Raw genomic sequence first — 56507 nt, 5'->3', positions numbered from 1 at the left:
CGTGGCCGCGCGGCTGTGGATAGGCGCAGCAAGCCGGCGCGGGCCTGTGTCACGATATCGGCGTGGGACTAGCTGGGGATATCTCGGACCTCTTTTTCCCGCGCTGGTGTGCCGGTTGCGGGAAACCAGACGAAACTTTATGCGCCTCGTGCGCGGCGAAATTCGGCCCTGCACCTCGCCGCGTCACCGGTCGCGCGCCCTACCTGATGCAGGTAAGCGCAAGCGGCGACCTGGTGGAGCGATTCCCCGTCTTCGCCCTCACGGACTACCGCGGCTCCAGCCGCCGCGCCATTGTACGCTGGAAAAACGTCAATGACGCCGACCTCACCGCCACCTTCACCGAGATTTTCGCGGCGGCTTGTGCGCATTTGCGTTTCCCTGATCCGGTGGCGATTGTGCCCGCTCCCTCCCGGTGGCGCCGCACGTTTGAAGGGCGTTTCGTTGCCGGAACCCTTGCCGACGCCGCAGGTCGGGCCGCGCTTGCACAGGGGATCCGAGCGGTGCCGTCGAACATTTTGCGCGCGCCGGGCGGGCGAGCAAGGAACCTCAGCGCTCGCGGCAAGAAATCTCTGGGGATCCACGCGGCGGGCCAGGCCAGCACGATCAAGCGGCGTCCGGCGGTGCTGGTAGACGACGTTTTGACCACCGGCGCCACTCTAGCCGGGTGCGCAAATGCGCTAGAAGCGGAAGGATGGGCAGTTTTCGGCGCAATTACGTTAGCCGCGGCCCTTGATCCTCGAACAAGGGGAGTGAGGTGGACTACAATTATCTAAAACAAGTCAAACGATATGAATCACCAAAGGGGGTGATCTTCTCAGAAATGCGTGAGAGGCAAATACTGTACCGCCCGTCGCCACAGTGAAAACGAGCTAAAGCAGATCGCGGGCCAGCACTAAAAGGAGGAATCGTGGAAATCGTCGTCACAGGCAGAAACACCGATGTTTCGGATCGCTTCCGCGAGCATGTTGAAGGAAAACTTTCGAAGGTTGAGCAGTTCGCTCCTCGAGCGCAACGTGTCGAAGTAGAAATCACCAAGGAAAACAATCCGTCCCAAGCCGATACCGCCAAGACCGTTGAGATTACGGTACACGATCGCGGGCCCGTGATTCGCGGGGAGGCTTCGTCAACGGATCAGTATTCAGCCTTGGATCTCGCCTCCTCAAAGCTTTTTGAGCGCCTGCGCCGGGCGCGCGATCGGCGCAAGGACCATCGCCGCGGTGAGAAGGGCGAGGTTTCGGTCGAACCTCTGAACCTCACTCCCGAAGACGTCAACGTCAAGGAAGAGGCCGCGCCGATCGAAGAGAAAACTCCGCACCTGCCGACCCATCCCGGGGAGGCCGTGGAGAACCAAATTGGCGATTCGCCGGTGATTGTGCGCGATAAGCTCTACGAAGCGGAACCAATCTCGGTTGATGAGGCGCTCTACCAGATGGAACTCGTGGGCCATCCCTTCTTCCTCTTCATTGATGCTGAAACCAAGCAGCCCTGCGCGGTGTACCGCCGCCACGGCTGGACCTACGGCATCATTCGCCTCAACGCGGTAACCCAGTAGGCGGGACCCGGGAAGCAGTAACCCGGGAAGTCAATAAACAACGAGCTGGCGGCGATCTTAGCGAAGGTCGCCGCCAGTCTCTGCGCCCGCGGCTCTTTGGCTCACAGCGGGCGAAAGTTTCCGAACGCATCTCCACCTCCGTACAATGACGAGAGTTGAGAAAGGGAGCTATGAGCGATCATCCATTACAGGTAGCGGTTATTGGTGCGGGTCCGGCGGGAATCTACGCTGCGGACACGCTTATAAAAACGGGACGCGACGTCAAAATTGATCTCTTTGACAGGCTCCCCGCACCATACGGCTTGGTACGCTACGGTGTGGCTCCCGACCATCCGCGCATTCGCGGCATCATTACCGCGCTGTACAACGTCCTCAAGCGCGGGGATATCCGGTTCTTGGGGAACGTCGATGTGGGTGAACATATCTCGCTTGAGGAACTCCACCGCTTTTATGACGCCATCATTATTGCCACCGGTGCTAATGCGGACCGGCCGCTAGGTATCCCGGGCGAGGACTTGCCGGGGAGTTTCGGCGGAGCCGATTTCGTCTCCTGGTATGACGGCCACCCGGATTACCCGCGCACCTGGGATCTTTCCGCCAGCGATATCGCCATTATTGGGGTAGGAAACGTGGCGCTGGATATCTCTCGCATTTTGGCGAAGGATCCCGACGCGCTCGCGGTTACCGAGATCCCGCCGAACGTTGAGGAAGGCTTGCGTGCCAGCAAGGCGAGGAATGTTCATATCTTCGGCAGGCGCGGGCCCGCTCAGGTGAAGTTCACTCCGCTGGAGTTGCGGGAACTGGGGGAGGCTCCCGGGCTTGATGTTCAGGTGTACCCGGAGGATTTCCAGTACGACGACGCCTCTGAAAAACGGATTGAAGATGACCGTATTACTCGGCAGGTGGTCGAAGAATTGACCGAGTTTGCGTTCAATGATCCCGAGGATATGGACGAGCCGCGGCGCATTCATATCCATCTGCTTTCCGCCCCGGTGGAGATTTATGGCGATGGCAAGGTGGAAGGTATTCGCATTGAGCGCACCCGGCTGACCGGCGATGGCCGAGTAGAGGGCACGGGAGAAATTGAGGATTATCCAGTGCAGGCCGTTTACCGGGCTATTGGCTATGCCTCGGCGCCAATTGAAGGTGCGCCGTGGGATCCCATTCATCGAGTTATTCCCAACGTCGGGGGCCGCGCCGTCGCCGACGGGCAGCAGGTCGAGGGGCTCTACGTTACCGGCTGGGTCAAACGCGGGCCGGTGGGTCTTATTGGCTCCACCAAATCGGACGCGAAGGAAACAATCACCAACCTGGGGGAGGATGTGGACGCCGGAAAGGTCCACGCCACCGGAGCCGGCAACGGAGGAGAAGGAGTGCTTGAGTTGCTTCGGGCTCGCGGGGTGCGGTGGACTACCTGGGATGGCTGGGAGCGGCTGGAAGACTATGAGAAGCAGCTAGGTGCGCAGCGCGGGCGCGAGCGCACGAAGGTTGTGGATCGCGAAACAATGACCGCTATCTCGCGCGGGGAAGAACACGACGGAAAGGTTTTCTAATGCACGGTGAATATAAGGAACTCGGGCAAAAAATGGTGATCGTCGACCTGGACGTGATTGACGATCGCATTAAAAATTTGAAGATCTCTGGTGACTTCTTCATCGAACCGGACTCGGCACTGTGGCGTATCACCGAGGCAATTGAAGGACTGCCGGCGGAAACAAATTCTGCGGGAATCCAAGAGGCGGTGCAGGGGGCGGTCTTGCCCACTGACAACCTCTTCGGTATGACCCCACTCGGGGTTGCCACCGCGGTGCGCCGCGCCCTGGGTAAGGCGCTGGATTGGTCGGATATTGATTTCGAGGTGCTACACACCCCGGTAATCCATCCGGTGCTCAATATGACCATGGACGAAACCCTTCCGGAAGCCGTGGCGGCGGGGGAACACAAGCCCTTTATGCGTATTTGGGAATGGGACCGGCCGCTGGTGGTGATGGGCTCCTATCAGTCCTACTCCAACGAGATCAACCAAGAGGGCGTTGATAAGTGGGGGATTACCGTGGGCCGGCGGATTACCGGAGGTGGCACTATGTTCATGGAGCCGGGTAACTGCGTCACCTACTCGCTGGTGGTGCCCACGGCACTGGTCGACGGCATGAGCTTCCAGCAGTCCTACCCCTTCCTGGATGCCTGGGCAATGGAAGCCCTTTCCCGGGTGGGGGTCAACGCGAAATACGTACCGCTCAATGACATTTCTTCCGATAAGGGGAAGATTGGCGGGGCAGCGCAGAAGCATTTTGCCAGCGGCTACATGGTTCACCACGTCACCATGTCCTATGACATCGACGCGGATAAGATGCTGGACGTTTTGAACACCGGCGATGCCACGAAGAAGAATCGCGGGCATCGCTCGGCGAACAAACGTATCGATCCCATGAAATCGCAAACCGGCATGGCCCGGGCGGACATTATCGAGGTTTTCAAGCAGACCTTCATAGACCGCTACGGGGCCACCGAGGGCGAAATTACGGAGCGCGATCTGCAGATTGCCAAGGAGCGCTACGAGACGAAATTCTCCACCGAGGAGTGGATTAAGCGCCTGCCCTAAGCGGCGCCACTGCGGCTAGTTACCGTTATGGAACTAGCCGCAGTTCTGCATCTAGCGGCTGTTTAGCGGTAGTTCTGGAACTGAAGCGCGAAGTCGAAGTTCTTTGCGCGCAAAAGCGCGATAACTTCCTGCAAGGTGTCGCGAGACTTGTGGGTCACGCGCACCGAATCGCCCTGAATCTGCGTTTTCACGCCCTTCGGCCCCTCATCGCGAATCACCTTGGTGATCTTCTTAGCGTTCTCCGAAGAAAGCCCTTTCTGGAGATTGCCTACCAGGCGGTACTCCTTGCCGGACTGGTAAGGCTCGGCGTCGCCCACGTCCACGCATTTGAGTGATACCTTGCGGCGCACCAGCTTGGACTGCACCACATCCCAAACCGCGAGGGTGCGCTCGGCGGTATTCGCCGCCATTTTGATGGTTTCGCCCTCAAGCTCTACCCGCGCACCCACGTTACGGAAGTCGTAGCGCGTCCCGATTTCTTTGGCTGCCTGGTTGATTGCGTTGTCTACTTCCTGGCGGTCGTATTCGGATACGACGTCGAAGCTGGCGTCCGCCATGGATGATCTCCTTCTGAGTCGGATTGGCGCGTACGACGCCGGGAGAGGGCAAGCGGAGAGCCCCGCCGGGGAGTTTTCCCAGAAAATCGCCGCTACGCGCCAATAGTGGATGATTTGACGTAGTGGAACCAGGGTACGCGAGTGCCCGAAAAAAGTGCACCTCGCCACGTGTATGGGTCTGGAATTGACATCCCCCCGGCTACCCCTGGTAATCTCATCTGGTGCCTCCGAGAGGGGGAACAAAATTGGCGGGTTTCCCGAGCGGCCAAAGGGACCTGACTGTAAATCAGATGCGATACGCTTCGTAGGTTCGAATCCTACACCCGCCACGATCGTGAGAAACGGTAAGGTAGCTCCGTGAGGGGAAACCTTCGTCGCAAGTTTCTTGCGAATGCCCCGATAGCTCAGTCGGCAGAGCGTCTCCATGGTAAGGAGAAGGTCGAGAGTTCGATTCTCTCTCGGGGCTCGTCACTATGTTAGATAGTGATTGCGGCGGGGTAGCTCAGATGGTCAGAGCGCACGACTCATAATCGTGAGGTCGCGGGTTCAATCCCCGCCCCCGCTACTGGTCCGATCAGGTCGGCAAATTTTAGAGGAGCAAAGGAAATGGCGAGCAAGTCTGCTGATGTGCGCCCCAAGATCACCCTCGCTTGCGAGAACTGCAAGGAGCGCAACTATATCACCAAGAAGAATCGGCGCAATACGCCCGATCGTCTTGAACTGAAGAAGTACTGCCCGAGGTGCAATGCCTCCACGGCGCATCGCGAGACCCGATAGTCTGAGCGATTTGCCCGGAGCGGCAAACTGGGAAGCGGAGCCTAAGTGCTCCGCTTTTTTGTTGTCGGTGCAACGGGCTAAGCTTTGCACGTGACGTGTGCAATTCCTGAAAAGTCCCATGACGACGGCGCCCCGGTTCTTCCCCCGGTTCAATCCCATAGGATTCACCCGGGTGCCACCACCCTCGCCGAGCTCACCACCATCGGTGTGGGCGGAGCCTTCAACGAGCTGGTCGAAGCGCATTCGGAAGCGGAGCTAGTTGAGGCGATTCGCGAAAACGATGCGCAAGGCGTCCCGGTGCTGGTGCTTGGAGGCGGCTCAAATATCCTCGCCGACGACGCGAGTTTTGACGGCGTCGTCGTGCGCGATATGCGTAGCGGGGTGCGCCCCAAAGACGCCAGCTACTGCGGTGGCGCTTCCTTTACCGTCGAAGGCGGAACGCCCTGGGATGAGTTCGTGGTTCACGCCATTGAGAACCAGTGGATTGGCGTGGAGGCGCTTTCGGGAATCCCAGGAACGGTGGGCGCCGCCCCGGTCCAAAACATCGGCGCCTACGGGCAAGAAGTGGCCAGCGTTATCGCCAGCGTTCGCGTCTACGATCGCAAGCGGCAGGAAACCTACACCCTTTTCGCTGCCGACTTGAAGTTTGGCTACCGCAGCTCCCTGCTCAAGGAAACCATCGGCGAGTGGGGTGCCAGCCCGCGCTACATCGTGTTGGAAGTCGAATTCCAAACCGGTATCTCCAGCCTTTCTGAGCCCATTCGCTACGCGCAACTTGCCGCGGTCCTCGGCGTCGAGCTGGGGGAGCGGGTGCCCACCCGCCGCGTCCGCGAAGCTGTAATTGAGGTGCGGAAGTCGAAAGGCATGGTGCTCGACGACGCCGATCGAGATACCTTCTCCCTCGGATCCTTCTTTACCAATCCGATTTTGACAACCGCGCAGGCGGAAGGGCTCCCCGCGGACGCTCCGCGCTACGAGGTGCGAGACGCGCAGAAAGCCACCTTTAATTCCGGTGCGCCAGTGGTCGAGGGAATTGTCAAAACCTCCGCCGCCTGGCTTATTGATCACGCCGGTTTCCACCGTGGGTACGGGGACGGCCCGGCGACGCTCTCCACCAAGCACACCCTTGCCTTGACCAACCGCGGGGAGGCCCGCTCCGGCGATATTCGCGCCCTCGCCCGGGAAATCCAAAACGGAGTCAAGGAGCGCTTCGGGGTGTGGCTGGTTCCCGAGCCGGTGGTGCTCGGCGAGGCCCTCGCGTAGTTTTATCTCGGTTGTTACGCGCTTTAGCGGCGTGCGTTCGAGTGCGGGGCTGGAACGCCCCGCGGGGTGAGTATTGCGTAGTGGCGAGTCCCGGAGCCGTCGTCGTACCCAACTGTATAATGAGTGAAGCGGTTTACAATCGCGTCTTAATCCGAGACGCCAACCTTGATACCCGATCAGCACAATGGAGTGATAGCTATGGCAGACACGGCAACGCGCAAGATTATTCTTGATTGCGATCCTGGGCATGATGACGCGGTGGCGATGCTCTTGGCGTGGGGAAATCCGAAGATTGACCTGCTCGCGGTTACTACGGTGGGTGGTAACCAAACCTTGAAGAAGGTCACGAATAACGCCTTGGCGGTAGGTACCGTACTAAAGATTGAAGGGGTTCCGTTCGCCGCTGGATGCGTGAATCCCATGGTCCGCGACGTTGAAGTGGCGCCAGATATCCACGGGGAGAGTGGGCTGGATGGAACCGAGCTCCCCACACCAAAGATTGAACTCGATTCGCGCCACGCGGTCGATTTGATTATCGACACGATTATGGAGCACGAGCCAGGCGAAGTAACGCTAGTTCCCACCGGACCGCTCACCAATATCGCTATGGCGGTTCGAAAAGAACCGGCGATTGTGGAACGCGTGCGCGAAGTGGTTCTCATGGGCGGGGGTTACCACGTAGGTAACTGGTCCGCGGTGGCCGAGTTCAATATCAAGGTGGATCCGGAGGCCGCGCACGTGGTCTTTAATGCAGGTTGGAAAGTAGTCATGGTGGGACTCGATCTAACCCATCAGGCACTGTGCACACCAGAGGCATACGCGAAGATTGACGCGGTAGGCACGAAGCCCGCGCGCTTTATTCACGAGCTGATGGATTTCTTTGGTGAATCGTATAAGGATGCGCAAGGCTTCGACTATCCGCCCGTGCATGATCCGTGCACGATCGCCTACATCATTGATCCGAGCATTGTGGAGACGGTCCAGGTTCCGATCGACGTCGAATTAACGGGAACACTGACAACGGGTATGACGGTTGCAGACTTCCGCGCCCCGGCGCCGGCGGATTGCCCGACTTGGGCAGCTACCAAGCTCGACCAGGAGCGTTTCTGGGATCTGATTGCGGATGCGCTCGAACATATCGGTGAGAACGACTACCTAGCCAAGTAGCTGTGCGCTGAGCACCGAACTTCTCTCGTTGGCAAAAAGAAATAATGCTACGATCCTGGGCGCGGGGGCGAGGAAGTTCCCGCGCCCCAGCGGGCAATCTGGCCCGGTCCGCCCAAGAAGAAAACTGAGAAATAGAGGATGATATGACCACCCATACCGAAGCCAAAACGGCATCGGGCAAGAGCATCGTTGGGCTGATGATCGCGCTACTGTGCGCTATTTTTGCCTTCCAGCTCAATGCTTCCATGCTTTCACCAGCGCTCGCGGCCATGCGCGAGGAACTGGCCACCACCGATGCGCAAATCGGCGTAACGCAAACCGCGTTCTTCGCTGCGGCAGCGCTTTTTTCACTTTTCTTGCCACGCTGGGGTGATCTGATTGGGCGCAAGAAGATCATATTCGGGATGCTCCTCATGACCGGCATTGGTTGCGTCATTTCCGCGCTTGCACCGAACGTTAGCGTGCTTGCAGTAGGCCGTGTTGTGCAGGGCGTTGCCGGACCCACGGTGCCCTTGGCACTCATTATGTTGCACCAGGAGGTGCGCGATCCTAAACGCTACGCCGGACTCATGGCCATTTTAACCTCGGTCAACGGTGGTATCGCGGGCGTGGATGCCCTCCTCGGCGGCTGGCTTGCCGGCACGTGGGGTTTCCGTGCCGTGTTCTGGTGCATGGCGATTATTTGCTTCCTCGCGGTTCTGGCAGTGGGGGTGTGGACCAGCGATTCCAACTCCAACGAAGCCGGGGCGAAGATGGACTGGCCGGGTGTTATTTCACTACTCATCGTGTTCGGCTCGGTTTACTTCATTTTCCAGGAGCTTGGAAAGCTCGGCGATGCTCGCTGGTTGATGATCGTCATCCTCATTGTGGTGGCAGCCGTTTTCGCGGTGATCTTCTGGCGCATTGAATCTAACAAGAAGGACCCGCTGGTTGCGGTTCACTACCTGAAGCAACGGCGTACCTGGGCCCTCCTCACTACTACGCTCTTGGTGATGACCGGCGTATTTGCGGTGATGAACGGCTTGATTCCGAACTTTGCCCAGGTGGCCGAACCAACCGGTGTGGGCCTCGCTCCGGAGACGGTTTCCTTCTTTACCCTCACTCCTTACGCGATGGCGGGTCTTGTCATGGGTCCGATTGCCGGCCAACTTGCCTCGCGCTTTGGATACAAGCGGGTGCTGCAAACGGGATTGTTGCTTACGGTCGTCTTCCTCGTCGCCGCGATCTTCGTGATGGCGGCGCCCTCGAAGCTCCTGCTCTTCCTCATCTCTCTGGCCGTTGGCATTACCTACGCCGGCATGGTGAATATCATGCTCAACGGGATGGGAGTGGTTCTTTCCCCGGAGGACAATCAGGGTTATTTGCCGGGTATGAACGCGGGCGCCTTTAACCTTGGTGCGGGACTCTCATTCGCCATTCTTTTCGCGGTGCAAACCGCGCTGGGTGGGGATAACCCGACGCTCGGCTTCCAGGCCGGGATCGGAGTGGGAGCGGTGCTGGTAGGCCTAGCGCTGTGCATGTCGTTCCTTATTCCGAATCCGGAAAGTGTTGCTAAGGCGCAGTCCGAATAGGATTCGATGCCGGTAGCGCTATCGTGATTCCGGCACTATCGCTGAGGTGGGGTTCGGCTTTGATGCTGGCCCCACCTTTTGTATGTGCCTGCCTGCTTCGCGGAAAGGGGAGCGTTAACCTTCAGCAAGCATGCAATCACTTTCAGCAAGCGTGTGCTAACCCGTGGGAACGGTGCGCGCTACCTTTCGGTAACGCAGTCGCTAGGCATCGCGGGTTTGCTCGTTATTGGTTCGTTCGCGAGCCAGGCGTCCACTTCGCTCAGCCACGCCCGCTTGGAGCTTTCCGCGGCGAAGCTGGCGCGAATTGATTCGCGAGCCAGCTCTGCCAGTTCTTCATCCGAAAAGCCCAGGTTGCGGGCGGTCTCATACTGGTCGGTGAGGCGGGAGAGGAAAAGGAGCGGATCATCGGCGGAAAGCGCGATGGGAATTCCGGCGTCGAAAATAATGCGAAGTGGAACTTCGCTTTCATCGCTAAAGACCCCCAAAGAGACGTTCGACGCCGGGCACACCTCCAGGGCGATGCCGCGCTCGGCGAGGACCTCGAGGAGGCGCGGATCCTCCACGGCGCGGATCCCGTGACCAATGCGGTCGGGATGCAAATACTCAAGCGTCTTCCAAATTGCTTGCGCGCCCAGCAGTTCGCCTCCGTGCGGAACCAGCTTGAGGCCGGCGCGGCAGGCGATGCGGAAAGCGGGCCCCCATTCGCTCACCTCGCCGCGTCGCTCGTCATTGGAAAGGCCGAAGCCGATCACCTGGCCGGGGCCGTCTCCGGCGTAGCGAGCCGCCAGGCGGGCGAGGGTGCGCGCATCCATGGGATGGCGGGTGCGCGAGGCGGCGACGATGACGCCCATCTCCACCCCGGATTCGTGCTGTGCCTTAACCGCCTCATCGAGCACGATTTCCAGAGCGGGTGTAATACCTCCAACAAATGGGGCATAGCTGGTGGGATCGATTTGAATTTCTAAGCGGCGCGAGCCTTCCGCGGCATCGGCTTTTGCTGCCTCGCGCACGATGCGGCGCATGGCCTCCTCGGATCGCACCACGGTGCGGGCCGAATCATAAGAGCGTTGGAAACGGAACCAGCCACGCTGGTCGGCGGGAACGTGGAGCGCCACATTGTCCGTGAGGTTATCCGGCAAACGCCGCTTCTGGCGGCGGGCGAGGTCCTCCAAGGTGGGCACGCTCAGCGAGCCGGTGAAATGCAAATGCAAGTGAGCTTTCGGAAGTTTCTGTAGATCGCGCACCCAACCATCATTCCATCCCGTGGCGTTTGAGGCACAATGTTGGGTATGGGTATGTCACGGGAGCGCGCTGAGGCACAAGCACTTGCTGTGCTTACGGGTCCCCGCGCCGGAGAGGGGCTACAGGCTTTTTATGCCGGCACCGGCACGGTCATTCGCTGGAATGTTAACTCCGTCAATCACCGCCCCGGTGCCGGGGTGACCGTGGGTTATCGAGTGGGGCTTTCCGAGGGAGCGGGCATACCCGGCGCGGGTGGTGTTCCCGCCGCCGCTAACTCGGGCGCCGCGAACGCGGGCCAGGCTCCTAGCGCGGGCGCCCCTGACTCGGTTCAGGCTCCTAGCGCGGGGCGGATCGCCCCGAGACAATCCGTCCATGAGAAATACGTGTGCGCCTCTACCGCCCGCCTCTCCCATCCTCACCTTCCTACGGTCTCTCATCTCACCGTGGAGGGTCTGCGGGTGGCGGTATGGGAGCACCCCAACGACCCCGAGCTTCCCGCCCTTCCGCTCCTATGCTCACCGCGCCAAATGAGCGAATTCTTGGGGCGTGATGCCACGGTGGAACTCAAGAGTTACCGGCCCACCCGGCGCGCCGTAGCGAGGGTGGTGACCGAGGGCGAGGACGCATTTGCGAAGGTGCTTCGTCCACCCGCGGCAGCCTCACTGGCAAAGCGCCATCGGATTTTGCTTCGGGCGGGGGTGAAGGCTCCCGCAATTTTGGCTCAAGACGAGCGGGGGTTAGTTCTCATTTCACGTATCGCAGGTACACCCTTAGCCAATGCGCTCGGCCGGGGGCTCCTGGTGCGGGCGCGCCCGGTGCTCGAAGCCTTGGAGACAACGCTTAATCGCCTGCCTGCGGCGAGTCTCACCCTCACCCGCAAACCTGCCTGGTCAGAGCGAGTAAGCCACTACGCGAATGCGGCGGCGACGGCGCTTCCGGAGATTAGGGACCGCGCCAAAGCGGTGGCGGCGGGAGTGGAGGAAATCCTCGCGACCGTCCCGCCCGGGCCGCTCCAACCGGTACACGGGGATTTCTACGAGGCCAATATTTTCCTCACCGAAAATGAGGGACGTTTTTCGGCGGGCATTATTGACGTCGATTCCCTCGGCCCGGGATATCGGGTGGATGATTGGGCCTGCCTGCTCGGCCACGTCTCAGTATTGCCACATCTGGCTCCGGCGAGTTATCCGCACGTGCGCCACGATTTAGAAACCTGGTGCCGAATTCTGGAATATCGGGTTCCACCGGCCGCCCTCTACGGGCGTTGCGCGGGAGTTGTGCTCTCGCTAGTGGCGGGAGCTGCGCGCGTAGATGGAGGTCCGTGGAAAGAGGATGCGCTCGGACGCCTGGGGGAGGCCGAGAACTGGTTACGCCGCGCCTACTCATTTATGCCCGGCCGCCATTAGCTGGCTCGGTTCTCACGCCTTCCGGGGATAGGCGGCTTTTTGCGGGATTCGGAAAGGCGGTTCGCGTCCGGCGCTTCTTATTGTGATGGTATTAACTCTTTGTTAGCGTCGTCACATGGAATTGAAGAATAAAACTTTTGTTGTCACGGGTGCGGGTAACGGAATCGGGCGCGAGGTAGCCCTCCAGATCCTGGAAAAGGGTGGCTCTGTTGCCGGCGTCGATCTCAACGGCGAGCATCTGCATGAAACCGCGCAGCTGGCGGGGAACAATCCTAATTTCAGCGAGCACGCGGTCGATATCTCCGATCGGAAGGGAGTGGAAAGCCTGTTCGGTGAGGCACTGGAATCCCACCTCGCGGTGGACGGCTTGGTGAACGTCGCGGGAATCATCCAGAAGTTCGTGCCCATTCTGGAGCTTGACTATGACGAAATGGAAAAGGTCATGAATGTCAACTTCTGGGGGACGGTCAATATGGTCAAGACCTTCCTGCCGCATCTGCTCGAGCGAGAGGAAGCCTGCATTATTAACGTTTCCTCAATGGGCGCTTTGGCTCCGGTTCCGGGTCAATCGCTGTACGGGGCGTCCAAGGCGGCGGTGGATCTGTTCAGCCAGGGGCTGTACGCCGAGTTGCGGGAGACCAAGGTGCACGTGGGCACCGTTTTCCCGGGAGCAATCGCCACCAATATCGCCGGTAACTCCGGAGCTATGGAGCAGACGGAAAAATCTGCCGATGATTCGGGTTACAAGCTCACCTCGCCCCAGGATGCGGCCAAGGTCATCCTCAATGCCATCGAGAAGGAAAAGTTCCGCGCCACGATTGGCAACGATGCCATGGCTCTCGATGTGCTCTCGCGTGTGTCGCCAAAGAAGGCCACCGAGATGATCGCCAAGAAGTTGGCGGATGTGGGGGATCTGGGTAAGTAGCCTCCTGCTGAATCTTTATGCCGTGGGGCCGGCTAGCTCATCCAGAGCTAGCCGGCCCCACGGCGGCGTCGTGCATAGCACCGAAAGGCTAAGACGTGTTATTCCTCACCAGAGCGGTAGGGGAGGGGTCAGCGAGGCGTGGTGGCGGGCTTTTTATACGGACATGCGCCCGCGGTTCACCGTCTATTCACCAAATCGAAGCGAAATTGTTGCTTTCGCTGGTTAGACATGACGTGGTTTTCATGAGGAGACCTGACTTTGGGCGTCTAGACACCAAAAAGTCATATTTGAGTGAAGGGCTATTCACGCAATGTCAGCAAGGAATAATTCACGCCGAGTGGCGGGTGCTTTTGCGGCACTCGCGGTAGGCGTAACTATGGCAGCGCCGCAGGTGGTGGCCGATTCGGCAACCACGCGCGGAGGAAACGGACCAGAAACATGTGTGGCGTTCGACGCGCAGGGAAACGTGCGTGAACTCGACGCCGGAGATTGCGCTCAGTTCGGCAAGGCCGGGCAGGGTCGATCGAACGCTAAGGCACGTAACGTCATCTTGATTATTGGTGACGGTATGGGCCAGTCAGAGATCACTTCCGCTCGTAATTACCTTGAAGGTGCGGGCGGACGCTTCGCTGGTTTGGATAATCTAACGAGCGAGGGTCTTTACACCCATCATTCCATCAATAAGGACGGAAGCTTCAATTACGTCACGGACTCAGCGGCGTCGGGTACCGCCTGGGCCACCGGAACGAAGACGTACAACGGCGCAATTGGTGTGGGTCTGAAGGGCACCCCCAAGATTAACCTGATTGAACAGGCGAAGAATGCCGGTTTGCGTACCGGTAACGTGTCCACCGCGGAGATCCAGGACGCCACCCCGGCAGTCTTGGGCGCCCACGTGGCCAAGCGTTCCTCCTACGCACCCTCGGGTGACAAGAAGGTTGTGGAAGCGGCCGACGCTCGCGAGAACGGCGGTTTGGGTTCGATTTCTGAGCAGATCGTTGACACCCGCGCCGATGTAACCCTTGGCGGCGGTGCTTCTTACTTTGATACTCAGGTCAAGATCAACACCGGCAACACCAACCCGTTCCTCGAGGGTGACGCGAAGTACCCGACCACCTGGGTTGCGGGTAAGACGGTCCTCGAGAACGCCAAGGACAACGGCTACCAGGTTGTTACCACCGCCGACGAGCTTGCGGCAGTTAAGGAAGCCAACCAGGATTCGCCGGTTCTCGGCTTGTTCTCGCCCGGCAATATGAAGACGACCTTCGCCTCCTCGACGGCGAAGCTCGGGGCCTCCAAGCAGGCCCCGATTTCCTGCCAGACGCAGGATATTGGCACCGAGCCGGAGATGGCGCTGATGACCCGCAAGGCCATTGAGCTCCTCGATGATCCGACCTCGGATAAGGGCTTCTTCCTGCAGGTTGAGTCCGCTTCGATTGATAAGCGTGATCACAGCTCGGATGCTTGCGGCCAGATTGGTGAGACCAAGCGCCTGGACGAAGCTGTCAAGGAAGCCCTTGATTTCGCCAAGCGTGACGGCAACACGCTCGTCGTCGTCACCGCTGATCACTCGCACACCTCGCAGATCGTGGGAGATAACCGCGACAACGTTGCGCCCACCACACGCCTGCTCACCGCGGACAAGAAGTCCACGATGACGATTGCCTACGGCACCACCCCGGTGGCCGAGGACGGCACCAACGCCGGTTCTCAGCAGCACACCGGTGCCCAGCTGCGCGTGGCCGCCTATGGACCGGGCGAGGAGAACGTGCTTGGTCAGACCGACCAGACCGATCTTTTCTACACGGTTTTGAACGCCCTGGATCTGAACCCGGACAAGAGCGACTCGGCTACCGATGCCAACCTCGCCAAGCCGGCTTCTTCGCGTGACGTGGTTGCGGTTATCAACGCTGACGGTTCGATCCGCGCCCCCCAGCCGGGCGACTTTACGCAGTACGGACCGGAAGGTCAGCAGCGCGTGGCGGACGGCTTGGCCAAGAACGCGGTGCTCTTCATTGGTGACGGTATGGGTGACTCTGAGCTGACCTCGGCTCGTAACTACCTCTACGGCGCCAACGGCCGCCTGCCGGGCATCGATAACCTCGATTACACCGGTTCTTACACTCACTTCTCGGTGAATAAGGACGGCACCATCAACTATGTCACCGATTCGGCGGCTTCTGGCACTGGTTGGGCTACCGGCACCAAGACCTACAACGGCGCCCTCGGCGTTGGCATCGACGGTAAGCCGGTGCAGAACTTGGCCGAGAAGGCGAAGGCAAAGGGTCTAAAGATCGGTAACGTCTCCACCGCTGAGGTGCAGGACGCCACACCGGCCGCCATTGGCTCGCACGTGGCCAAGCGCTCCTCCTATGCTCCCTCCGGGACCAAGAAGGTCGTTGAGGCCGCTGACGCTCGCGAGAACGGCGGACGCGGTTCGATTTCCGAGCAGCTGATCGATTCTCGCTTCGATGTTCTGCTTGGTGGCGGCGCCCAGTATTTCGACACCGAAGTTCAGGTTTCCGGTATGTGGGCCGGTGCCACCAAGTGGGAGGCCGGCAAGTCGGTGCTCGAAAACGCGAAGAACAACGGCTTCCAGGTTGTGACGACGGCGGATGAGCTGGCCGCGGTGACCGCCGCTGACCAGCATTCCCCGCTGATTGGTTTGTTCTCGCCGGGCAATATGCCGCGTAACTTCCTTGAGACCATTCCTACCGAGGACGGCTACAAGGCCGATACCGCGGCCGCTTGCCAGCTGAACCCCGCTCGCACGGCCGAAATCCCGAGCCTCTCGGCGATGACGACCAAGGCCATGGACCTCCTCGCCAACGAGAACGGCTTCTTCCTCCAGGTTGAGGGCGCCTCGATTGATAAGGCTGATCACGACGGCGACGCTTGTGGCCAGATCGGCGAACTCGATGATCTGGATCAAGCAGTGCAGGCCGCGCAGGCCTGGGTGAAGAAGACCGGTGAGCCGACCCTGATTGTGGTCACCGCCGATCACGCCCACACCTCGCAGATCACCGCGGTTGGCGCGGATACCGCTGGCCTTGCCACCACGCTGCTCACCGCGGATGGGGATCCGATGACCCTCTCCTACAACAACTCGGTGATCAACGATCCGAAGGCCGATAGCTACGATCAGGGCCACACCGGAGCCCAGCTCCGCGTGGCGGCTTCTGGCCCGGGTGCGGAGAACGTTATTGGCCGTACTGACCAGACCGATCTGCACTACACCGTGCTCAACGCGCTTGGGGTAGATACCGAGTCGGCGCCTGTTGCCGATCTGTTCATCCCGGCGAAGCCGGCTCCCGAGCCGACCGATGAGCCGACGACCGAACCGACCGGCGAACCGACCGCCGAGCCGAAGCCGGTGGCGCCGATGGGTAAGTGGGGTTTCTTCTACGTGGATCAGTGGGGCAAGCCCGCCGCGGATCGCGTGATCAACTACGGTGACCGGTCCGACGAAGTGCTCTTCGGTGACTGGGACGGTAACGGTACGGATACCCCGATGGTTCACCGCGGGAACAAGTTCCTGGGCACCAACGGCTGGACCGGTGTGGCTCAGTTCGAGTTCACCTACGGTGATGCAAATGATCGCGTTATCGTCGGCGATTGGGATGGCGACGGACGCGACTCGATCGCCGTCGTTCGCGGCAACCAGGTGCTTATGCGTAACGCTCTCAAGTCGGGCGTTGCCGAGCGCACGGTAACCTACGGCAACCCCACCGACACCATCCTCGCCGGCAACTTCGACGCCGACCTGGCTAGCGAGCTCGTGGCCGTCCGCGGTAACACGTTCTACGTCCAGGCGGATCTCGCCAACGGCAAGGCCGCGGTGGTCTTCGCCTACGGTGATAACGGCGATGAGGTAGTGATTGGCGACTGGAACGGTGACGGCGCCGACGGCGTTGGCGTTGTTCGCGGCAATAAGTTCCTGCTTCGCAATGATCTGTCCAACGGCGTCGCCCAGGCTGCCTACGCATACGGGGACCCGACCGACGGGCAGTTCGTGGGTGACTGGAACGCCGACGGCGTCGATACACCGATGGTTGATCGCCGCTAGCTAGCGTAGCTACCCGCCAGGGTTTTCCCGGCTATAGGCCGCAGATAATCCTGCGGGAGGCCAACACGAAGGGGCACTCGGAAATCTCCGAGTGCCCCTTCAGTTTAAGACTTGTAAGCCCAACGTTTTCGGGCTCGGCGTGCCTGGGCGCTCGCCCGGCGAGGGGGTTAGGCGCGCAGAAGCTTCTTAATTCTCGTGGCGCCTTCTTCTAGGTCGGCGTCGGAAAGCGCATAAGAGAACCGCAGATACCCGGGCGTGCCAAAGGCTTCGCCGGGAACGACCGCCACGCTGGCCTCCTCCAGCAAGAGTTGCGCCAAAGCGGCCGAAGAAGTGATCTCGTGGCCGCGCACCCGGGTGCCAAGGAGATCCGCAACCCCAACGAACACGTAGAAGGCCCCCTCCGGCTCAATAACGTGGAAACCTCGCACTTCCCGCAGGAGCTTCACCAAGTGTGCCCGGCGGCGATCGAAAGCTTCGCGCATCGAGGCCACCGAATCGGCGGGGCCGGTAAGCGCCGCAATGGCGGCTCGCTGCACCACGTTTGCCACATTTCCCGTCAAGTGACTGTGCAAATTACGCACCGCGGCCATCACGTCGGCCGGGCCGTATAGCCATCCCAGGCGCCACCCCGTCATTGCATAAGACTTTGACACGCCGGAGATAACCAGGGTTTGGTTTGCCAGTTCGGGAACTTCCGCGAGTAGATAAGCCATGGTGGCCGGCGCGTAAACTAATGATTCGTAGATTTCATCAGCCACAATCCAGATCCCGTGGCGCAGGGCCCAGGCTCCAATTTCCTGCAGCTCGGCCGCCGAATAGACGGCGCCGGTGGGGTTATTGGGGGAGCAGAGCAGAAGTGCCCGGGTAGCCGGCGTCGTCACTGCCTCTAGCTGATCCGCGGTGACCTTGTAGCCGTTTTCCGGTCCGGCGAAAACCTCCACCGGCTTACCGCCGTAGAAAGAAATAGCTTCTGGATAGGTGGTCCAATAAGGGGCGGGGAGAATCACTTCATCCCCTTCATCCAAAATGGCGGCCCAAGCCTCGAAATTCGCTTGCTTGGCACCATTGGTCACCACAATATTGGCCGGATCCACGCTCACACCCGAGTCGCGCAGGGTTTTCTTCGCAATGGCGCGGCGAAGCTCAGGTAGGCCGGGGGAGGCCGTGTATCCGTGGTTGCCTGGATCGGCAGCGGCCATTTGCGCCGCGTCAACAATGTTTGCCGGAGTGGGGAAATTCGGTTGGCCAATCCCGAAGCTAATAATCGGGTAGCCCTCGGCGGCGAGTTCTTTAGCTCGCGCGTCAATGGCGAGGGTGGCGGATCCGTGAATTGCTGCGAGCCGGCGCGAAGCCCGGCGAGTGGAACCATTTGCTGTCATGACTCTATTACACCATTGATGTGATATGTCTCGCCGGGGTTCGACTCGAGGCCACTTAGCGGGTAACATGAATCGAGTTGTGAAAGCATTCGAGCGAATCCGCTCGATTCCAACCTAGGGTAGTGGCGCAATTGGTAGCGCATCGGTCTCCAAAACCGACGGTTGGGGGTTCGAGTCCCTCCTACCCTGCGGACCGGTTGCTCAAACCGGTAACGTTGATCGAACAGATCGGAGAGAGGGGCTGACCTGTGAGTCAAGCAACAGCCGCAGCAAAGCGGAGCTCAGCGGACAAAATGGGAATTTTTGCCCGTCTCGCCCAGTTCTTCCGTGAGATTTTCAGCGAGCTGAAGAAAGTTCAGCGGCCCACGCGCGATGAGCTCTGGCAGATGTTCATCACCGTCGTCGTGTTCGTGGTTGCGATCATGATCTTCGTAGGTATTTTCGATTTGATATTTGGTCAACTAACCTTCCTAATCTTCGGTTAGTTGTGACCGAAGGAAAGTAGGGAAGCGTGGCTGAGGATAACCACCAGCAGAGCGGCCTCTTTAGCGCCGCAGAGGATACTGCAGATTCCGGGGCTCAGGTGGCAATGCCAGAAGAACAGCCCGCCTCCGCACTCACCGATGAGGCGGCTGATCAGGTTGCGGCGCCCGAGTCGGTAGAGGATGCCGATTCGGTAGAGGACGCGGCTAGCGAAGCTACGGACGGTGAGTCCCAGGAGCGGACGGCGCAAGCCGAGCCGGCGGAGGACGAAGAAAAGTCCAGCGCGGTAACCGAAGCAGAGGTGCGCGAGCGCCTGAAGGGCCTCGAGGGCCGCTGGTATGTCCTCCACACCTACTCCGGCTACGAGAAGCGCGTTAAGCAGGATCTTGAAGCCCGTCTCGTCACCATGAATATGGAAGATTTCATCTATCAGATTGAAATCCCCATGGAAGAGGTTTACGAGATTCGCCGCGGCCAGCGCAAGCTGGTGCAGCGTGTGCGCATGCCCGGCTACGTGCTGGTGCGCATGAACCTCACCGATGATTCGTGGCGCGTGGTGCAGTCCACCAATGGCGTGACCGGCTTTGTGGGTAACGGTCGCGATCCGGTGGCCCTGACCATGGATGAAACCGTCAATCTCCTCACCCCGGTGGTGGAGCAGGAAGCCGCCGCTGCCGCGAAGGCTGCGGGCGAGGCGGTGGCCTCCGAGCCGATTACCGTTTCCCCGTTCGAGGTGGGAGACGCCGTCACCCTGACCACCGAGCCGTGGGCGGGAATGCCGGCTACCGTTTCCGACGTCGACGCCGCAAACCAACGCCTCACCGTCATGATGACCCTGGTGGGCCAGGAAACCCCGGTGGAGCTGTCCTTTACGCAGGTCCACAAGGAAGACTAAAACCCGCAAGTATTTCAGACCACCCGAGGGATTTCCTTCGGGGTGCGTATCACAAGCCGCCGTTCTTTTCAGACGGCGGTTGTGTGCGTAGAATGAATAGCTGTGCCATCGCTAGCCATTGTGATGGCCGCTAGAAAGTAACACAGAAAAGGACCCGATATGGCACCGAAGAAGAAGGTTGCAGGCTTCATTAAGCTGCAGATTCCTGCCGGCCAGGCCACGCCGGCCCCGCCGGTTGGTCCGGCGCTCGGCCAGCACGGCGTGAACATCGTTGAGTTCACCAAGGCCTACAACGCCGCCACCGAATCGCAGCGCGGAAACATCGTTCCCGTTGAGATCACCGTTTACGAAGATCGTACGTTCGACTTCGTTCTCAAGACCCCGCCGGCCGCCCAGCTGATTAAGAAGGCTGCTGGGGTTGCCAAGGGCTCCGGCACTCCGCACACGGACAAGGTTGGTCACCTGACCGCCGATCAGCTCCGCGAGATCGCCAAGATCAAGGAACCGGATCTCAACGCTAACGACATTGATAACGCCGCCCGCATTATTGCTGGCACGGCCCGCTCGATGGGCATTACCACCGACGCGATCTAAACGCGTCCCGGCTCGCGCACAATCGCGAAGGCCGGATCGGCGAACGGCGAGCGCCGTCGTCGAACATAACAGTGGAAGGGCCCGCGCAGGCTCGTTGCACCACAACTGCAGAAGGAGAAGCAGAAATGGCAAAGCGCTCTAAGGCATACCGCGCCGCGGCGGAAAAGATCGCCCCCGGCGTGCTGTACACGCCCCGCGAGGCATTCGAACTCGCGAAGCAGACGGATACGTCTAAGTTTGACGCCACGGTGGAAGTTATGTTCCGCCTCGGCGTGGATCCGCGTAAGGCGGATCAGATGGTTCGCGGCACGGTTTCCCTGCCGCACGGCACCGGTAAGACGGCTCGGGTCGTCGTCTTCGCACAAGGTGAGCGTGCGCAGGAAGCTATCGATGCCGGAGCTGACGAGGTCGGCGACGACGATCTGATCGCCAAGGTTCAGGGTGGCTACACGGATTTCGACGCCGCTGTGGCAACCCCGGACATGATGGGTAAGGTCGGACGCCTGGGCCGTGTGCTCGGTCCGCGTGGCCTTATGCCCAACCCCAAGACCGGCACCGTGACCATGGATGTGGCCAAGGCTGTGGCGGACATCAAGGGCGGCCGTATTGAGTTCCGTGTGGACAAGAACGGCAACCTCGCCTTCATCGTTGGTAACACCTCGTTCACCACCGAGCAGCTCACGGACAACTACGCTGCCGCTCAGGAGGAGATTCTTCGCCTCAAGCCGGCTTCCGCCAAGGGTCGTTACATCAAGAAGGCCACCGTTTCCACCACCATGGGGCCGGGCATCCCGCTTGATTACACCAAGCGTCGCGAAGACGACTAGTGAGGTTGTGCGCCTCGGGATTTACCTGTAACTCAGGCGCGTGAGCGCTGTGGCGCTCAGAAACTTCGCGGGGTCCGCTGGCAATTTAGCTAGCGGGCCCCGCTAGTCTTTAACTCCAGACCGCGCCCGGCGCGCGAAAGGAAGGAGCATAGATGGCCTACGGAACAAAGTCCGAGCCCGGCAGAGCGGGTGGGCGTTCAGCGGCGCGCGCCGATGTGCGTGCGGGGATGGCGGACGGCTTGATCGCCGCGCTACTTTTTGTGTTGGCGCTGGGCTGGGGCTGGGTTGCGCTAGCCCAACACCCGAGCGTTCATTCCTCGGGAGAGTGGACCTACATCGACTACGCGGCCAAGGCAAGTTCCGGGCACATTCCGGTGCAGGGCGAGCCGCTCGGAGATCTTGCCCGCCAGGCCTGGGCGTGTAACTTCGCCAGCGAGGCCACCGGTGTGGTGCGTCCGCCGTCGTGCTCCGAATGGGAAAGCACCTCGGTGAAGGATTATCCCTACCGCGGGGAAAACTACAACGCTTTCCATCCGCCGCTCTACTTCGCGGTAACCGGAACGATTGGGAAAGTCCTCACCCCGCTTCTTGGCGACTTTGTGACCGGGGCGCGCGCCGCATCGCTACTGTTGACCGCCGCCGGAATCACGCTTCTTTACGCCGCCATCCGCATGTGGAAAGTAGGGCGAATCGCCGCGTTCGGCGGGGCGCTCTTGGTGCTGGCAACTCCCGCCATCGCCGGGCCGGCCGTGATGGTACACAATGACGCGGTTGGGGCAATCGCGGGGGCGGCCGCGGTGTGGATGGGAGCGCGGGTCTTTGTGCGCCACAATTTCTCGCCCTGGGTACCCGCCTTCGTCACCGGGCTCATTTGCCTTTCTCGAGTCATGTCCATTTCCGGTGTGCTCACCCTTCTTGGCGCGCTAGCGATTTGTGTGCTGTGGCCGGGTTTTGGGGGCCTGGGAGCCCGGGCGCGCCGGCCGCTATTGATTTACGCCGTAATCCAGGTCGCGGTGGTGGGCCTGACCTACGTGGGCTGGAGCTTCTTGCAAAACCGGCGCACCCCGGACGGATTCGTTCCGGCGATCACCGGCGTCTCGACCGCCCCGCTCGACGGTGTTTCCCCGGGCACCTGGCTCTGGACCCTCACCCAGCCCTACGGGCTGACGAATCCCAAGGGCGCCTGGCATATGGCCCTGGAACTTTACGGCCCCACGACCGCGGTGTGGGGGACCGTTGCCTTTGTGCTCCTGTTGGCTCTGCCCATCCTGGCTTTTGTACTTGGCTTGCGAGACGCTACCCAGCGCCCGCTTCATTTCCAGGCCCTGAGCGGGCCCCTGGTGGTGGGGCTACTGGTGCAGGTGCGCGAAGCCATCAATAACGGCGCCTATTTCACGTTTATTTTCCGCCGTTACGGACTGGCAAATATTCCGCTTGTGGGGGCGAGCACGGCCATGTTGCTAGATCGCCCGCGCTGGCGCGAGGCGTTTGTGGCGGTGGCCGTTGCGGGGTACGTGTGCATGGTGGCGGGCGCCGTGCTTTAGGTGCTGGACTGCGGCGGAGCGGCTAGCCGGGTGCGAAATAGCGCACAGACCCTGGCGCGGGGCCGGCAGGCCCGCTATTCTTATACACGCCAAAGACCGCAGGTCCCGATTTCGGGTTAATCTCGCAAGAGGCCAGCGCAGGTGAGATACAGAGCTTAGCTCCGGCGCGTTAGCGTTGCCGTGAATTGCGAGCCCCGTGCTTTCCTGCGCGGGGCTTTTTTGTGTATTACTCGGGGCGGAACCAGCGGGTTAGACCGAAAGGAGGCCCCATGGCACGGGATAACAAGGACGCAGCTATTGCGGAACTCAAGGAGCTCTTCGAGACCTCCAACGCTGTGCTGTTCACCGAGTACCGTGGCCTGACGGTCGGCGAGATGAAGGATCTTCGCCGTTCGTTCCAGGGTGAGGCCGTCTACAAGGTCGCTAAGAATACGCTAGTAAATATTGCGGCTACCCAGGCCGGCGTCGAGCTTCCGGATGAGCTTCATTCGGGCCCGAACGCGCTTGCCTTCATCAATGGTGAAGTTCCGAACGTTGCTAAGGCAATGAAGAAGTTCGCTTCGGAGCACGATGCGCTCCAGGTGAAGGGTGGCTACATGGAAGGCCAGCTGCTCGATGCGAGCGGCGTCAAGGCTCTTGCGGATCTCGATTCGCGCGAGACTCTTCTGGGCAAGTCTGCCGGCGTACTCAAGGCGCTCCTCTACAAGACTGCCTACGTACTCGATGCTCCGGCTTCCAAGGCGGTTCGTACCGTCGAAGCCCTGCGTCAGAAGACTGAAGAGGCCGCTGCCTAAGGCCGCGGAATCTTCACCACAAAAAGAACTTCGCCCATCCGGGCACAATAAATCGCTCAGTCAAGAGCGGGAAGGAAGGCCATCATGGCTAAGCTCTCCACCGAAGAGCTCATCGAAGCTTTCAAGGAGCTCACCCTCGTCGAGCTCAACGATTTCGTCAAGGCTTTCGAAGAGGAATTTGACGTTACCGCGGCTGCTCCGGTTGCCGCCGCTGCTCCGGCCGCCGCTGGCGCCGAGGGTGGCGCCGCCGCTGAAGAGAAGACCTCGTTCGACGTCGTTCTCGAAGCCGCTGGCGACAAGAAGGTTCAGGTCATCAAGGAAGTCCGTGCGCTGACCTCCCTCGGCCTGAAGGAAGCCAAGGACCTCGTTGACTCGGCCCCCAAGGCCGTGCTCGAGGGCGTTGACCAGGATGCCGCGAACGCCGCCAAGGAAGCCCTCGAGGGCGCCGGCGCCACGGTTTCCGTCAAGTAAGTTGGCGCTTTAGAGCGGTAGCGCCAAGCCGCGCGCCGCTCGATCTAGCTCATGCAAGTGGGCCCCGGGTTTCCCGGGGCCCACTTGCTTTTTTGCGCGAAAGTCTCTAGCGTGCTGGGCGTTCGCCGCGCGTGCGGAGTTGCCGAGGAGTGAGGAAAAATGGAGTTGACGTGGAAGGCGCTGAGCGAGGACGACGCCCGGAGTTTTGCGGCGCTGAGCCGGGCGGTAGCCAAGCGTGACTCGAGCCCCGCGGTGGAGGTTTCCGAAGCTGACGTGCACGACGCCGCTGCAGAAGGCCTTGATCTTGAACGCAACTCCCTGGGAGCGTGGGACGCTGAGCGGCTCGTAGCCGCGGGATATGCCACAACGTCCAGCCACCTGGTGCCCGAAAGCAGTTTCCCGGGAGACGAGCCAGAACTGGTGCGCGCACTGGTTTTTGGACTCGTCGATCCGGAATACCGGCAGGCCGGGATCGGGTCAGAACTCACCGCGCGGCTTGAGACACGGGCGGGGGAGCTGGCCGCGGAGCGTTTCCCGGGGCGGCGCTACTTTATTGAAGCCTCCGCCTGGATGCACGATGATGCCCAGGTGAAGTTCTACGCCCGCCGCGGCTACGCACCCGCGCGGTACTGGACGGTGATGTCCCGGCGGGCCGAACGCATCACCGTGCCCGCGGTGGAAGGGGTGCATTTCCGCACCCTGCAAGAAGAGGATATGAGTCGGGTGGGCCGCCTGCACCACGAGGTATTCAAGGATCACTGGGGAGACTGGGCCTTCGATGCCGAAACCTGGCCAGAGGTGTGGAACAGCCGCCGGCGCGATTGGCGAGTCTCCCTGGCCGCGGAAGATACCGAAACGGGCCAGCTCCTCGGGTATCTCGTCACTGATGACCACGGCGCGGGCGAGGCATATATGGAGTTCCTCGGAACCGCGCGGGCCGCACGCGGGCGTGGCATTGCCCGGGGTATCCTCGAGCGCGCGGTGCGAGCGGCGGCGCAGGCCGGTTATGAGATCGTCTCCCTCGACGTCGATTCCGAAAGCCCCTCGGGCGCCAACGAGTTCTACATGCGCCACGGCTTCGTTCCGGTGCGGACGGAAGTTACTATGCGCACCGAGGTTTTCGATCCGGAATTCGCTAAAAACACCACAACCTTGGGCGAGTCACTTGCAAGCGGCGAAAGTATGTGCGAAAGTAACTCCGGACGATGAAGTCTGGTGATCCCCTCCACAGGAAGAGGGGCTTGGTGTTTCGTGCGCTCCGGGTGTACTGTGGATATTTGCGATGACACTCCTATGCCCGTAATGCCTCCGGTTTGCAGTTTCCGATGTCCTAGCAAGAACGCCAGTAGACATCGAGCGACGCCAGCTCAGCGCTAATTTCGGGTCGGATTGTCCCTTTGCATCATTTGCTACGTCAGGGAAGGATCCACTTTGGCTGCTTCGCGCACATACTCGCTCGCCGCAAGAAACGGCAAGCCGGTAGTTGACCGCGTTTCTTTCGCTAAGATTCACGAGCCTCTCGAGGTACCTAACCTCTTGGGAATTCAGACCGATAGCTTCGGGTGGCTCATTGGCTCACAGAAGTGGGCCGCAGAAAATCCGGGTTCGAAATCGGGACTCGAAGAGATCTTCGAAGAGATTTCCCCTATCGAAAACGCCGCCCAAACCATGGGGCTGGTTCTTTCGAGCCCGCATTTGGAAGATCCCAAGTACTCAATTCTCGAGTGCCGCGAGCGGGATCTGACCTATTCTGCGCCGCTGTACGTAACGGCGGAGTTCCAGAACTACGAAACGGGCGAAATCAAGTCACAGACCACCTTCATTGGCGATTTCCCGCTGATGACGGATCGCGGTACCTTCATTATTAACGGTACCGAGCGCGTTGTGGTCTCCCAGCTCGTTCGTTCCCCGGGTGTCTACTTCGAGCGCACCCCGGATAAGAACTCGGATAAGGATATCTACGGCACGAAGTTCATCCCTTCGCGCGGTGCCTGGCTCGAGTTCGAGATTGACAAGCGCGATTCGGTGGGCGTGCGCGTGGACCGCAAGCGTAAGCAGTCGATCACCGTATTCCTCAAGGCGCTCGGCATGGACGAGTCCGAGATCCGCGAGGAGTTCAAGGATTACCCGGTGCTCATCGACACCATGGAGAAGGACACCGTCCACACCCAGGAAGAGGCGCTACAGGATCTGTACCGTAAGTTGCGTCCGGGTGAGCCGCCGACGGCGGAAGCTGGCCGCACCCTGCTCAATAACTTCTACTTCAACCCCAAGCGTTATGACACCGCGAAGGTTGGCCGCTACAAGATCAATAGCAAGCTCGGCGAGCCCGAAAATGACGAGCGTGAGCTGACCCTGCAAGATATCTTGGGCGCCATTAAGTACATGCTGGCTCTGCACCAGGGCCTGGATGCCATGGGAGAGAACGGCGAGTACCCCGAGGTCACCGTGGTTGAGGGCGGCCAGCCCGTCCGCATCGCCACCGATGATATCGATAACTTCTCCAACCGACGCGTGCGCGCGGTGGGCGAGCTGATTCAGAACCAGTTCCGAACCGGGCTTTCTCGCCTCGATCGCATGGTGCGCGAGCGCATGACCACCCAGGACGCCGAGGCCATTACGCCGTCGTCGCTCATTAACATCCGTCCGATCGTGGCCGCGATTAAGGAGTTCTTCGGAACCTCCCAGCTCTCGCAGTTCATGGATCAGAACAACCCGCTGGCGGGTCTGACCCACAAGCGGCGTCTTTCGGCTCTGGGCCCGGGCGGTCTTTCGCGTGATCGCGCCGGTATGGAAGTGCGAGACGTTCACCCGTCTCACTACGGCCGTATGTGCCCGATTGAAACCCCTGAAGGCCCGAACATTGGTCTGATCGGTTCGCTCGCGTCCTTCGCGCGTATTAATCCCTTCGGTTTCATCGAAACCCCTTACCGCAAGGTTGTGGGCGGTCGCGTCACCGACGAGATCGACTACCTGCAGGCCGGCGACGAAGACACCGTGAACATTGCGCAGGCGGAAACCCCGCTTGATGAGGACGGCAACTTCCTGCAGGAAGAAGCCCTGGTGCGCGTGCCCGGCGGCGAGCCGGCGCTGGTTCCGGTGGAAGAAATCGACTACATGGACGTTTCGGCGCGTCAGATGGTGTCCATTGGTTCGGGTATGATCCCGTTCCTCGAGCACGACGACGCCAACCGAGCCCTTATGGGTGCCAACATGCAGCGCCAGGCGGTTCCGCTCATTAACCCCGAGTCCCCGTTTGTGGGTACCGGTTGGGAAATGCGTACCGCGGTCGACGCCGGCGACGTGACGATTGGCGCGGCTCCCGGCGTGGTAACCGAGGTCGACGCCGACGCCGTGCACGTTGAGCAGGACGATGGACGCCACGTCATCTACAAGATGCAGAAGTTCGAGCGCTCCAACCCGGGCAACACCATTAATCAGAAGGTGTGCGTTTCGGAGGGCGATCGCATTGAGGCCGGCACCCTGATTGCCGATGGTCCGGCAACCGAGGGCGGCGAGCTCGCGCTGGGTAAGAACCTTCTGGTCGCCTTTATGGCCTGGAACGGCTACAACTACGAGGACGCCATTATTCTCTCCGAGCGTTGCGTGCAGGACGACCTCCTCACCTCGATTCATATTGAGGAGCACGAGGTTGACGCCCGCGACACCAAGCTCGGACCGGAAGAGGTAACCCGCGATATTCCTAACGTCTCCGAAGAGATGCTTTCCCACCTCGACGAGCATGGAATTATCCGCGTGGGTGCTGAGGTTCGCGCCGGGGATATCCTGGTCGGCAAGATCACCCCGAAGGGCGAAACCGAGCTCACCTCCGAAGAGCGCCTGCTACGCGCCATCTTTGGAGAGAAGGCCAAGGAAGTTCGCGATACCTCGCTGCGCGTGCCGCACGGCGAGACCGGTATTGTGATTGGCGTCCGCCAGTTCACCGCCGAGAACAACGACGAGCTTCCCAACGACGTCAACGAAACCGTGCGCGTGTACGTGGCTCAGCGCCGCAAGATCACCGTGGGTGACAAGATGGCCGGCCGTCACGGAAATAAGGGTGTTATCTCCAAGATTCTCCCGGTGGAAGATATGCCGTTCATGGCGGATGGAACCCCGGTCGATATCATCCTCAACCCGCTGGGTGTGCCCTCGCGAATGAACCTCGGCCAGGTCTACGAACTGCACCTGGGCTGGATCGCCAGCCAGGGCTGGGATGCCAGCGAGGCGCGTGAGAACGGCGAGGCGTGGGCGCAGACCCTTCCGGACCAGGTTCTTCGTGCCAAGCCGCGTCAGCGCGTTGCCACCCCGGTGTTCGACGGTGCTACTCCGGCTGAAGTTTCCGGTCTGCTCCGTAACACCCTGCCGAACCGCGACGGCGATCGCCTGGTGAACGAGTACGGCAAGGCGCGTCTGTTCGACGGACGCACTGGCGAGCAGTTCCCGGAGCCGGTTTCGGTTGGCTACATGTACATGCTCAAGCTGCACCACCTCGTGGACGATAAGATCCACGCGCGTTCGACCGGGCCCTACTCGATGGTTACCCAGCAGCCGCTGGGCGGAAAGGCTCAGTTCGGCGGGCAGCGTTTCGGTGAGATGGAAGTGTGGGCGCTCGAAGCTTACGGCGCCGCCAACACCCTGCAGGAAATGCTGACCATTAAGTCGGACGATACCGTCGGCCGCGTCAAGGTTTTCGAAGCAATCGTGAAGGGGGACAACGTTCCCGAGCCGGGAATCCCCGAATCCTTCAAGGTTCTTATGTACGAGATGCGCTCGCTGTGCCTGAATGTTGAGGCACTGGACGGAGCAGGAGAAGTCATCGATCTGGAAGACGAAGAGGAGCGCTACTCCGCGCCGGCAAACGGTGAGGAAGAAGCCGCTGTTGCCCCCGCCGTCGAAACCGGTTTGGAAGGCCTCTCCACCGGAGCGGATTTCTAACGACTACATCCGTTGGGCCGGGCTCTGCGCCCGCCCGGCCCAACGAAAACACTTTGGATCCATTGGTGCAAAACTCTTGAGGAAGTAGGAATCTTGCTCGACGTCAATCGTTTTGACCAGATTAAAATTGCTCTTGCCACGTCTGATGACGTACGTTCGTGGTCTCACGGCGAGGTCAAGAAGCCAGAAACCATTAACTACCGCACGCTCAAGCCGGAAAAGGATGGCCTTTTCGGCGAGCAGATCTTTGGCCCTACCCGCGATTGGGAGTGCGCCTGCGGTAAGTACAAGCGTCCCCGCTTCAAGGGAATCGTGTGCGAGCGTTGCGGAGTGGAAGTAACCCGCTCCAAGGTGCGCCGCGAGCGCATGGCTCATATCGAGCTGGCGGCTCCGGTTACCCACATTTGGTACTTCAAGGGCGTGCCTTCGCGCCTCGGTTACCTGATGGATATCGCTCCGAAGGACTTGGAGAAGGTTATTTACTTCGCCGCCTATATGGTGACCTCCGTTGATGAGGAAGCCCGCCGCGAGGATATGCCGACCCTCCTATCCGAGTACGAGCTGGAGCGCAAGGCGCTCGAAAAGCAGCGCGACGCCGATTTGGAAGCCCGTCAGCAGGAGCTGGAAAAGGAGCTTGCCGATGCTGAGGCAGACGGAGCCGACGCCGCTGAGCGCGCCAAGATCAAGCGCGCCGGTGAGTCGGATCTGGGCCGTATTCGCCGCAAGTCCGATCGCGAGCTGGAGCGCCTGGAGCTCATGTGGGATCGCTTCAGCAAGCTCAAGGTGGGCGACCTCGAAGGTGACGAGGATCTGTACCGCGAAATGGAAGCCCGCTACGGCGATTACTTCGAAGCTTCGCGCGGTGCCGAGGCCATCCAGGCACGCCTGCGTACCTTCGATTTGGAGGCTGAGCGCGACAAGCTGGTGGAGGAGATTGAAACCGGCACCGCTCAGAAGAAGGCTCGCGCTCTCAAGCGCATCAAGGTCGTCAACGCCTTCTTGCGCTCGGGTACTAAGCCCGAGGCGATGGTACTGGACGCGATTCCGGTCATCCCGCCGGATTTGCGCCCGATGGTGCAGCTCGACGGCGGCCGCTTCGCGACCTCCGATCTCAATGATCTGTATCGCCGCGTGATTAACCGAAATAACCGCCTTAAGCGCATGCTTGATCTGCACGCGCCGGAGATTATGGTCAACAACGAGAAGCGCATGTTGCAGGAATCTGTGGACGCGCTCTTCGATAATGGCCGGCGTGGACGCCCGGTGCAGGGTGCGGGCAACCGTCCGCTGAAGTCCCTGGCCGATATGCTCAAGGGCAAGCAGGGTCGTTTCCGTCAGAACCTGCTGGGTAAGCGCGTGGACTACTCGGGCCGTTCCGTTATCGTGGTGGGCCCGACCCTCAAGCTTCACCAGTGCGGTCTGCCGACCGTAATGGCCCTTGAGCTGTTTAAGCCCTTCGTGCAAAAGCGCCTGGTGGATTTGGATATTGCCAAGAACATCAAGGCGGCGAAGCGCCTGGTCGAGCGCCAGGACGGGCAGGTGTGGGACGTTCTCGAAGAGGTTATTCGCGAGCACCCGGTACTGCTCAACCGTGCGCCTACCCTGCACCGCCTGGGTATTCAGGCCTTCGAGCCGCAGCTGGTTGAAGGTAAGGCAATTCGCCTCCACCCGCTCGTGTGCGGCGCGTTCAACGCCGACTTCGACGGTGACCAGATGGCCGTGCACCTGCCGCTTTCGGTGGAGGCGCAGGCCGAGGCCCGCGTGCTCATGCTTTCCTCGAATAATATTCTCAAGCCGTCCGACGGCCGCCCGGTTACCATGCCCTCCCAGGACATGATCATCGGTATCTACGGTCTGACTCGCTTGCGTGATGGAAAGGCTGGCGCGGGGAACTGGTTTTCCTCGGTGGCCGAGGCGCGTATGGCCTATGACCTGGGTCAGCTCTCGCTCAATTCCTTGTGCAACATTCGTTTTGAGGCCGACGTCGTTCCTCCGCAGGGCTGGAAGGCTCCGGAGAATCACACCCCGGGCACGCCTTACGTGCTGGAGACGACCCTTGGCCGCGCTATCTTCAATAACGCCCTGCCCACTTCCTTCCCGTACGTGAATGACGTGGTGGACAAGAAGACCCTCGGCAAGATCATTAATAGCTTGGCCGAGCGTTACGATAAGGGCGATGTGGCCGCCTCGCTCGACGCCATTAAGAACACCGGCTTCTACTGGGCTGGCCGTTCGGGCGTGACGATTGCGGTGTCCGACGTCGTCGTACCTGACGAGAAGCCGGCGATTATTGCGGAAGCCGAAAAGAAGGCCGCCGTTATCGAAAACCAGTTCCTCACCGGCCGTATTGAGGACGAGGATCGCCGCCGTGACCTGGTGGATCTATGGTCCACGGTCACCGACGATATCGCTAAGGTGATGCGCAAGAACTTTACCCCGGATAACACCGTGAACCAGATGGTTACCTCCGGTGCCCGTGGTAACTGGGAGCAGATGCGCCAGATCGCCGGTATGCGTGGCCTGGTGGCGGACCCGAACGGTGCGATTATTCCCCGTCCGATTATCGCCTCCTACCGAGAGGGCCTGTCGGTTCTCGAATACTTCTCGGCTACCCATGGCGCTCGTAAGGGTCTGGCGGATACCGCGCTTCGTACTGCGGACTCCGGTTACCTGACCCGTCGTCTGGTGGACGTCTCGCAGGACGTTATCGTCAACGAGTACGACTGCCAGACCCGCCGCGGCTTGACGAAGAAGATCGCGGAGCGGATCCCGGCCGGTAGCGAGGTTCCCGCCAGCCTGTTCGGTCAGCGCGTTTACATTGAGATGGACGCGCCCGAAGGGCCGGTTCGTTTTGAAGAGCGCGTGCTGGAGGAGCCGGTGGACGGTTCGCTCAAGGCCCCGAAGGATATCCTCGTGCGCGAGGAAACCCTTGACACCTCGGTTTACGCTCGCACCCTCCTCTCGGATATCACCGATGAGGACGGCAATGTGTTGGCCGAGGGCGGCTCGGATATCGGCGACGATATGATCGATCAGCTTCTGCTGGCGGGCGTGACGGAAGTGAAGATTCGCTCCGTGCTCACCTGCCAGGCTCGCCACGGTACCTGCGCGCTGTGCTACGGCCGCTCCATGGCCACCGGCCAGCTGGTGGACCTGGGCGAAGCGGTTGGTATTGTTGCTGCCCAGTCGATTGGTGAGCCGGGTACCCAGCTGACGATGCGTACGTTCCACACCGGTGGTTCGGCTTCGGCGGACGACATCACCCAGGGTCTTCCGCGTGTACAGGAACTCTTTGAGGCGCGTACCCCGAAGGGCGAAGCACCGATCGCGGAGGCTGCCGGCACGCTCAAGATTGAAGATGGTGAGCGCATGCGCCGCCTGATCGTGGTGCGTGACGACGGCGAAGATGATTTGGTCTACCAGGTATCCAAGCGCGCCAAGCTCTTCGTGGAAGAGGGCGGGCGCGTGAGCGTTGGCCAGCAGCTGGTTGAAGGCTCCGTGGATCCGAAGAAGTTGCTTCGTATTTCCGGGCGCCGCAAGGTCCAGGAGCACATCGTTAATGAGGTGCAGGACGTTTACCGTAGCCAGGGCGTGGATATCCACGATAAGCACATTGAAATTATTGTGCGCCAGATGTTGCGCCGCGTGACGGTTCTCGATTCGGGCACCACGAACTTGCTTCCGGGCGAGCTCGTCGAGGTTCCGCGTTTCGAGGATGAGAACCGCGCCGCGATGGCCGAGGGTGGCAAGCCCGCGGCCGGGCGTCCGGAGCTGATGGGTATTACCAAGGCTTCGCTGGCTACCGATTCGTGGCTCTCGGCGGCCTCCTTCCAGGAGACCACTCGAGTTCTCACCGAGGCGGCGCTGGAAGGCAAGTCCGATCCGTTGGCTGGCCTCAAGGAAAACGTTATCCTCGGTAAGCTCATCCCGGCCGGTACCGGCTTCGAGGCGCTCAAGCACGTGGACGTTGAGCCCACGCAGGAGGCGAAGGTGGAGTTCGAGAAGAACAACGGCTTTGCGGCTCAGATGCTTGATCCGTTCGACGATGCCTACGGCTACAGCGATTTCAACTACTTCGATCTGGGTGCCGGCTACGGCGCATTCTAGGGCTCGGCAGGAGCGCCTAGCGATGCGTCATAGGCAACCAGAAAAGGACAAGTAGGGCGTTCCCCCTTTCGGCCGGGCCGGAAGGGGGCGCTTTTTCTTGTGGTACCGGACACCGCGGCCCTATTACCTTTGACGGTGGGAGAGTCAAACGGCTAATCTTGGTAGGGTTGCCAGTTCGCGAGTTGGATCTCGTGAACCGTTTTGCGAAAAATGGTTTACTCCCGAGGATGAGCGGTGTGCGTTCCACCAACTTGGCGAACACAAAATATTCATTTTCTAAACAGGAGAAATAGTGCCTACTATTCAGCAGTTGGTCCGCGAGGGCCGCTCGAAGAAGAAGCGCGCCTCCAAGCGACGGGCGCTCAAGGGGAGCCCGCAGCGTCGAGGGGTGTGCACCCGCGTATTCACAACCACCCCGAAGAAGCCGAACTCGGCCCTGCGCAAGGTGGCCCGTGTTCGCCTGTCCACCGGCATTGAGGTAACCGCCTACATTCCTGGCGAAGGCCACAACCTGCAGGAGCACTCGATTGTGCTCGTGCGCGGCGGCGGCGTGAAGGACCTCCCCGGTGTTCGTTACAAGATCGTGCGTGGCGCTCTCGACACGCAGGGCGTGCGTGGCCGAAACCAGGCCCGCTCGCGTTACGGCGTGAAGAAGGAGAAGTAAGGATGCCTCGTAAGGGTCCCGTCAAGAAGCGTGAAATCATTCCGGATCCGGTTTACGATTCGCAGCTGGTTACCCAGCTCGTGAACATCGTGCTGGTTGACGGTAAGAAGTCCAAGGCGCAGGCCATCGTTTACGGTGCGCTCGCCGGCGCCGCAGAAAAGACTGACCAGGATGCGCTGAGCGTCTTCAAACGCGCGCTGGACAACATCAAGCCGCAGCTTGAGGTTCGTTCCCGCCGTGTTGGTGGCGCCACCTACCAGGTGCCTGTTCCCGTGCACGCCACCCGCGCCACCGCGCTCGGGTTGCGTTGGCTCGTTGAGTACGCGCGCCAGCGCCGCGAGCACACCATGCAGGATCGCCTCCTCAACGAGATTCTCGACGCCTCCAACGGCCTGGGTGCCGCTGTGAAGCGCCGCGAGGATACTCACCGTATGGCGGAAGCCAACAAGGCTTTCGCTCACTACCGCTGGTAATCACGAGGTCCGCGTGTGAGCGCGGCACCGTTACACAAGAGAGAGCTAAACAAACGTGGCACAAGAAGTGAAAGCGCTTACCGACCTCAAGCAGGTCCGTAACATCGGCATCATGGCACACATCGATGCCGGCAAAACCACTACTACCGAACGTGTCCTCTTCTACACCGGCATCAACCACAAGCTTGGCGAAACCCACGACGGTGCGTCGACGACGGACTGGATGGCCCAGGAAAAGGAACGCGGCATTACGATTACGTCCGCCGCGGTAACCGCCTTCTGGAAGGGATACCAGTTCAACATCATCGACACCCCCGGTCACGTGGACTTCACCGTTGAGGTGGAGCGTTCGCTACGTGTGCTGGACGGCGCCATTACCGTGTTCGACGGTAAGGAAGGCGTGGAGCCGCAGTCTGAGACCGTGTGGCGTCAGGCTGATAAGTACGGCGTTCCTCGTATTTGCTTCGTCAACAAAATGGACAAGCTCGGTGCAGACTTCGAGTACACGCTGTCGACCATTCGCGATCGCCTCAAGGCTACCCCGGCTGTTGTCACCTTCCCGATCGGCGCGGAGTCGGATCTTTCCGGCGTCGTCGACGTCCTTTCGATGAAGGCGATTCGCTTTCCCGAAACGGATGCGAGCGGCAACGCGACCTTCGGCGCCATCGTCGAAGAAGAGGAGATTCCGGCAGAGCTTCAGGATCAGGCCGAGCTTTATCGCTCCGAGCTCATGGAGCTCGCAGCGGAAGCGAATGACGACCTGATGGAGAAGTACCTCGAGGACGGCGAGCTAAGCACCGAAGAGATCATCAAGGGCGTGCGTATTCGTACCATCGCCTCCGAGATCTACCCGGTTTTCGCCGGTTCGGCTTACAAGAACAAGGGCGTCCAGCCCCTGCTCGACGGCGTCGTCAACTTCCTCCCGGCCCCGATTGATATCGAGGCCGTGAAGGGCTTCAAGCCCGGCCACGAGGAAGAGGGCGAGAACCTCGAGCGTCACGCTACGGAGAAGGAACCGTTCTCGGCTCTGGCCTTCAAGATTGCGGTTCATCCCTTCTATGGCAAGCTCACGTACGTGCGTGTTTACTCGGGTAAGGTTTCGCAGGGCGATCAGGTTCTCAACTCCATCAAGGGTAAGAAGGAGCGCATCGGCAAGATGTTCCAGATGCACTCCAACCAGGAAATCCCGGTTGAAGTTGCCCACGCTGGTCACATCTACGCGTTCGTTGGTATGAAGGACACCACCACGGGCGACACGCTGTGCGCTCAGGATGCCCCGATCGTGCTCGAGTCGATGACGTTCCCGGAGCCCGTGATTCACGTGGCTATTGAGCCGAAGTCGAAGGGCGACCAGGAGAAGCTCTCCATCGCTATTCAGAAGCTTGCGGAAGAGGATCCGACCTTCACCGTTCGCCAGGATGAAGAAACCGGCCAGACCGTTATTGGCGGTATGGGCGAGCTGCACCTCGACATTCTGGTCGATCGCATGAAGCGTGAGTTCAAGGTTGACGCGAACGTCGGCGCGCCGATGGTTGCCTACCGAGAGACGATCCGCAAGAAGGTCGAATCGGTCGAGTACACCCACAAGAAGCAGACCGGTGGTTCGGGCCAGTTCGCTCGCGTCATTGTGACGATTGAGCCGCTGGAGGCCACCGAAGACGGACATTCTTACGAGTTCGTCAACGCTGTTACGGGTGGACGCGTTCCGAAGGAATACATCCCGTCGGTGGACGAAGGCATTCAGGAGGCCATGCAAAACGGCATCCTCGCCGGTTTCCCGGTGGAAGGTGTGAAGGCTACGCTCGAGGACGGCGCCTACCACGACGTCGACTCTTCCGAGCTTGCGTTCAAGATCGCGGGTAACCAGGTGTTCAAGGAGGCCGCAAAGCGCGCCAAGCCTGTTCTCCTGGAGCCCATTATGGATGTGGAAGTTCGCACCCCCGAAGAGTACATGGGCGATGTAATCGGCGATTTGAACTCTCGGCGCGGTACGATTCGTTCGATGGAAGATTCGCGCGGTGTGAAAATCATTCGCGCGGATGTCCCGCTGAGCGAGATGTTCGGTTACGTTGGTGATCTCCGTTCGAAGACCCAGGGTCGCGCAGTCTACTCGATGCAGGCCGGATCCTACGCGGAAGTCCCGAAGGCGGTAGCCGACGAAATCGTGGCGAAGGCCCACGGCGAATAACGTCCCTTTTCGATTACAATAGGGAACTGTTGATTCGACACGGGCGGGTGCGCAAGCATCAGTCCACAAAGCTGTAAGTAAATTTAGTTAGAGTCCCAGGAGGGCCCAGTGGCGAAGGCCAAGTACGATAAGTCCAAGGTGCACATGAATATCGGCACCATCGGTCACGTCGATCACGGTAAGACGACGTTGACCGCCGCGATTACCAAGGTGCTCGCGGATAAGTACCCGGATCTGAACGAGTTCACCCCGTTCGATCAGGTCGACAACGCTCCGGAAGAGCGTCAGCGTGGTATTACCATCAACGTTTCTCACGTTGAGTACCAGACCGAGAAGCGTCACTACGCTCACGTAGACGCCCCCGGTCACGCCGATTACATCAAGAACATGATTACCGGTGCTGCTCAGATGGACGGCGCGATCCTCGTGGTTGCGGCCACCGACGGCCCGATGGCTCAGACTCGTGAGCACGTCCTGCTCGCTCGCCAGGTTGGCGTGCCGCAGATCATCGTTGCGCTCAACAAGTCGGATATGGTCGACGACGACGAGCTCCTCGAGCTCGTGGAGATGGAGACCCGTGAGCTTCTCTCCGACCAGGGCTACCCGGGGGATGACCTCCCCGTCGTGCGCGTTTCCGCCCTCAAGGCGCTGGAAGGCGACGAGAAGTGGGTTGGCGCTGTTGAAGAGCTCATGGGCCAGGTCGACGAGTACTTTGATGATCCGGTTCGCGACACCGAGAAGCCCTTCCTCATGCCGATTGAGGACGTCTTCACCATTACCGGCCGTGGCACCGTTGTGACCGGTCGTGTGGAGCGTGGTCAGCTACCGATCAACTCCGAAGTTGAAATCCTCGGCATCCGCGACGCTCAGAAGACCACCGTTACCGGTATTGAGATGTTCCACAAGTCGATGGACTACGCCGAAGCCGGCGAAAACTGCGGTCTTCTTCTGCGCGGCATCAACCGCGAAGACGTTGAGCGCGGCCAGGTCGTTGCGATTCCGGGCTCGATCCACCCGCACACCCAGTTCGAGGCTCAGGTCTACGTTCTGAAGAAGGAAGAAGGCGGCCGTCACAATCCGTTCTTCACCAACTACCGTCCGCAGTTCTACTTCCGCACCACGGACGTCACCGGCACCATCACCCTCCCCGAGGGCACCGAGATGGTTATGCCTGGCGACAACACCGAGATGTCGGTTGAGCTCATTCACCCGATCGCCATGGAAGAGGGCCTCGGCTTCGCTATCCGCGAGGGTGGCCACACGGTCGGTTCAGGGCGTGTCACCAAGATCATCAAGTAGTTCAACTTCCAGAGTAGATTCTTCTGAATCAAGCGGCGTGCTCCGGTATGTACCGGGGCACGCCGCTTTTAAAAATCTGAGAGACCTCGCCTTCGTGCTGTTTCTTCTCAGCCCAGCACGTGGCTACTAGCGGGAGGCAAGGCTGGAGTGGTCTAAAATCGAATGAAGGCTAGCTTTTAGCAAAATTCAAGGAGAAACAATGTCGGAGCAGCATCATAATTACCCTGCCCCCAATGGTTACGGTAACAGTGCCCAGGGTGGTTACTTGCCGAATAACGGGCAACAACCGCAGCCGGGATTTCCGGGAAATTCGAGCGGAGCAGGCTACCAACCGGCGGCTCCGGGTATGCCGTATTCCAGCGCTCACCAGTACGCGCTACCAGGATATGGTTACTTCGCGCAACCACCGCGGCGCAAAGCTAATGTGGCTCGTAACTGGCCGCTTATGATTTCCGCTGTCGGTGGACTTCTTATGTTTATTAGCGTTTTATTGCCGGTGTATTCGGTGGGATGGCAATACGGTAACGTCACCTGGTTCGGTAGTGCCTCGACGCCGGCGGCTTTCATCGGGGTGCTCTTGCTCTTAGTTGGTTTGGCGGTGGCAACACTCGGGACCATCACAAGCTTTATGTCAAAGTCTTCGCTACAGGTCACGGGTAGCATTCTTGCTGTTGCAGGCGGTTTCTTCGCGCTCGGAGTGAGCGGCCTGCTACTCGCCGTCGCTTCGTCGGCGGCCGACGGGGTAGGAGTGGGTGTAATACTGCTCCTTATGGGGAGTATCGCTATGGCGGTGGGAGGAGTCATTAGCTTCTTCATTAAACCCACGTCATTCCCGCGGTCCGTCATCTCCGCATAGAGGAGGCGTACCGTGTTTTGTGGGAACCGCTGGGACGTGTGGATAATCCCAGCGATTCTCGTTTTAGAGGGCAAGTGTGGTGAGTTCCGCACCACTAATGGCCAGCTCCACTTGCGTAAAGTGCTCTGAATCGGCCATACTAGACAAGTTGCTTGAAACGCCACGCGCGTTTCTGAGTGAAGCTTATCGGACGCGAATCCAATGAGGATTTGCGCTGATGTGAATGATAACTGGTGTTCTTACCTCACATAGGGCTGGCTTGAGCGGTTTTCCTCCGTACGACACGCCCGAGTGCTGGTACCGGGACACCGAGGAAAAAGAGAGGTAGACGCGCCATGGCGGGACAGAAGATCCGCATTCGGCTGAAGTCGTATGACCACGAGGTCATCGACAGCGCAGCCAAGAAGCTCGTCGACGAGGTCACGCGTACCGGCGCGAAGGTTGTCGGCCCCGTGCCGCTCCCGACGGAAAAGAACGTGTTCGTCGTCGTCCGCTCGCCGCACAAGTACAAGGACTCGCGCGAGCAATTCGAGATGCGCACGCATAAGCGCCTCATCGACATCGTTGATCCGACTCTGAAGACGATCGACAGCCTCCGCCGTCTCGATCTTCCGGCGGACGTCAACGTGGAAATCAAGCTCTGAGGTAGAAGACAATGAACTCCAAGCAGGCTACTGCCAGCAAGCCGGTCAAGGCTCTGCTCGGCACGAAGCTGGGCATGACCCAGACGTGGGGTGAAGACGGCCGTCTCATCCCGATCACCGTTGTGCGCGTTGGAACGAACGTCGTTACCCAGGTGCGCACTCCCGAGGTTGATGGCTACTCAGCCGTTCAGCTTGCCTCGGGCGATGAAAAGACCAAGAACGTCACCAAGCCGATGGCGGGCCATTTCGAAAAGGCGGGCGTTTCCCCGCGTAAGAACCTGGCCGAGATCCGCACCGCGGACGCCGCTGAATATGAGCTTGGTCAGGAACTGACCGCCGACGTGTTCGAAGCCGGTCAGTCGGTCGACGTTATCGGCACCACCAAGGGTAAGGGCTTCGCCGGCGTTATGAAGCGTTACGGCTTCCGCGGTGGCCCCAAGGCCCACGGTGCTCACAAGATCCACCGCAAGCCCGGTTCGATCGGTGCGTGCGCCACGCCGTCCCGCGTTTTCCGCGGAACTCGCATGGCCGGCCGCATGGGTCGCAATCGCGTGACGGTGCAGAACCTGTCCATCCACGCCGTTGACGTCGAGAAGGGCCTCCTCCTCGTCGTCGGTGCCATTCCTGGTTCTAAGGGTGGCTCGGTCGTGGTCCGCACGTCCGTGAAGGGGAACTAAGCGATGGCAGACAAGAAGATTGACGTCCTCGATTTCTCCGGCAAGGCCGCGGGCACCGCGACTCTTCCGGCGGAACTGTTCGACGTTGAGGTAAACGTTTCGCTGCTCCACCAGGTCGTGAACGCGCAACTCGCGGCGGCTCGGCAGGGTACGCACAAGACCAAGACGCGCGGTGAAGTGCGCGGCGGCGGCAAGAAGCCGTTCCGTCAGAAGGGTACCGGTCGCGCCCGTCAGGGTTCGATCCGCGCTCCGCAGTTCACCGGTGGTGGCACCGTTCACGGTCCCCAGCCGCGTTCTTACGCTCAGCGTACCCCCAAGAAGATGATTGCGGCAGCGCTGTTGCAGTCTCTTTCGGATCGCGCTCGCGGCGGCCGCATTCACGCGGTTACCGCATTCACCGAGAACGACGTTCCTTCCACCAAGAGTGCCAAGTCGCTTCTGGGCAAGGTTTCTGAAGGGCGCCGGGCGCTGGTCGTGACCACTCGCGATCAGGACACCGCGGTGCTTTCGGTTCGCAACCTGCCCGAGGTTCACACGCTGTACGTTGATCAGCTCAATAGCTACGACGTGCTCGACTCGGAAGACGTTGTTTTCACCGAAACCGCGTTGAGCGCTTTCGTTGACAAGTACACGCAGAAGGGTAAGAAGTAATGAGCGATACATTCTGGAATAAGGATCCGCACGACGTCATTCTTGCCCCGCTGACCACCGAGAAGACCGCCCTTGCCGAGGAAATTGGCAAGTACACCTTCTTCGTGGATCCGCGTGCGAACAAGACGGAAATCAAGCTGGCAATCGAGCAGATCTTCGATGTGAAGGTTGCTTCGGTCAACACCCAGAACCGCAAGGGCAAGACTCGCCGCACCCGCAATGGGATTGGTCGCCGCAAGGACACCAAGCGCGCCATTGTGACGCTGCGCGAGGGCACGATCGACATCTACGGCGACGTTCTGTAGCGCCGCAAGAAGCTGAGGATAAGAACTCATGGGAATTCGTAAGTACAAGCCGACGACCCCGGGTCGTCGCGGTGCGAGCGTTGCCGACTTCGCCGAGATCACCAGAACGACTCCGGAGAAGTCCCTCGTTCGTCCGCTGAAGAAGACCGGCGGTCGCAACAACCAGGGTCGCATTACGACCCGTCACAAGGGCGGTGGCCACAAGCGCCAGTACCGCATCATCGATTTCCGCCGCTGGGACAAGGACGGCGTGCCGGCCAAGGTCGCTCACATTGAGTACGACCCGAACCGCACCGCGCGTATTGCCCTCCTTCACTTTGCCGATGGCGAGAAGCGCTACATCGTAGCGCCTCGCGGCGTGGCTCAGGGTGACGTTATCGAAACCGGCCCCAACGCGGACATCAAGCCCGGCAACAACCTGCCGTTGCGCAATATTCCGCTCGGTACCACGGTCCACAACGTGGAGCTTCGCCCGCTCGGCGGCGCGAAGATCGCCCGTTCGGCCGGCGTCTCCGTGCAGCTAGTTGCGCGCGAGGGTAAGTACGCTCAGCTGCGTATGCCTTCCGGCGAAATTCGTAACGTAGACGTGCGTTGCCGCGCCACCGTTGGTGAGGTGGGTAATGCCGATCACGCCAACATTAGCTGGGGCAAGGCTGGCCGCATGCGCTGGAAGGGCGTTCGCCCGACCGTTCGCGGCGTCGTAATGAACCCGGTTGATCACCCGCACGGTGGTGGCGAAGGTAAGACCTCCGGCGGCCGTCACCCGGTCAGCCCGTGGGGTCAGAAGGAAGGCCGCACCCGCCGTCCCAACAAGGCCAGCGACAAGCTCATCGTGCGCCGTCGCAAGACCGGCAAGAAGCGCTAGAGAGGATTTTGCTGATGCCGCGTAGTTTGAAGAAGGGTCCTTTCGTTGACGATCACCTTCTGAAGAAGGTTGACGAGCAGAACGAGAAGAACACCCGCAACGTTATTAAGACCTGGTCCCGTCGGTCTGTGATTACTCCTGACTTCCTGGGCCACACCTTTGCCGTACATGACGGCCGCAAGCACGTCCCGGTGTTCGTCACCGAGGCTATGGTGGGACACAAGCTCGGGGAGTTTGCTCCGACTCGTACGTTCCGCGGGCATGACAAGGACGACCGGAAGGGACGCCGCCGCTAAGGCGCGCGTGCCAGAGAGAGTAAGGCAGACACATGGAAGCACAGGCGCAAGCGCGGTTCGTGCGCGTCACGCCGATGAAGGCTCGCCGCGTCGTGGATGTTATCCGCGGGCAGCGTGCAGTTGACGCGCTAGACACCCTGCAATTCGCACCCCAGAAGGCGGCCGTTCAGATTCGCAAGATCGTCGAGTCCGCCATGGCTAACGCTCGTTTCCACGCCGATGAGGCGGGGGAGCGCTTCGAAGAAGAGGATCTCTACATCACCGAGGCTTATGCCGATGAGGGTCCGACCATGAAGCGCATCCAGCCGCGCGCCCAGGGCCGCGCGAACCGGATTATGAAGCGCACGAGCCACATCACCGTCGTCGTTTCCGACGACAAACCGAAGGCCAAGAAGACGACTAGGAAGCAGAGGAGGGCCCGCTAGTGGGACAGAAGGTAAACCCAATCGGGTTCCGTCTCGGCATTACGACCGACCACCGTTCGAAGTGGTTTGCTGACTCCAGCAAGGAAGGCCAGCGCTACTCGGACTTCGTTATCGAAGACGTGAAGATCCGCGAAATGATCGCGAAGACCCTCGAGCGTGCGGGCATTTCTCGCGTGAACATCGAGCGTCGCGCCGAGCGCGTGGTTGTGGATATCCACACCGCTCGCCCGGGTATCGTGATCGGCCGGCGCGGTGCGGAGGCAGATCGCCTGCGCGCTGATCTCGAGAAGCTCACCGGCAAGGCCGTGCAGCTCAACATCCTCGAGGTCAAGAACGCCGAGGGCGACGCGCAGCTCGTTGCTCAGGGCGTTGCCGAGCAGCTCGCTTCGCGCGTTTCGTTCCGCCGTGCCATGCGTCGGGCGATTCAGTCCGCTGAGCGCGCTGGCGTCAAGGGCATCCGCGTGCAGGTTTCGGGCCGCTTGGGCGGCGCGGAAATGTCGCGTTCGGAGTTCTATCGCGAAGGGCGCGTGCCGCTGCACACCCTGCGCGCAAACATTGATTATGGCTTCTACGAGGCTCGCACCACCTTCGGCCGCATTGGTGTGAAGGTGTGGATCTATCGCGGCGACGTGACGGATTCCGAGTACTTCCGTAGCCTCGCCGAGGCGCCGCGCGGACGCGGCGGACGGTCCGATCGCCGCGGAGGCGCGCGCCGTTCGAACAATCCGCGTCGCGGAGGCGGACGCCGTTCGCAGAAGCCGGAGGCTCAGGAAGCCCAGCAGGCTCCTGCCGAGTCCGCTGAGAATACCGGATCGGAGGCTTAGGAATGCTTATTCCCCGTCGTACTAAGTGGCGTAAGCAGCATCGCCCGGATCGCCATGGAATGTCCAAGGGCGGTACCGAATTGGCATTTGGTGAGTACGGCATTATGGCGCTCGAGCCGGCCTACATCACCAACCGTCAGATTGAAGCGGCCCGTATCGCTGCAACTCGTCACGTCAAGCGTGGCGGCAAGATCTGGATCAATATTTTCCCGGATCGCCCGCTCACGAAGAAGGCGCTCGGTGTTCGTATGGGTTCCGGTAAGGGCCCCGTGGAAACCTGGATCGCCAACGTGAAGCCCGGTCGTGTGATGTTCGAAATGTCGGGCGTCGACGAGGGCCTGGCGCGCGAAGCTCTTTCGCGTGCGCAGCACAAGTTGCCGATCAAGACCCGCTTCATTACCCGCGAGGAGGTTGAGTAATGGCTAAGGGATTGACCACCGAAGAACTCGATGCCATGACGGACGCCGAGCTTCTGGAGAAGCTTCGCGATTCCAAAAAGGAGGCGTTCAACCTCCGCTTTTCCGCGGTGACGCACCGCCTTGAGGATCAGGGACGTCTGAAGGAAGTCCGTCGCGATATCGCTCGGATTTACACGATCAAGCGCGAGCGGGAGCTCGGCATTCGCACCGCTCCCGCGGCTGAATAGTGAGGCATAAGATGAGCGAAACACAGGAACGTAATCACCGTAAGGTGCTTCGCGGCTACGTGGTCTCGGACAAGATGGACAAGACGGTAGTTATCGAGGTCGAAAATCGGGTCAAGCACCCGCTTTACGGTAAGATCATTACTCGCACGAAGCGTGTTAAGGCGCATGACGAGACCAACGAAGTGCGCGAGGGCGATTTAGTTTCCATCATGGAAACCCGTCCGCTCTCCGCAACCAAGCACTTCCGCGTGGTTGAGATTATCGAAAAGGCCAAGTAGCGCCTAATAGCACAATGTTCGATAAGGCTCACCAAAGTGAGAACCGATCGGCAATGAGTTCGGCAAGGCTCAGTTTTGAGAACCGGCACGACAACAGGAGATAGATAAATGATCCAGCAGGAGACGCGGCTTAACGTCGCCGACAACACCGGTGCACGGGAACTTCTGTGCATCCGTGTGCTCGGTGGCTCTGGCCGGCGCTACGCCGGAATTGGCGACACCTTCGTCGCCTCCGTCAAGGATGCAATTCCTGGCGGGAACGTAAAGAAGGGCGACGTCGTGAAGGCGGTCGTCGTCCGTGCTCGTAAGGAGACCCGTCGTCCGGACGGCTCCTATATCAAATTTGATGAGAACGCGGCCGTCCTTGTAAAGGATGACGGCACCCCGCGCGGCACCCGTATTTTTGGGCCGGTCGGGCGCGAACTCCGTGACAAGAAGTTCATGCGAATCGTTTCGCTCGCACCGGAGGTGATCTAGATGGCGAAGATCAAGAAGGATGACGTCGTCCAGGTAATCGCCGGGCGTGATAAGGGAATGCAGGGCCGCGTGCTCAAGGTTGACCCGAAGAACGACCGCGTGATCGTGGAGGGCGTGCAGCGCGTCAAGCGCCACCGTCGCGCCGGTGCTCCGGGTTCGCAGAACGCGTCCGGTGGCATCGAGACGATCGAAGCCCCCATCCACATTTCTAACGTTATGCTCGTCGCCCCCGACGGCAAGCCGGTTCGCGTCGGCTACCGCGAGGTCGAGGTGGAGCGTGACGGACGCAAGAAGATCATGCGTGAACGTATCGGCCGCCGCGGCGGGAAGGAGATCGAACTGTGAGTCCGCGTCTCAAGACCCAGTACCTCGAAAAGGTTGTGCCGGAACTGAACAACGAGTTCAAGTACGAGAACGTCAACCAGGTTGCGAAGCTCGAGAAAATCGTTGTGAACATGGGCGTTGGCGAAGCCGCGCGTGATTCCAAGGTTCTCGACGGCGCGGTGGCGGATATGACCGCTATTACCGGCCAGAAGCCGCAGATCACCAAGGCGAAGAAGTCCATCGCGCAGTTCAAGTTGCGTGAAGGCCAGGCTATTGGCTGCCACGTCACCCTCCGCGGTGACCGTATGTGGGAGTTCTTCGATCGCCTCGTATCCACGGCGTTGCCGCGTATCCGCGACTTCCGTGGCCTTTCGCCCAAGCAGTTTGACGGTCGCGGAAACTACACCTTCGGTCTGACCGACCAGACGGTATTCCGCGAGATCGATCAGGACAAGATCGACCGCGTCCGCGGTATGGACATCACCATCGTGACGTCCGGTAAGACCGACGACGAAGGCCGAGCCCTGCTCCGTCATCTCGGATTCCCCTTCAAGGAGGCGTAAATGGCTAAGACAGCTTTGAAGAACAAGGCGAATCGTAAGCCGAAGTTCCAGGTCCGCGCGTACACGCGTTGCAACCGCTGTGGACGCCCGCGTTCCGTCTATCGCAAGTTCGGCCTGTGCCGTATTTGCCTCCGTGAGCTCGCCCTGCGCGGCGAACTTCCCGGTGTAACTAAGTCCAGCTGGTAAGAAACTACGTCGCAGGTCTGATAAGGGAAACCGCGACGAGGAAGGGCAAAAGCCCAAAATGACAATGACTGACCCCATCGCAGATATGCTGACGCGTCTGCGTAACGCCAACTCGGCGTACCACGAGTCGGTGACCATGCCTTACTCGAAGATCAAGTCGCACATTGCGGAGATCCTCAAGCGCGAAGGCTACATCGCCGATTACGAGGTTGAGGAAGCTGAGGTAGGGAAGAACCTGACCCTCAAGCTGAAGTTTGGAAGCAACCGTGAGCGCGCGCTTGCTGGTGTTCGGCGCATCTCGAAGCCGGGCCTGCGCGTTTACGCGAAATCGACGAACCTTCCCCGCGTTCTGGACGGACTCGGCGTGGCGATTCTTTCGACCTCGTCGGGCCTGCTCACCGATCGCGAAGCGAAGGACAAGGGCGTGGGCGGCGAAGTCCTCGCTTACGTGTGGTAAGGGAGGTAAACATACATGTCACGTATTGGAAGACTCCCGATCACCGTTCCGGCCGGCGTTGATATTGCCATCAATGGCAACGACGTTACGGTCAAGGGACCCAAGGGCGAGCTCGAGCACACCATTCCGGCGCCGATTACGGCCAAGCTGGAAGACGGCGTGATCACGGTTGAGCGTCCGAACGATGAGCGCGAATCGCGTTCCTTGCACGGCCTGACCCGCACGCTTATTTACAACATGATCGTTGGCGTGACCGACGGTTACCAGAAGAAGCTGGAAATCGTTGGTACCGGTTACCGCGTACAGGCCAAGGGCACCTCGCTGGAGTTCGCGCTTGGTTACTCGCACCCGATCACGGTTGACGCCCCGGAAGGTATCACCTTCACGGTGGAAGGCAACAACAAGCTCACGGTTTCCGGTACGGATAAGCAGGCGGTTGGCGAAATCGCCGCGCAGATCCGTAAGCTCCGTGCGCCCGAACCCTACAAGGGCAAGGGCATTAAGTACGCCGACGAAACCATTCGTCGCAAGGCTGGAAAGGCTGGTAAGTAATGGCTGTTACTCCCAGGGGTAAGGGCAAGTTTGTAGCCCGTGCACGCCGCCACTTCCGCCTGCGCAAGCGCGTCGTAGGAACGGCCGATCGTCCGCGTCTGGTCGTTTCGCGGTCGAACCGTCACATGCAGGCACAGGTGATCGATGACGGCATCGGGCGTACGCTCGCCGCGGCGTCGACGCTGGAAGCCGGCGTACGCGATTCGGAAGGCACCAAGACCGAGCTGGCTCGCAAGGTTGGCGAACTGGTCGGACAGCGTGCAAAGGAAGCCGGGATCAACGCGGTGGTGTTTGATCGCGGCGGTAACAAGTTCCATGGTCGGGTTGCGGCGGTCGCAGAAGGCGCTCGCGCAGCCGGACTCGAGTTCTAACGGCTGAGGAAAGGCAGAGGAAATGACTGTGAATGAACAGCAGAACCCGGCCACCGATGGCCGGAACGAAGAGAGCCACGACGAAGAGCGGCGCGGTCGTCGCGACAATCGTCGCGGTGGCAAGAATGACCAGCGCCGCGAGCGTCGCGGACGCCGGGAAGAGAGCCAGTACGTTGAGCGCGTGGTGACCATTAACCGCGTCGCGAAGACCGTCAAGGGCGGTCGCCGTATGTCCTTCACCGCTCTGGTGGTTGTGGGCGACGGCAACGGGCTGGTGGGCGTTGGCTACGGCAAGGCGAAGGAAGTTCCCGCGGCAATCGCCAAGGGCACCGACGACGCGAAGAAGAACTTCTTCCGTGTTCCGCTTATGGGCCGTTCCATCCCGCACGTTGTGCAGGGTGAGGATTCAGCGGGCGTTGTGCTCCTGCGTCCGGCCGCTCCCGGTACGGGTGTAATCGCCGGCGGCCCGGTGCGTGCGGTAATGGAGGCCGTGGGAATCCACGACGTCCTGACCAAGTCGCTCGGCTCCTCCAACGCGATCAACATTGTGCGCGGCACGATCGCGGCTCTGAAGAAGCTTGAGCAGCCCGAGGCAGTTGCGGCTCGTCGCGGTCTTCCGCTTGAGCGCGTGGCACCCGAGGCAATGCTTCGGGCCCGTGCCGAGTTTGAAGCGCGTGAGCGCGCGGAGAAGGAAGCGGCAGCCACCGAGGCTGAGAACGAGGCCGCTGCGGCAGGAGTTGGTGCGTAATGGCAAAGCTGAAGATCACGCAGGTCAAGGGCACCGTCGGTTCCAACCAGCGCCAGAAGGACAACCTTCTTACGCTCGGCTTGCGCCGCATTGGTCAGACCGTTGAGCGCGAGGATACGCCGGTTGTGCGTGGCTCGTTGCGGGTTGTGGCACATCTAGTAGAAGTAGAGGAGGTTTAGTGATGGCAGAAGAAAAGTTTGAAGAGACGAGCATCCTTCGCATTCACGACCTTCGCCCGGCACCGGGCTCCAACAAGGCAAAGACCCGCGTTGGACGTGGTGAGGGCTCCAAGGGTAAGACCGCCGGTCGCGGTACCAAGGGTACGAAGGCTCGTTACCAGGTTCCCGCGAACTTCGAGGGTGGCCAGATGCCGCTACACATGCGGCTTCCCAAGCTCCGCGGCTTCAAGAACCCCTTCCGCAAGGAATACCAGACGGTCAACGTTGGCCAGCTCGGGGAGCTGTTCCCTGAAGGTGGCGCGGTGAGCATTGAAGATCTGGTTGCCAAGGGTGCCGTTCGCAAGAACGAGCTCGTGAAGGTACTTGGCAATGGCGAAATCTCCGTGAAGGTGGACGTTGTTGCGAACGCCTTCTCTGAGTCCGCCAAGTCGAAGATCGAGGCGGCTGGCGGTAGTGCCAAAATCGCCGAGTCTGAGACCGAAGCCTAGAGGTATGCGCCGATGAAGATCGGCTGAACGAGGACGCTTTCCGTTTCTAGCCCCGCGTGGCAGGGAGATGGGAAGCGTCCTCGTATATTAAAATCTTTGAGCGCTCAGGCACAGTTTTGGGCGAGTAAGTGCGAAGGTTGGCCACCGCGGCTATCATGACGGGGGCAAGATTTTCGCACCACCACCGGCTCTCGCCGCTGTGGTGGATTGGTGCCGGCCCGGAAAATCGGCTTGCGCGCGAAAACCATGGCCCCACGGCCACCTAGAGAACGAGCTTCGGCTCGTCACCACCTGGAGGAACCTTGATAAAGGCGTTTGCAGCGGCGTTCCGGACGCCGGACTTGCGGAATAAGCTCCTGTTCACCATGTTCATCATGGTGCTTTATCGCTTGGGTAGCTTTATTCCCTCGCCGTTCGTCAGCTTGAGTAACGTCCGTCAGTGCGTTGCCACGCAGGGCGGCTCGAATGACCTCGTGTCAATGATGAACCTGTTCTCGGGCGGGGCAATGCTCCAGCTATCAATCTTCGCTCTGGGAATTATGCCCTACATTACGGCGTCGATTATTGTGCAGCTGTTGCGCGTGGTCATTCCGCGCTTCCAGGAACTGCATAAGGAAGGCCAGACGGGCCAGGCGAAGCTCACCGAGTACACACGTTATCTCACCATTGGCCTGGCGTTGCTACAGTCCTCCGTCGTCGTCTCCACCGCAAACTACACGATCTTCGGTGGCTGCCAACTTGACGTTATACCGGACGCTACCTGGTGGACGTACACGCTGACGATTCTCGCCATGACGGCGGGCACCGGCCTGATTATGTGGATGGCTGAGCTGATCACCGAGCGCGGCGTCGGCAACGGTATGTCGATCCTTATCTTTACAGGTATTTGCGCCGGCTTCCCGGGCCTGATGGGCGGAATCCTGCAGACCCACGGCTGGGGCACGGTTATCCTGGTCACCGCCGTCTTCCTGCTTATTACCCTGGTGGTTACCTTCGTGGAGCAGTCGCAGCGCCGTATTCCGGTGCAGTACGCCAAGCGCGTGATTGGACGGCGCACCTACGGCGGGTCGACGACGTACCTGCCGATCAAGGTGAATATGGCCAACGTTATTCCGGTCATCTTCGCGTCCTCGATCCTCATGCTTCCCACGATGATCGCCACTTTCGGAAATCCGGAATCCGGCTGGGTGCAGTGGATCCAGCGCAACTTCAGCCAGAGCGGTTGGGCTTATATCCTCACCTACGCTCTGCTCACCTTCTTCTTCACCTTCTTCTACACCTCGATTGCTTTCGACACGGAAGAGGTAGCAGACAATATGAAACGCTACGGCGGCTTCATCCCGGGCGTGCGCGCGGGCCGGCCCACCGCCGAGTACCTGCACTTCGTTTCCAACCGCCTCACCTGGGTGGGTGCCACCTACCTGACGATTGTGGCTCTGATCCCGATCCTGCTCTTCTCAGCGCTGGGAATTCAGCGCTCCGGCTTCGGCGGCACCTCGATTATGATCTTGGTGGGTGTTGGTTTGCAGACCGTCAAGGACATCAACGCCCAGCTCCAGCAGCGCCACTACGAGGGCTTCCTCTCGGGTAATAACGCCCGCAAGTAGTAGCCACCGCGAGTAGCGAGGAAGATTCATAGAGCGCTTAGGAGCGCATAGAAAGCACGTATAGAGAGCACAGAAAGCTAGAAAAATGACCTCTCGCCTTATTATTGTTGGACCGCCCGGAGCCGGTAAGGGCACGCAGGCGCAGGGTATTGCGCGGCGTTTTGGAGTGCCTGCCATTTCCACCGGCGATCTTTTCCGCGCCCATGCCGCGGCGCAGGATGAGCTCGGCAAGCTGGCCGCCTCCTATTCGGAGCGCGGGGAATTGGTTCCCGATGAGGTAACCAACCGCATGGTGGAGGAGCGCTTGGCGGAAGCGGACGCGGCGAACGGTTTCTTGCTCGATGGGTATCCGCGTAACCTCTCCCAGGTCGAGGCGCTTGATGAGATTCTCGACGGCGCAGAGATTGACGCCGTGATTGAGTTGAGCGTGGATGATGACGTTGTCGTCGAGCGCCTGCTCGGACGGGCGAAGGAACAGAATCGGGCCGATGATACCGAGGACGTTATTCGCCACCGCATTGAGGTGTATCACGAGCAGACCAGCCCGATCGTGGCGGCGTACGCTGAACGCGGCAAGGTTGTGAAGATCGACGGCGGTGGAAATATTGAGGAGACCGCGGCGAAGATTGAATCGGAGTTGACGGCGTTCTTGGATAACAACGCCAAATAGTCTCTATCGAAAACGATAGGATTGCGAGTAACGGCCGCGCTCAGGCGCGGCCGTCTTGCGTCGGGAGATTCGGCCGCCCAGCGCGCGCGGCATGGTGCGCGGGATATGGAAGGAGTGCAAGATGAGGCGTCGCAACGGAATTGAGTACAAAACCGACGAGCAGATTTTGAAGTGCCGCCGCGCGGCATTGCTGGTCAACGATGTTCACACGGCACTGCGGGAGGCGGTGCGCCCCGGGGTGTCCACCAAAGAGCTCGATAATGTAGCGAAGAACGTGCTGGCGGAAGCGGGTGCGAGGTCGAACTTCTACGGATATTTCGACTATCCCGCGCACACGTGCATCTCCGTCAATAACACGATCGTGCACGGTATTCCCAGCGAGGAAGAAATCTTGCAACCCGGCGATCTCGTTTCTTTTGACTGCGGGAGCCTACTGGATGGGTGGAATGGGGATTCCTGCTTCTCGGTGGTGCTGCCCGGGGGAGCCCCCGAGGTCACGGCGCGGCGCCAGCGCCTCTCGGATATTACCGAGATGTCTATGTGGGTCGGGATTGCTGCCATGGCGACCGGCAAATTCGTCGGCGATATCGGGCGCGCAATTGATGATTACGTGACCGAGCAAGATCCGGAACCGGGGATCGTCGAGGATTTCACCGGGCACGGTATTGGCACCGCGATGCATCAGCCGCCAAATGTATTTAACTTTGCCACTCGCGATCGTGGCCCGCGGCTGCGGCCCGGAATGGTGCTGTGCATTGAACCGATTCTGACGGAAGGCGACCAAGCGAACTACACCCTCGAAGATGGCTGGACCACCAAGACGGTAGACGGGAAGGATGCCTGCCACTGGGAATCGCAGATCGCACTTCACCAGGGCGGAATTTGGGTGCTCAATCAGCCCGACGGCGGAGCGTCCGGTTTAGCGCCCTTTGGCGTCACCCCGGTACCACTCGGGGAGTAGCATCGGGGACGGTGCGTGATAGAGCGCACCGAGATTGCGTCTTTCGGCTAGGGCCCGCGAAAGACTATGATGGGACGTCGGTACGTCTATGCCCAAAATGGGCGTGGCGAACCGAGATCCGTACGCGAACGGCGTGCGGTGAGAGTCATAGCGGAGGAACATGGCCAAGAAAGACGGCGTCATCGAGGTTGAGGGAAGCGTTGTAGAAGCGCTACCGAATGCGATGTTCAAGGTCGAGCTGGAGAATGGGCACGAAGTGCTGGCCCACATCTCCGGCAAAATGCGTCAGCACTACATCAGGATTCTCCCTGACGACCGGGTGGTTGTGGAGCTTACTCCCTACGACCTGAGCCGCGGGCGGATCGTGTACCGCTATAAGTAAAACAAAGGGAAGCAAACAGGATGAAGGTCAAGCCGAGCGTTAAGCGGATGTGCGACAGCTGCAAGATCATTCGTCGCCACGGGCGCGTGATGGTCATCTGCAGCAATCCCCGGCATAAGCAGCGTCAGGGCTAACTGACGCTATAAGCGCCGCCAGCTGAAAGGCAACCCCCGGTCCGGAGGCCGGGGCCCGTGTTTTGAGACGCACGGGTAACGGCGGTGCCCGACACCTCCGGCCAGATATAAGGAGCTAAGAAATTGGCACGTGTCTCTGGCGTTGATATCCCGCGTGAAAAGCGGGTTGAAATCGCGCTTACATACATTTATGGCATCGGCCGTACTCGTTCGCACGAGACCCTCGCGGCAACCGGAATTAACCCGGACACCCGCGTTCGCGATCTCGACGACGATCAGCTGGCGCAGCTTACGAACTACATTCACGAGAACTACATGATCGAAGGTGACCTTCGCCGCGATGTTCAGGCGAACATTCGCCGCAAGGTTGAGATCGGCTCGTACCAGGGCCTGCGTCACCGCCGCGGTCTGCCGGTGCACGGTCAGCGGACAAAGACGAACGCGCGTACCCGCAAGGGCCCCAAGCGCACCGTCGCCGGTAAGAAGAAGGCCTAAGGCCGGTAACTAGTAGTTCGAAAGAAGGAAATTTTAAATGGCTCGTCAGTCAACGGGCACCCGGCGTCCACGCCGCGGTCAGCGCCGCAACGTGGTGCAGGGTCAGGCCCACATCAAGTCCACTTTTAACAACACCATTGTTTCCATCACCGATCCGACCGGAGCTGTTATCGCTTCCGCTTCGGCCGGCGAAATGGGATTCAAGGGTTCGCGTAAGTCCACTCCTTACGCCGCTCAGCTCGCCGCCGAATCTGCGGCGCGCGGTGCGATGGAGCAGGGCATGAAGAAAATCGACGTCTTCGTGAAGGGCCCGGGTGCGGGCCGCGAGACCGCGATCCGTTCGCTTACCGCGGCCGGCCTCGAGGTCACCTCTATCCAGGACGTCACGCCCCAGGCATACAACGGTTGCCGTCCGCCTAAGCGTCGCCGCGTCTAATCGCCGCTATCGCCTAGGCCGCGGCCGGCAAGCTTCCTTGCTTTACCGGTCCGCAACCCAAGTAAGTACTCATAGCCGGCTTTGGCCAGCTACCCCTCAGAGCAAGACAGAGTGCTGTGAGGAAAATGCGCGAGCGTCATATAGCGGTCGTTCGCGGAAAGGAATAATCGTGCTTATTGCGCAGCGTCCTGTCCTCAAAGAGGAGCAGGTTTCGGAGCTTCGCTCCAAGTTTGTTATTGAGCCTCTCGAGCCCGGATTCGGTTACACGATCGGCAATTCGCTTCGGCGGACCCTGCTTTCGTCGATTCCCGGTGCGGCCGTGACTTCGATTCGCATCGACGGCGTTCTTCACGAGTTCTCCACCATTCCCGGTGTGAAGGAAGACGTTGCCGAGATCATTCTGAACCTGAAGGAGCTCGTGGTCTCTTCTGAGCAGGATGAGCCGGTGCTTATGTACCTGCGCAAGCAGGGACCGGGCGAGGTAACCGGAGCGGATATCACCCCGCCGGCTGGCGTGGAGATCCTCAACCCGGACCTGCACATTGCGACGCTCAACGAAAAGGGCAAGATCGAAATCGATCTGACCGTGGAACGTGGTCGCGGTTACGTTTCGGCGGCTCTCAACAAGGGCGATAACGATGAGATTGGACGTATTCCGATCGATTCGATTTACTCGCCGGTTCTGCGCGTTTCCTACAAGGTTGAGGCAACTCGTGTTGAGCAACGCACCGATTTCGACCGCCTCGTTATCGATGTTGAGGTTAAGCCCTCGACGACGCCGCGGGACGCTCTCGCTTCGGCCGGAAAGACGCTCGTTGAGCTGTTCGGTTTGACCACCGAGCTCAATGAAGAGGCCGAGGGTATTGAGATTGGCCCGCCGCCGGTGCAAGAGCAGCGCTCGTCCGATTTGCAGCGTCCGATCACCATCCTCAACCTGCCAGCTCGTTCCCAGAACTGCCTGCAGCGCGAAGGTATTCACACCATCGGTGAACTGGTTCAGCGTAGCGAAGAGGACCTGCTCGACATTCGTAACTTTGGTGCCAAGTCCATTGAAGACGTCAAGGATGAGCTTGCGAAGCTCGACCTGGCTCTCAAGGACACCGGCGGATCCTTCGGTTACGGCGACGATTATTCGATGCAATTTAGCGATAACGCTTAAAGCGCCCTGGGGCGCCACAGATTTTTAGGAGAAAACAATGCCTAATCCCACTAAGGGACCTCGCATCGGCGGTAGCGCTACTAACCAGCGCAAGATCGTTGCGAACCTGTGCAAGGAACTGGTCCACAAGAAGTCCATCCGCACCACCGAGGCGAAGGCCAAGCTGGTTCAGCCCTACATGGAGCGTCTGATCACCAAGGCGAAGAAGGGTGATACCCACAACCGCCGTCAGGTTCTGCGCACCTTCAACGACCGGGAGACCGCCTACATCCTCTTCGAGGAACTGGCCCCGCTGTTCGAGGAGCGCCAGGGTGGCTACACCCGCATCGTCAAGGTGGGTAACCGCCGCGGCGACAACGCTCCGATGGCCGTTATCTCTCTCGTCACCGAGAAGCTTTCCCCGAAGCAGTCCGCGGTTCGCGAGGCTGAGAAGGCTGCCGAGAATGCCGCCAAGGCTGAGGAGGCCGAGGAGGCCGTTGAGGCTGAGGATCTTACCGAAGAGGAAGCTCCCGAGGCTACTGAGGTCGAAGCTGATGCGACGGAAGAGGCCGAGGAAGCCGCTGAGGCTGAGGAAGCTGCTGAAGCCGGCGAGGACAAGTAAGTCCGCTAAGCCTAAAAGCTCAAAACGTGTCCCGGTTACCGCGAGGTAACCGGGACACGTTAGTTATGGGGCGAAAATACCCGTTATATACCTTCCACAGGTTGCCGGTCCGCGCAAATGAAGCTGGCGATTTCTGGGCAGCGATCCGCGCGATTAGTACGGTGGGATGTTGCTGAATTAGTCGGGCATGATTTGGTCGCCGAGCACATCCGGGCCGCGTAGCTGGGCGTGTTGGCCGCGTTCGGAGCGCCGTGCATTGTGGCCGGCCAGGCTCCAGGCGCGCACGCCGCCATTCATACCGGCGGCATTCGGAATGAAGGTCACCTTCGAATCGAATTTTGCGCGGACGGAGGAAGAGATTCGCGAGGCGTTTCCGCCCCCGATATAGAGCTTGTCCCAGCGCAAAACCGGATAGAGCGATTCCACCGCGCGCAGCACCCGGCGGCTCCAGGCGGAGTCACCCAGCCGGATGCGCTCGATTTCTCCCACAACGTCGTCGTACGTCAAACCCCAGCGCATCCGCGCGTGGGAGAACTCCATATGCGGGGCGAGGATGCCGTCGTCGACCACCGCAGAGCCCAGACCGGTACCGAAGGTGAGAACAACTTCCAGCCCGCGCCCGGAAACCACTCCGGCGGCGGCGACCTCGGAATCGTTAATCACGAGGGCGGGCACCGAAAAACGTTCCTCCAACGCAGCTTGGATGTCGAGGCCGTTCCAGGCGGCCTCATTGGTGGGATCAATTCGGGTATGCGGCCCAGCCTTCCGGATATAGTGCGGGGTGTAGACGATGACCCCGTGGCGGATCATTCCCGGCATTCCCATGGTGATTCGGTCGAAAAGGGTGGCGTCGGTTTCCCGCAAACCGGGAGTTTCGGCGAGGCGTTTGGTGTCCTGGGCGATAATCTCCAGTAAATTTTCGGGAGAAAAGGGGTAAGTTACCTCCGTGCGGGTCGCCGGCCCGATTTGGAAGCCACCCGGATCCAAAAGAGTGGTTTTGATTCCGCCACCGCCACAATCGACGGCGAGCGTTCGCAGACCTTTAGGGGAGACTTCTATCATGCAAGATACGGTAGCGCAAAGTGTTCGGCTTCGGCTTGATATCGCCTACGACGGTACCGATTTTCACGGTTGGGCCGCGCAGCCGGGCTTGCGGACCGTGGAGGGCGTGCTTACCGATGCGCTGAGCACCATCTTGCGCGTTCCGGTGGTGCTGACGGTGGCGGGGCGTACCGACGCCGGAGTGCATGCGCGCGGCCAGGTTGCTCATCTGGATGTGGAGGCAAGTGCTTTCCAGGCTGTGCCCGGCCGCTCCACAAGAACCCCGGAGGAGGCGCTGGCCTCGCGTTTGCGCGGCGTGCTGGCACGAGAAGCGGGCACTCAGGGCGGTCCGCGCGGCACCTCCGACGTCGCCGTGCAAAAGATTGAACAAGTCCCCGGGGATTTCGACGCGCGGTTCTCGGCGC

General features: G+C 60.2%; 61 protein-coding genes and 4 tRNA genes (1 of these 65 cut by a window edge). 61 read left to right on the top strand and 4 right to left on the bottom strand.

The genetic code is table 11. The annotated features are described in order from the left end of the window. The first annotated feature begins 206 nt into the window (after positions 1 to 206). The 4 genes from BN2664_RS04245 to BN2664_RS04230 all read left to right on the top strand — a co-directional run bounded on the left by BN2664_RS04245 (position 207) and on the right by BN2664_RS04230 (position 4154). Positions 207 to 773 (top strand): ComF family protein, encoded by a 567-nt coding sequence (locus tag BN2664_RS04245; RefSeq protein ID WP_007001448.1) that lies wholly within the window; start codon positions 207 to 209, stop codon positions 771 to 773. Between the two features lie 134 nt (positions 774 to 907). Beyond that, complete coding sequence (gene hpf / locus BN2664_RS04240; protein WP_007001449.1) at positions 908 to 1552, top strand: ribosome hibernation-promoting factor, HPF/YfiA family; 645 nt, start codon at positions 908 to 910, stop codon at positions 1550 to 1552. A 170-nt stretch (positions 1553 to 1722) separates the two neighbouring features. After that, positions 1723 to 3105: an FAD-dependent oxidoreductase gene (locus BN2664_RS04235; RefSeq protein WP_007001450.1), complete on the top strand. Its 1383-nt coding sequence runs from the start codon at positions 1723 to 1725 to the stop codon at positions 3103 to 3105. Beyond that, complete coding sequence (locus BN2664_RS04230) at positions 3105 to 4154, top strand: lipoate--protein ligase family protein (RefSeq protein ID WP_007001451.1); 1050 nt, start codon at positions 3105 to 3107, stop codon at positions 4152 to 4154. Before BN2664_RS04235 ends, BN2664_RS04230 begins: the two co-directional genes overlap by 1 nt. A 62-nt stretch (positions 4155 to 4216) precedes the next feature. On the opposite strand, the gene BN2664_RS04225 is transcribed toward BN2664_RS04230, so the two are convergent. After that, entirely contained in the window at positions 4217 to 4711 is a 495-nt protein-coding gene (locus BN2664_RS04225; RefSeq protein WP_007001452.1) for a YajQ family cyclic di-GMP-binding protein, read from the bottom strand. 247 nt (positions 4712 to 4958) lie between these two features. On the opposite strand from BN2664_RS04225, the gene BN2664_RS04220 reads away from it, so the two are divergent. From BN2664_RS04220 to uriT, 7 genes are all read left to right on the top strand, one after another. Then, positions 4959 to 5040 (top strand) — tRNA-Tyr (locus tag BN2664_RS04220). Between the two features lie 64 nt (positions 5041 to 5104). After that, positions 5105 to 5177 (top strand) — tRNA-Thr (locus tag BN2664_RS04215). A gap of 25 nt (positions 5178 to 5202) precedes the next feature. After that, a tRNA-Met gene (locus BN2664_RS04210) sits at positions 5203 to 5276 on the top strand. 41 nt (positions 5277 to 5317) lie between these two features. Continuing rightward, positions 5318 to 5488 (top strand): 50S ribosomal protein L33, encoded by a 171-nt coding sequence (gene rpmG, locus BN2664_RS04205; protein WP_007001453.1) that lies wholly within the window; start codon positions 5318 to 5320, stop codon positions 5486 to 5488. 90 nt (positions 5489 to 5578) lie between these two features. Further along, positions 5579 to 6751, top strand: a complete 1173-nt coding sequence (locus BN2664_RS04200; RefSeq protein ID WP_007001454.1) for a UDP-N-acetylmuramate dehydrogenase — start codon at positions 5579 to 5581, stop codon at positions 6749 to 6751. 198 nt (positions 6752 to 6949) lie between these two features. Then, a complete protein-coding gene (gene uriH, locus BN2664_RS04195; protein WP_007001455.1) occupies positions 6950 to 7918 on the top strand; it encodes a uridine-preferring nucleoside hydrolase UriH in 969 nt (322 codons plus the stop codon). 143 nt (positions 7919 to 8061) lie between these two features. After that, on the top strand, positions 8062 to 9489 hold the full coding sequence (gene uriT / locus BN2664_RS04190) for a uridine transporter UriT (RefSeq protein ID WP_007001456.1): 1428 nt from the start codon (positions 8062 to 8064) through the stop codon (positions 9487 to 9489). Between the two features lie 179 nt (positions 9490 to 9668). Here the strand turns inward: uriT and BN2664_RS04185 are convergent, their stop codons facing one another. Beyond that, a complete protein-coding gene (locus tag BN2664_RS04185) occupies positions 9669 to 10733 on the bottom strand; it encodes an adenosine deaminase (protein ID WP_007001457.1) in 1065 nt (354 codons plus the stop codon). Between the two features lie 45 nt (positions 10734 to 10778). Between BN2664_RS04185 and BN2664_RS04180 the strand changes: the two genes are divergently transcribed. From BN2664_RS04180 to phoA, 3 genes are all read left to right on the top strand, one after another. Continuing rightward, a complete protein-coding gene (locus BN2664_RS04180) occupies positions 10779 to 12137 on the top strand; it encodes a phosphotransferase family protein (protein WP_155856506.1) in 1359 nt (452 codons plus the stop codon). A gap of 115 nt (positions 12138 to 12252) precedes the next feature. Further along, positions 12253 to 13062 (top strand): SDR family NAD(P)-dependent oxidoreductase, encoded by an 810-nt coding sequence (locus tag BN2664_RS04175; protein WP_007001459.1) that lies wholly within the window; start codon positions 12253 to 12255, stop codon positions 13060 to 13062. A 310-nt stretch (positions 13063 to 13372) separates the two neighbouring features. Next, on the top strand, positions 13373 to 17128 hold the full coding sequence (gene phoA / locus BN2664_RS04170; RefSeq protein WP_007001460.1) for an alkaline phosphatase: 3756 nt from the start codon (positions 13373 to 13375) through the stop codon (positions 17126 to 17128). Between the two features lie 167 nt (positions 17129 to 17295). Here phoA and BN2664_RS04165 read toward each other — a convergent pair whose 3' ends face one another. Further along, the gene (locus BN2664_RS04165) at positions 17296 to 18507 is read right to left on the bottom strand and encodes a pyridoxal phosphate-dependent aminotransferase (RefSeq protein WP_007001461.1); all 1212 of its coding nucleotides are present in this window, start codon (positions 18505 to 18507) and stop codon (positions 17296 to 17298) included. Positions 18508 to 18623: 116 nt separating this feature from the next. On the opposite strand from BN2664_RS04165, the gene BN2664_RS04160 reads away from it, so the two are divergent. From BN2664_RS04160 to rplQ, 46 genes are all read left to right on the top strand, one after another. Next, positions 18624 to 18696: transfer RNA gene (locus BN2664_RS04160), tRNA-Trp, on the top strand. Positions 18697 to 18755: 59 nt separating this feature from the next. Further along, positions 18756 to 18992: a preprotein translocase subunit SecE gene (gene secE, locus BN2664_RS04155; protein ID WP_007001462.1), complete on the top strand. Its 237-nt coding sequence runs from the start codon at positions 18756 to 18758 to the stop codon at positions 18990 to 18992. Positions 18993 to 19018: 26 nt separating this feature from the next. Beyond that, positions 19019 to 19885 carry a transcription termination/antitermination protein NusG gene (nusG, locus tag BN2664_RS04150; protein WP_007001463.1) on the top strand — a complete coding sequence of 289 codons (867 nt, stop codon included), beginning with the start codon at positions 19019 to 19021 and terminating at the stop codon, positions 19883 to 19885. Positions 19886 to 20044: 159 nt separating this feature from the next. Then, positions 20045 to 20479 carry a 50S ribosomal protein L11 gene (gene rplK / locus BN2664_RS04145; protein ID WP_007001464.1) on the top strand — a complete coding sequence of 145 codons (435 nt, stop codon included), beginning with the start codon at positions 20045 to 20047 and terminating at the stop codon, positions 20477 to 20479. A 125-nt stretch (positions 20480 to 20604) separates the two neighbouring features. Continuing rightward, positions 20605 to 21306 (top strand): 50S ribosomal protein L1, encoded by a 702-nt coding sequence (rplA, locus tag BN2664_RS04140; protein ID WP_007001465.1) that lies wholly within the window; start codon positions 20605 to 20607, stop codon positions 21304 to 21306. 152 nt (positions 21307 to 21458) lie between these two features. Further along, positions 21459 to 22850, top strand: coding sequence for a hypothetical protein (locus BN2664_RS04135; protein ID WP_007001466.1), 1392 nt, complete (start codon positions 21459 to 21461; stop codon positions 22848 to 22850). A 269-nt stretch (positions 22851 to 23119) separates the two neighbouring features. Further along, positions 23120 to 23644 carry a 50S ribosomal protein L10 gene (gene rplJ / locus BN2664_RS04130; protein ID WP_007001467.1) on the top strand — a complete coding sequence of 175 codons (525 nt, stop codon included), beginning with the start codon at positions 23120 to 23122 and terminating at the stop codon, positions 23642 to 23644. An 84-nt stretch (positions 23645 to 23728) separates the two neighbouring features. Beyond that, entirely contained in the window at positions 23729 to 24115 is a 387-nt protein-coding gene (rplL, locus tag BN2664_RS04125; protein ID WP_007001468.1) for a 50S ribosomal protein L7/L12, read from the top strand. A 159-nt stretch (positions 24116 to 24274) separates the two neighbouring features. Further along, complete coding sequence (locus BN2664_RS04120; protein ID WP_007001469.1) at positions 24275 to 25324, top strand: GNAT family N-acetyltransferase; 1050 nt, start codon at positions 24275 to 24277, stop codon at positions 25322 to 25324. Between the two features lie 222 nt (positions 25325 to 25546). Next, positions 25547 to 29053, top strand: coding sequence for a DNA-directed RNA polymerase subunit beta (gene rpoB, locus BN2664_RS04115; protein WP_007001470.1), 3507 nt, complete (start codon positions 25547 to 25549; stop codon positions 29051 to 29053). Positions 29054 to 29146: 93 nt separating this feature from the next. Next, positions 29147 to 33160: a DNA-directed RNA polymerase subunit beta' gene (gene rpoC, locus BN2664_RS04110; protein WP_007001471.1), complete on the top strand. Its 4014-nt coding sequence runs from the start codon at positions 29147 to 29149 to the stop codon at positions 33158 to 33160. 292 nt (positions 33161 to 33452) lie between these two features. Continuing rightward, complete coding sequence (gene rpsL, locus BN2664_RS04105; RefSeq protein WP_007001472.1) at positions 33453 to 33824, top strand: 30S ribosomal protein S12; 372 nt, start codon at positions 33453 to 33455, stop codon at positions 33822 to 33824. A gap of 2 nt (positions 33825 to 33826) precedes the next feature. After that, positions 33827 to 34297, top strand: coding sequence for a 30S ribosomal protein S7 (gene rpsG, locus BN2664_RS04100; protein WP_007001473.1), 471 nt, complete (start codon positions 33827 to 33829; stop codon positions 34295 to 34297). 55 nt (positions 34298 to 34352) lie between these two features. After that, the gene (fusA, locus tag BN2664_RS04095; protein WP_007001474.1) at positions 34353 to 36485 is read left to right on the top strand and encodes an elongation factor G; all 2133 of its coding nucleotides are present in this window, start codon (positions 34353 to 34355) and stop codon (positions 36483 to 36485) included. 108 nt (positions 36486 to 36593) lie between these two features. Further along, positions 36594 to 37784 (top strand): elongation factor Tu, encoded by a 1191-nt coding sequence (tuf, locus tag BN2664_RS04090; protein ID WP_007001475.1) that lies wholly within the window; start codon positions 36594 to 36596, stop codon positions 37782 to 37784. A gap of 199 nt (positions 37785 to 37983) precedes the next feature. Then, the gene (locus tag BN2664_RS04085) at positions 37984 to 38640 is read left to right on the top strand and encodes a DUF3824 domain-containing protein (protein WP_007001476.1); all 657 of its coding nucleotides are present in this window, start codon (positions 37984 to 37986) and stop codon (positions 38638 to 38640) included. Positions 38641 to 38975: 335 nt separating this feature from the next. Then, on the top strand, positions 38976 to 39284 hold the full coding sequence (rpsJ, locus tag BN2664_RS04080) for a 30S ribosomal protein S10 (RefSeq protein ID WP_007001477.1): 309 nt from the start codon (positions 38976 to 38978) through the stop codon (positions 39282 to 39284). 11 nt (positions 39285 to 39295) lie between these two features. Further along, entirely contained in the window at positions 39296 to 39961 is a 666-nt protein-coding gene (rplC, locus tag BN2664_RS04075) for a 50S ribosomal protein L3 (RefSeq protein WP_007001478.1), read from the top strand. A 3-nt stretch (positions 39962 to 39964) separates the two neighbouring features. Then, positions 39965 to 40612, top strand: coding sequence for a 50S ribosomal protein L4 (gene rplD / locus BN2664_RS04070; RefSeq protein WP_007001479.1), 648 nt, complete (start codon positions 39965 to 39967; stop codon positions 40610 to 40612). Continuing rightward, complete coding sequence (rplW, locus tag BN2664_RS04065; protein WP_007001480.1) at positions 40612 to 40917, top strand: 50S ribosomal protein L23; 306 nt, start codon at positions 40612 to 40614, stop codon at positions 40915 to 40917. Before rplD ends, rplW begins: the two co-directional genes overlap by 1 nt. A 28-nt stretch (positions 40918 to 40945) precedes the next feature. After that, complete coding sequence (gene rplB, locus BN2664_RS04060) at positions 40946 to 41782, top strand: 50S ribosomal protein L2 (protein ID WP_007001481.1); 837 nt, start codon at positions 40946 to 40948, stop codon at positions 41780 to 41782. A 14-nt stretch (positions 41783 to 41796) separates the two neighbouring features. After that, positions 41797 to 42078, top strand: a complete 282-nt coding sequence (gene rpsS, locus BN2664_RS04055; protein WP_007001482.1) for a 30S ribosomal protein S19 — start codon at positions 41797 to 41799, stop codon at positions 42076 to 42078. A gap of 32 nt (positions 42079 to 42110) precedes the next feature. Continuing rightward, the gene (gene rplV / locus BN2664_RS04050) at positions 42111 to 42503 is read left to right on the top strand and encodes a 50S ribosomal protein L22 (RefSeq protein WP_007001483.1); all 393 of its coding nucleotides are present in this window, start codon (positions 42111 to 42113) and stop codon (positions 42501 to 42503) included. Next, positions 42503 to 43327, top strand: a complete 825-nt coding sequence (gene rpsC, locus BN2664_RS04045; RefSeq protein ID WP_007001484.1) for a 30S ribosomal protein S3 — start codon at positions 42503 to 42505, stop codon at positions 43325 to 43327. Before rplV ends, rpsC begins: the two co-directional genes overlap by 1 nt. Before the next feature lie 2 nt (positions 43328 to 43329). Beyond that, on the top strand, positions 43330 to 43746 hold the full coding sequence (gene rplP, locus BN2664_RS04040) for a 50S ribosomal protein L16 (RefSeq protein ID WP_007001485.1): 417 nt from the start codon (positions 43330 to 43332) through the stop codon (positions 43744 to 43746). Further along, positions 43746 to 43973, top strand: a complete 228-nt coding sequence (rpmC, locus tag BN2664_RS04035) for a 50S ribosomal protein L29 (protein ID WP_007001486.1) — start codon at positions 43746 to 43748, stop codon at positions 43971 to 43973. The genes rplP and rpmC overlap by 1 nt, the downstream gene beginning before the upstream one ends. 11 nt (positions 43974 to 43984) lie before the next feature. Further along, on the top strand, positions 43985 to 44251 hold the full coding sequence (rpsQ, locus tag BN2664_RS04030) for a 30S ribosomal protein S17 (protein ID WP_007001487.1): 267 nt from the start codon (positions 43985 to 43987) through the stop codon (positions 44249 to 44251). Between the two features lie 108 nt (positions 44252 to 44359). Then, positions 44360 to 44728 (top strand): 50S ribosomal protein L14, encoded by a 369-nt coding sequence (gene rplN, locus BN2664_RS04025; RefSeq protein ID WP_007001488.1) that lies wholly within the window; start codon positions 44360 to 44362, stop codon positions 44726 to 44728. After that, on the top strand, positions 44729 to 45073 hold the full coding sequence (gene rplX / locus BN2664_RS04020) for a 50S ribosomal protein L24 (protein WP_007001489.1): 345 nt from the start codon (positions 44729 to 44731) through the stop codon (positions 45071 to 45073). Next, a complete protein-coding gene (gene rplE, locus BN2664_RS04015) occupies positions 45070 to 45615 on the top strand; it encodes a 50S ribosomal protein L5 (protein WP_007001490.1) in 546 nt (181 codons plus the stop codon). The genes rplX and rplE overlap by 4 nt, the downstream gene beginning before the upstream one ends. Then, entirely contained in the window at positions 45616 to 45801 is a 186-nt protein-coding gene (locus BN2664_RS04010) for a type Z 30S ribosomal protein S14 (RefSeq protein WP_007001491.1), read from the top strand. A gap of 58 nt (positions 45802 to 45859) precedes the next feature. Further along, positions 45860 to 46258: a 30S ribosomal protein S8 gene (gene rpsH / locus BN2664_RS04005; RefSeq protein ID WP_007001492.1), complete on the top strand. Its 399-nt coding sequence runs from the start codon at positions 45860 to 45862 to the stop codon at positions 46256 to 46258. Positions 46259 to 46273: 15 nt separating this feature from the next. Next, positions 46274 to 46810, top strand: a complete 537-nt coding sequence (rplF, locus tag BN2664_RS04000) for a 50S ribosomal protein L6 (protein ID WP_007001493.1) — start codon at positions 46274 to 46276, stop codon at positions 46808 to 46810. Further along, positions 46810 to 47181, top strand: coding sequence for a 50S ribosomal protein L18 (gene rplR, locus BN2664_RS03995; RefSeq protein ID WP_007001494.1), 372 nt, complete (start codon positions 46810 to 46812; stop codon positions 47179 to 47181). The genes rplF and rplR overlap by 1 nt, the downstream gene beginning before the upstream one ends. Positions 47182 to 47203: 22 nt before the next feature. Next, positions 47204 to 47929, top strand: coding sequence for a 30S ribosomal protein S5 (gene rpsE / locus BN2664_RS03990; protein WP_007001495.1), 726 nt, complete (start codon positions 47204 to 47206; stop codon positions 47927 to 47929). Beyond that, positions 47929 to 48108 (top strand): 50S ribosomal protein L30, encoded by a 180-nt coding sequence (gene rpmD / locus BN2664_RS03985; protein WP_007001496.1) that lies wholly within the window; start codon positions 47929 to 47931, stop codon positions 48106 to 48108. The genes rpsE and rpmD overlap by 1 nt, the downstream gene beginning before the upstream one ends. A gap of 2 nt (positions 48109 to 48110) precedes the next feature. Beyond that, the gene (gene rplO / locus BN2664_RS03980) at positions 48111 to 48596 is read left to right on the top strand and encodes a 50S ribosomal protein L15 (protein ID WP_007001497.1); all 486 of its coding nucleotides are present in this window, start codon (positions 48111 to 48113) and stop codon (positions 48594 to 48596) included. Positions 48597 to 48898: 302 nt separating this feature from the next. Continuing rightward, positions 48899 to 50203, top strand: coding sequence for a preprotein translocase subunit SecY (gene secY / locus BN2664_RS03975; RefSeq protein WP_007001498.1), 1305 nt, complete (start codon positions 48899 to 48901; stop codon positions 50201 to 50203). 85 nt (positions 50204 to 50288) lie between these two features. After that, on the top strand, positions 50289 to 50873 hold the full coding sequence (locus BN2664_RS03970) for an adenylate kinase (RefSeq protein WP_007001499.1): 585 nt from the start codon (positions 50289 to 50291) through the stop codon (positions 50871 to 50873). Between the two features lie 121 nt (positions 50874 to 50994). Further along, on the top strand, positions 50995 to 51834 hold the full coding sequence (map, locus tag BN2664_RS03965) for a type I methionyl aminopeptidase (protein ID WP_007001500.1): 840 nt from the start codon (positions 50995 to 50997) through the stop codon (positions 51832 to 51834). Between the two features lie 160 nt (positions 51835 to 51994). Continuing rightward, positions 51995 to 52216, top strand: a complete 222-nt coding sequence (gene infA / locus BN2664_RS03960) for a translation initiation factor IF-1 (protein WP_007001501.1) — start codon at positions 51995 to 51997, stop codon at positions 52214 to 52216. 20 nt (positions 52217 to 52236) lie between these two features. Beyond that, the gene (gene rpmJ / locus BN2664_RS08985; protein WP_007001502.1) at positions 52237 to 52350 is read left to right on the top strand and encodes a 50S ribosomal protein L36; all 114 of its coding nucleotides are present in this window, start codon (positions 52237 to 52239) and stop codon (positions 52348 to 52350) included. A gap of 123 nt (positions 52351 to 52473) precedes the next feature. Then, complete coding sequence (gene rpsM / locus BN2664_RS03955) at positions 52474 to 52845, top strand: 30S ribosomal protein S13 (protein ID WP_007001503.1); 372 nt, start codon at positions 52474 to 52476, stop codon at positions 52843 to 52845. Between the two features lie 37 nt (positions 52846 to 52882). Next, positions 52883 to 53281, top strand: coding sequence for a 30S ribosomal protein S11 (gene rpsK, locus BN2664_RS03950; RefSeq protein ID WP_007001504.1), 399 nt, complete (start codon positions 52883 to 52885; stop codon positions 53279 to 53281). 169 nt (positions 53282 to 53450) lie between these two features. After that, complete coding sequence (locus tag BN2664_RS03945) at positions 53451 to 54440, top strand: DNA-directed RNA polymerase subunit alpha (protein WP_007001505.1); 990 nt, start codon at positions 53451 to 53453, stop codon at positions 54438 to 54440. Between the two features lie 37 nt (positions 54441 to 54477). After that, a complete protein-coding gene (rplQ, locus tag BN2664_RS03940; RefSeq protein WP_007001506.1) occupies positions 54478 to 55041 on the top strand; it encodes a 50S ribosomal protein L17 in 564 nt (187 codons plus the stop codon). Between the two features lie 177 nt (positions 55042 to 55218). Here the strand turns inward: rplQ and BN2664_RS03935 are convergent, their stop codons facing one another. After that, on the bottom strand, positions 55219 to 56103 hold the full coding sequence (locus BN2664_RS03935; protein ID WP_231723441.1) for an ROK family protein: 885 nt from the start codon (positions 56101 to 56103) through the stop codon (positions 55219 to 55221). Here BN2664_RS03935 and truA point away from each other — a divergent pair. After that, positions 56102 to 56507, top strand: partial view of a tRNA pseudouridine(38-40) synthase TruA gene (gene truA / locus BN2664_RS03930; RefSeq protein WP_007001508.1) — the start only. Its footprint extends 656 nt past the window's final position; 406 of the gene's 1062 nt are visible here — the first part of the coding sequence; it begins with the start codon at positions 56102 to 56104; the stop codon falls past the right edge of the window. The genes BN2664_RS03935 and truA overlap by 2 nt on opposite strands.

This window comes from Actinobaculum massiliense (genome assembly GCF_001457435.1).
Classification (GTDB): Bacteria; Actinomycetota; Actinomycetes; order Actinomycetales; family Actinomycetaceae; genus Actinobaculum; species Actinobaculum massiliense.
The sequence above is the reverse complement of the archived record's forward strand: the minus strand, read 5'-3'. Positions and strand labels throughout refer to the sequence as shown.

Bases quoted from the DNA above. Each gene is read 5' to 3' on its own strand.
- BN2664_RS04245 (WP_007001448.1), top strand. From the start codon at position 207: ATGCAGGTAAGCGCAAGCGGCGACCTGGTGGAGCGATTCCCCGTCTTC.
- BN2664_RS04235 (WP_007001450.1), top strand. From the start codon at position 1,723: ATGAGCGATCATCCATTACAGGTAGCGGTTATTGGTGCGGGTCCGGCG.
- BN2664_RS04230 (WP_007001451.1), top strand. From the start codon at position 3,105: ATGCACGGTGAATATAAGGAACTCGGGCAAAAAATGGTGATCGTCGAC.
- BN2664_RS04225 (WP_007001452.1), bottom strand. From the start codon at position 4,711: ATGGCGGACGCCAGCTTCGACGTCGTATCCGAATACGACCGCCAGGAA.
- rpmG (WP_007001453.1), top strand. From the start codon at position 5,318: ATGGCGAGCAAGTCTGCTGATGTGCGCCCCAAGATCACCCTCGCTTGC.
- uriH (WP_007001455.1), top strand. From the start codon at position 6,950: ATGGCAGACACGGCAACGCGCAAGATTATTCTTGATTGCGATCCTGGG.
- uriT (WP_007001456.1), top strand. From the start codon at position 8,062: ATGACCACCCATACCGAAGCCAAAACGGCATCGGGCAAGAGCATCGTT.
- BN2664_RS04180 (WP_155856506.1), top strand. From the start codon at position 10,779: ATGGGTATGTCACGGGAGCGCGCTGAGGCACAAGCACTTGCTGTGCTT.
- BN2664_RS04175 (WP_007001459.1), top strand. From the start codon at position 12,253: ATGGAATTGAAGAATAAAACTTTTGTTGTCACGGGTGCGGGTAACGGA.
- phoA (WP_007001460.1), top strand. From the start codon at position 13,373: ATGTCAGCAAGGAATAATTCACGCCGAGTGGCGGGTGCTTTTGCGGCA.
- BN2664_RS04165 (WP_007001461.1), bottom strand. From the start codon at position 18,507: ATGACAGCAAATGGTTCCACTCGCCGGGCTTCGCGCCGGCTCGCAGCA.
- rplK (WP_007001464.1), top strand. From the start codon at position 20,045: ATGGCACCGAAGAAGAAGGTTGCAGGCTTCATTAAGCTGCAGATTCCT.
- rplA (WP_007001465.1), top strand. From the start codon at position 20,605: ATGGCAAAGCGCTCTAAGGCATACCGCGCCGCGGCGGAAAAGATCGCC.
- BN2664_RS04135 (WP_007001466.1), top strand. From the start codon at position 21,459: ATGGCCTACGGAACAAAGTCCGAGCCCGGCAGAGCGGGTGGGCGTTCA.
- rplJ (WP_007001467.1), top strand. From the start codon at position 23,120: ATGGCACGGGATAACAAGGACGCAGCTATTGCGGAACTCAAGGAGCTC.
- rplL (WP_007001468.1), top strand. From the start codon at position 23,729: ATGGCTAAGCTCTCCACCGAAGAGCTCATCGAAGCTTTCAAGGAGCTC.
- BN2664_RS04120 (WP_007001469.1), top strand. From the start codon at position 24,275: ATGGAGTTGACGTGGAAGGCGCTGAGCGAGGACGACGCCCGGAGTTTT.
- rpsG (WP_007001473.1), top strand. From the start codon at position 33,827: ATGCCTCGTAAGGGTCCCGTCAAGAAGCGTGAAATCATTCCGGATCCG.
- BN2664_RS04085 (WP_007001476.1), top strand. From the start codon at position 37,984: ATGTCGGAGCAGCATCATAATTACCCTGCCCCCAATGGTTACGGTAAC.
- rpsJ (WP_007001477.1), top strand. From the start codon at position 38,976: ATGGCGGGACAGAAGATCCGCATTCGGCTGAAGTCGTATGACCACGAG.
- rplC (WP_007001478.1), top strand. From the start codon at position 39,296: ATGAACTCCAAGCAGGCTACTGCCAGCAAGCCGGTCAAGGCTCTGCTC.
- rplD (WP_007001479.1), top strand. From the start codon at position 39,965: ATGGCAGACAAGAAGATTGACGTCCTCGATTTCTCCGGCAAGGCCGCG.
- rplW (WP_007001480.1), top strand. From the start codon at position 40,612: ATGAGCGATACATTCTGGAATAAGGATCCGCACGACGTCATTCTTGCC.
- rplB (WP_007001481.1), top strand. From the start codon at position 40,946: ATGGGAATTCGTAAGTACAAGCCGACGACCCCGGGTCGTCGCGGTGCG.
- rpsS (WP_007001482.1), top strand. From the start codon at position 41,797: ATGCCGCGTAGTTTGAAGAAGGGTCCTTTCGTTGACGATCACCTTCTG.
- rplV (WP_007001483.1), top strand. From the start codon at position 42,111: ATGGAAGCACAGGCGCAAGCGCGGTTCGTGCGCGTCACGCCGATGAAG.
- rplP (WP_007001485.1), top strand. From the start codon at position 43,330: ATGCTTATTCCCCGTCGTACTAAGTGGCGTAAGCAGCATCGCCCGGAT.
- rpmC (WP_007001486.1), top strand. From the start codon at position 43,746: ATGGCTAAGGGATTGACCACCGAAGAACTCGATGCCATGACGGACGCC.
- rpsQ (WP_007001487.1), top strand. From the start codon at position 43,985: ATGAGCGAAACACAGGAACGTAATCACCGTAAGGTGCTTCGCGGCTAC.
- rplN (WP_007001488.1), top strand. From the start codon at position 44,360: ATGATCCAGCAGGAGACGCGGCTTAACGTCGCCGACAACACCGGTGCA.
- rplX (WP_007001489.1), top strand. From the start codon at position 44,729: ATGGCGAAGATCAAGAAGGATGACGTCGTCCAGGTAATCGCCGGGCGT.
- BN2664_RS04010 (WP_007001491.1), top strand. From the start codon at position 45,616: ATGGCTAAGACAGCTTTGAAGAACAAGGCGAATCGTAAGCCGAAGTTC.
- rpsH (WP_007001492.1), top strand. From the start codon at position 45,860: ATGACAATGACTGACCCCATCGCAGATATGCTGACGCGTCTGCGTAAC.
- rplF (WP_007001493.1), top strand. From the start codon at position 46,274: ATGTCACGTATTGGAAGACTCCCGATCACCGTTCCGGCCGGCGTTGAT.
- rplR (WP_007001494.1), top strand. From the start codon at position 46,810: ATGGCTGTTACTCCCAGGGGTAAGGGCAAGTTTGTAGCCCGTGCACGC.
- rpsE (WP_007001495.1), top strand. From the start codon at position 47,204: ATGACTGTGAATGAACAGCAGAACCCGGCCACCGATGGCCGGAACGAA.
- rpmD (WP_007001496.1), top strand. From the start codon at position 47,929: ATGGCAAAGCTGAAGATCACGCAGGTCAAGGGCACCGTCGGTTCCAAC.
- rplO (WP_007001497.1), top strand. From the start codon at position 48,111: ATGGCAGAAGAAAAGTTTGAAGAGACGAGCATCCTTCGCATTCACGAC.
- BN2664_RS03970 (WP_007001499.1), top strand. From the start codon at position 50,289: ATGACCTCTCGCCTTATTATTGTTGGACCGCCCGGAGCCGGTAAGGGC.
- map (WP_007001500.1), top strand. From the start codon at position 50,995: ATGAGGCGTCGCAACGGAATTGAGTACAAAACCGACGAGCAGATTTTG.
- infA (WP_007001501.1), top strand. From the start codon at position 51,995: ATGGCCAAGAAAGACGGCGTCATCGAGGTTGAGGGAAGCGTTGTAGAA.
- rpmJ (WP_007001502.1), top strand. From the start codon at position 52,237: ATGAAGGTCAAGCCGAGCGTTAAGCGGATGTGCGACAGCTGCAAGATC.
- rpsK (WP_007001504.1), top strand. From the start codon at position 52,883: ATGGCTCGTCAGTCAACGGGCACCCGGCGTCCACGCCGCGGTCAGCGC.
- rplQ (WP_007001506.1), top strand. From the start codon at position 54,478: ATGCCTAATCCCACTAAGGGACCTCGCATCGGCGGTAGCGCTACTAAC.
- BN2664_RS03935 (WP_231723441.1), bottom strand. From the start codon at position 56,103: ATGATAGAAGTCTCCCCTAAAGGTCTGCGAACGCTCGCCGTCGATTGT.